The sequence below is a fragment of the Fructilactobacillus sp. X2R1C3 genome, assembly GCF_059901425.1.
In genome coordinates, this window is sequence record NZ_JBWXUW010000003.1 from 1 (window position 1) to 57,671 (window position 57,671).

Annotated in this window: 55 protein-coding genes and 1 pseudogene (1 of these 56 running past the window's edge); 5 read left to right on the top strand and 51 right to left on the bottom strand. The window is 37.4% G+C overall.

What is annotated here, in order from left to right:
* Positions 1-296: 296 nt before the first annotated feature.
* On the top strand, positions 297-950 hold the full coding sequence (locus tag AC6UDD_RS03950; RefSeq protein ID WP_500718913.1) for a VTT domain-containing protein: 654 nt from the start codon (positions 297-299) through the stop codon (positions 948-950).
* A gap of 40 nt (positions 951-990) precedes the next feature.
* Here the strand turns inward: AC6UDD_RS03950 and AC6UDD_RS03955 are convergent, their stop codons facing one another.
* The 16 genes and pseudogenes from AC6UDD_RS03955 to AC6UDD_RS04030 all read right to left on the bottom strand — a co-directional run bounded on the left by AC6UDD_RS03955 (position 991) and on the right by AC6UDD_RS04030 (position 14,648).
* Positions 991-1,617 carry a TIGR01906 family membrane protein gene (locus AC6UDD_RS03955; RefSeq protein ID WP_500718915.1) on the bottom strand — a complete coding sequence of 209 codons (627 nt, stop codon included), beginning with the start codon at positions 1,615-1,617 and terminating at the stop codon, positions 991-993.
* Between the two features lies 1 nt (position 1,618).
* Entirely contained in the window at positions 1,619-2,404 is a 786-nt protein-coding gene (gene nucF / locus AC6UDD_RS03960) for a 5' nucleotidase NucF (RefSeq protein WP_500718917.1), read from the bottom strand.
* 11 nt (positions 2,405-2,415) lie between these two features.
* Positions 2,416-2,958 carry a YutD family protein gene (locus AC6UDD_RS03965; RefSeq protein WP_500718918.1) on the bottom strand — a complete coding sequence of 181 codons (543 nt, stop codon included), beginning with the start codon at positions 2,956-2,958 and terminating at the stop codon, positions 2,416-2,418.
* Position 2,959: 1 nt separating this feature from the next.
* Positions 2,960-4,348, bottom strand: a complete 1,389-nt coding sequence (locus AC6UDD_RS03970; RefSeq protein WP_500718920.1) for a bifunctional metallophosphatase/5'-nucleotidase — start codon at positions 4,346-4,348, stop codon at positions 2,960-2,962.
* Between the two features lie 88 nt (positions 4,349-4,436).
* On the bottom strand, positions 4,437-5,795 hold the full coding sequence (locus AC6UDD_RS03975) for an amino acid permease (RefSeq protein WP_500719286.1): 1,359 nt from the start codon (positions 5,793-5,795) through the stop codon (positions 4,437-4,439).
* A 204-nt stretch (positions 5,796-5,999) separates the two neighbouring features.
* Entirely contained in the window at positions 6,000-7,208 is a 1,209-nt protein-coding gene (locus AC6UDD_RS03980; RefSeq protein WP_500696104.1) for an acetate/propionate family kinase, read from the bottom strand.
* A gap of 21 nt (positions 7,209-7,229) precedes the next feature.
* Positions 7,230-8,222, bottom strand: a complete 993-nt coding sequence (locus tag AC6UDD_RS03985) for a class I SAM-dependent methyltransferase (protein ID WP_500719290.1) — start codon at positions 8,220-8,222, stop codon at positions 7,230-7,232.
* 261 nt (positions 8,223-8,483) lie between these two features.
* Positions 8,484-8,912 carry a competence type IV pilus minor pilin ComGF gene (locus AC6UDD_RS03990; RefSeq protein WP_500718922.1) on the bottom strand — a complete coding sequence of 143 codons (429 nt, stop codon included), beginning with the start codon at positions 8,910-8,912 and terminating at the stop codon, positions 8,484-8,486.
* 146 nt (positions 8,913-9,058) lie between these two features.
* Positions 9,059-9,505, bottom strand: coding sequence for a prepilin-type N-terminal cleavage/methylation domain-containing protein (locus tag AC6UDD_RS03995; protein WP_500718924.1), 447 nt, complete (start codon positions 9,503-9,505; stop codon positions 9,059-9,061).
* Positions 9,489-9,785: a competence type IV pilus major pilin ComGC gene (gene comGC / locus AC6UDD_RS04000; protein ID WP_500694408.1), complete on the bottom strand. Its 297-nt coding sequence runs from the start codon at positions 9,783-9,785 to the stop codon at positions 9,489-9,491. The genes AC6UDD_RS03995 and comGC overlap by 17 nt, the downstream gene beginning before the upstream one ends.
* On the bottom strand, positions 9,785-10,807 hold the full coding sequence (locus tag AC6UDD_RS04005) for a type II secretion system F family protein (protein WP_500718927.1): 1,023 nt from the start codon (positions 10,805-10,807) through the stop codon (positions 9,785-9,787). The genes comGC and AC6UDD_RS04005 overlap by 1 nt, the downstream gene beginning before the upstream one ends.
* Positions 10,773-11,752: pseudogene (comGA, locus tag AC6UDD_RS04010) on the bottom strand (competence type IV pilus ATPase ComGA). Before comGA ends, AC6UDD_RS04005 begins: the two are co-directional and overlap by 35 nt.
* Before the next feature lie 62 nt (positions 11,753-11,814).
* Positions 11,815-12,549 (bottom strand): YebC/PmpR family DNA-binding transcriptional regulator, encoded by a 735-nt coding sequence (locus tag AC6UDD_RS04015; RefSeq protein ID WP_500694428.1) that lies wholly within the window; start codon positions 12,547-12,549, stop codon positions 11,815-11,817.
* Between the two features lie 77 nt (positions 12,550-12,626).
* The gene (gene ccpA / locus AC6UDD_RS04020) at positions 12,627-13,628 is read right to left on the bottom strand and encodes a catabolite control protein A (protein WP_500718929.1); all 1,002 of its coding nucleotides are present in this window, start codon (positions 13,626-13,628) and stop codon (positions 12,627-12,629) included.
* Between the two features lie 136 nt (positions 13,629-13,764).
* Positions 13,765-14,217 carry a YtxH domain-containing protein gene (locus AC6UDD_RS04025; protein ID WP_500718931.1) on the bottom strand — a complete coding sequence of 151 codons (453 nt, stop codon included), beginning with the start codon at positions 14,215-14,217 and terminating at the stop codon, positions 13,765-13,767.
* A 14-nt stretch (positions 14,218-14,231) separates the two neighbouring features.
* On the bottom strand, positions 14,232-14,648 hold the full coding sequence (locus tag AC6UDD_RS04030; RefSeq protein WP_500694404.1) for a DUF948 domain-containing protein: 417 nt from the start codon (positions 14,646-14,648) through the stop codon (positions 14,232-14,234).
* A 139-nt stretch (positions 14,649-14,787) separates the two neighbouring features.
* On the opposite strand from AC6UDD_RS04030, the gene AC6UDD_RS04035 reads away from it, so the two are divergent.
* Positions 14,788-15,771, top strand: coding sequence for a mechanosensitive ion channel family protein (locus AC6UDD_RS04035; protein ID WP_500718933.1), 984 nt, complete (start codon positions 14,788-14,790; stop codon positions 15,769-15,771).
* Between the two features lie 35 nt (positions 15,772-15,806).
* Here AC6UDD_RS04035 and AC6UDD_RS04040 read toward each other — a convergent pair whose 3' ends face one another.
* Together AC6UDD_RS04040 and murI are read right to left on the bottom strand one after the other, a co-directional pair.
* Positions 15,807-16,397, bottom strand: a complete 591-nt coding sequence (locus AC6UDD_RS04040; protein WP_500718936.1) for an XTP/dITP diphosphatase — start codon at positions 16,395-16,397, stop codon at positions 15,807-15,809.
* On the bottom strand, positions 16,397-17,206 hold the full coding sequence (murI, locus tag AC6UDD_RS04045) for a glutamate racemase (protein WP_500718937.1): 810 nt from the start codon (positions 17,204-17,206) through the stop codon (positions 16,397-16,399). Before murI ends, AC6UDD_RS04040 begins: the two co-directional genes overlap by 1 nt.
* Before the next feature lie 136 nt (positions 17,207-17,342).
* On the opposite strand from murI, the gene AC6UDD_RS04050 reads away from it, so the two are divergent.
* Positions 17,343-17,813, top strand: a complete 471-nt coding sequence (locus AC6UDD_RS04050; RefSeq protein ID WP_500718939.1) for a YslB family protein — start codon at positions 17,343-17,345, stop codon at positions 17,811-17,813.
* Between the two features lie 24 nt (positions 17,814-17,837).
* Here the strand turns inward: AC6UDD_RS04050 and trxA are convergent, their stop codons facing one another.
* The 33 genes from trxA to ezrA form a co-directional block, all read right to left on the bottom strand.
* Positions 17,838-18,158: a thioredoxin gene (gene trxA / locus AC6UDD_RS04055; protein ID WP_500718941.1), complete on the bottom strand. Its 321-nt coding sequence runs from the start codon at positions 18,156-18,158 to the stop codon at positions 17,838-17,840.
* Between the two features lie 79 nt (positions 18,159-18,237).
* Complete coding sequence (locus AC6UDD_RS04060; protein WP_500718943.1) at positions 18,238-20,598, bottom strand: endonuclease MutS2; 2,361 nt, start codon at positions 20,596-20,598, stop codon at positions 18,238-18,240.
* A 14-nt stretch (positions 20,599-20,612) separates the two neighbouring features.
* On the bottom strand, positions 20,613-21,107 hold the full coding sequence (locus AC6UDD_RS04065) for a CvpA family protein (protein ID WP_500718945.1): 495 nt from the start codon (positions 21,105-21,107) through the stop codon (positions 20,613-20,615).
* Complete coding sequence (locus tag AC6UDD_RS04070; protein WP_500694396.1) at positions 21,107-21,361, bottom strand: cell division protein ZapA; 255 nt, start codon at positions 21,359-21,361, stop codon at positions 21,107-21,109. The genes AC6UDD_RS04065 and AC6UDD_RS04070 overlap by 1 nt, the downstream gene beginning before the upstream one ends.
* An 88-nt stretch (positions 21,362-21,449) precedes the next feature.
* Entirely contained in the window at positions 21,450-21,758 is a 309-nt protein-coding gene (locus AC6UDD_RS04075) for a DUF1292 domain-containing protein (protein ID WP_500694395.1), read from the bottom strand.
* A 19-nt stretch (positions 21,759-21,777) separates the two neighbouring features.
* Positions 21,778-22,212, bottom strand: a complete 435-nt coding sequence (ruvX, locus tag AC6UDD_RS04080) for a Holliday junction resolvase RuvX (RefSeq protein WP_500718947.1) — start codon at positions 22,210-22,212, stop codon at positions 21,778-21,780.
* Complete coding sequence (locus tag AC6UDD_RS04085; RefSeq protein ID WP_500718948.1) at positions 22,212-22,493, bottom strand: IreB family regulatory phosphoprotein; 282 nt, start codon at positions 22,491-22,493, stop codon at positions 22,212-22,214. Before AC6UDD_RS04085 ends, ruvX begins: the two co-directional genes overlap by 1 nt.
* A 54-nt stretch (positions 22,494-22,547) precedes the next feature.
* On the bottom strand, positions 22,548-25,199 hold the full coding sequence (alaS, locus tag AC6UDD_RS04090; protein ID WP_500718950.1) for an alanine--tRNA ligase: 2,652 nt from the start codon (positions 25,197-25,199) through the stop codon (positions 22,548-22,550).
* A 267-nt stretch (positions 25,200-25,466) separates the two neighbouring features.
* Positions 25,467-26,828: a DEAD/DEAH box helicase gene (locus AC6UDD_RS04095; RefSeq protein WP_500718952.1), complete on the bottom strand. Its 1,362-nt coding sequence runs from the start codon at positions 26,826-26,828 to the stop codon at positions 25,467-25,469.
* Positions 26,828-27,784 carry a DHH family phosphoesterase gene (locus tag AC6UDD_RS04100; RefSeq protein WP_500718955.1) on the bottom strand — a complete coding sequence of 319 codons (957 nt, stop codon included), beginning with the start codon at positions 27,782-27,784 and terminating at the stop codon, positions 26,828-26,830. Before AC6UDD_RS04100 ends, AC6UDD_RS04095 begins: the two co-directional genes overlap by 1 nt.
* A gap of 55 nt (positions 27,785-27,839) precedes the next feature.
* On the bottom strand, positions 27,840-28,985 hold the full coding sequence (dinB, locus tag AC6UDD_RS04105; RefSeq protein WP_500718957.1) for a DNA polymerase IV: 1,146 nt from the start codon (positions 28,983-28,985) through the stop codon (positions 27,840-27,842).
* A 50-nt stretch (positions 28,986-29,035) separates the two neighbouring features.
* Complete coding sequence (gene yajC / locus AC6UDD_RS04110; RefSeq protein WP_500706850.1) at positions 29,036-29,413, bottom strand: preprotein translocase subunit YajC; 378 nt, start codon at positions 29,411-29,413, stop codon at positions 29,036-29,038.
* Between the two features lie 63 nt (positions 29,414-29,476).
* Positions 29,477-30,490 carry a Holliday junction branch migration DNA helicase RuvB gene (gene ruvB / locus AC6UDD_RS04115; RefSeq protein WP_500699828.1) on the bottom strand — a complete coding sequence of 338 codons (1,014 nt, stop codon included), beginning with the start codon at positions 30,488-30,490 and terminating at the stop codon, positions 29,477-29,479.
* Between the two features lie 15 nt (positions 30,491-30,505).
* Positions 30,506-31,102, bottom strand: a complete 597-nt coding sequence (gene ruvA / locus AC6UDD_RS04120; protein ID WP_500718960.1) for a Holliday junction branch migration protein RuvA — start codon at positions 31,100-31,102, stop codon at positions 30,506-30,508.
* A 24-nt stretch (positions 31,103-31,126) separates the two neighbouring features.
* Positions 31,127-33,049, bottom strand: coding sequence for a DNA mismatch repair endonuclease MutL (mutL, locus tag AC6UDD_RS04125; protein WP_500718962.1), 1,923 nt, complete (start codon positions 33,047-33,049; stop codon positions 31,127-31,129).
* 12 nt (positions 33,050-33,061) lie between these two features.
* Positions 33,062-35,710, bottom strand: a complete 2,649-nt coding sequence (gene mutS / locus AC6UDD_RS04130; RefSeq protein WP_500718964.1) for a DNA mismatch repair protein MutS — start codon at positions 35,708-35,710, stop codon at positions 33,062-33,064.
* 15 nt (positions 35,711-35,725) lie between these two features.
* Positions 35,726-36,535, bottom strand: a complete 810-nt coding sequence (locus tag AC6UDD_RS04135; protein ID WP_500718966.1) for a TIGR00282 family metallophosphoesterase — start codon at positions 36,533-36,535, stop codon at positions 35,726-35,728.
* A gap of 83 nt (positions 36,536-36,618) precedes the next feature.
* Positions 36,619-38,175, bottom strand: a complete 1,557-nt coding sequence (gene rny / locus AC6UDD_RS04140; RefSeq protein ID WP_500696083.1) for a ribonuclease Y — start codon at positions 38,173-38,175, stop codon at positions 36,619-36,621.
* A 139-nt stretch (positions 38,176-38,314) separates the two neighbouring features.
* Positions 38,315-39,553 (bottom strand): competence/damage-inducible protein A, encoded by a 1,239-nt coding sequence (locus tag AC6UDD_RS04145; protein WP_500718968.1) that lies wholly within the window; start codon positions 39,551-39,553, stop codon positions 38,315-38,317.
* 23 nt (positions 39,554-39,576) lie between these two features.
* Positions 39,577-40,158 (bottom strand): CDP-diacylglycerol--glycerol-3-phosphate 3-phosphatidyltransferase, encoded by a 582-nt coding sequence (gene pgsA / locus AC6UDD_RS04150; protein WP_500694381.1) that lies wholly within the window; start codon positions 40,156-40,158, stop codon positions 39,577-39,579.
* Between the two features lie 81 nt (positions 40,159-40,239).
* The gene (locus tag AC6UDD_RS04155) at positions 40,240-41,199 is read right to left on the bottom strand and encodes a helix-turn-helix domain-containing protein (RefSeq protein ID WP_500718970.1); all 960 of its coding nucleotides are present in this window, start codon (positions 41,197-41,199) and stop codon (positions 40,240-40,242) included.
* A 71-nt stretch (positions 41,200-41,270) separates the two neighbouring features.
* Entirely contained in the window at positions 41,271-42,557 is a 1,287-nt protein-coding gene (gene yfmH / locus AC6UDD_RS04160; protein ID WP_500718973.1) for an EF-P 5-aminopentanol modification-associated protein YfmH, read from the bottom strand.
* Complete coding sequence (yfmF, locus tag AC6UDD_RS04165; protein ID WP_500718975.1) at positions 42,550-43,812, bottom strand: EF-P 5-aminopentanol modification-associated protein YfmF; 1,263 nt, start codon at positions 43,810-43,812, stop codon at positions 42,550-42,552. The genes yfmH and yfmF overlap by 8 nt, the downstream gene beginning before the upstream one ends.
* 67 nt (positions 43,813-43,879) lie before the next feature.
* A complete protein-coding gene (gene minD, locus AC6UDD_RS04170; RefSeq protein WP_500694377.1) occupies positions 43,880-44,683 on the bottom strand; it encodes a septum site-determining protein MinD in 804 nt (267 codons plus the stop codon).
* Positions 44,683-45,363, bottom strand: a complete 681-nt coding sequence (locus tag AC6UDD_RS04175; RefSeq protein ID WP_500694376.1) for a septum site-determining protein MinC — start codon at positions 45,361-45,363, stop codon at positions 44,683-44,685. The genes minD and AC6UDD_RS04175 overlap by 1 nt, the downstream gene beginning before the upstream one ends.
* Before the next feature lie 18 nt (positions 45,364-45,381).
* Positions 45,382-45,930, bottom strand: a complete 549-nt coding sequence (gene mreD, locus AC6UDD_RS04180; protein ID WP_500718976.1) for a rod shape-determining protein MreD — start codon at positions 45,928-45,930, stop codon at positions 45,382-45,384.
* On the bottom strand, positions 45,914-46,762 hold the full coding sequence (gene mreC, locus AC6UDD_RS04185) for a rod shape-determining protein MreC (protein WP_500718978.1): 849 nt from the start codon (positions 46,760-46,762) through the stop codon (positions 45,914-45,916). Before mreC ends, mreD begins: the two co-directional genes overlap by 17 nt.
* A 59-nt stretch (positions 46,763-46,821) precedes the next feature.
* Positions 46,822-47,835: a rod shape-determining protein gene (locus AC6UDD_RS04190; RefSeq protein WP_500718981.1), complete on the bottom strand. Its 1,014-nt coding sequence runs from the start codon at positions 47,833-47,835 to the stop codon at positions 46,822-46,824.
* Between the two features lie 98 nt (positions 47,836-47,933).
* A complete protein-coding gene (locus AC6UDD_RS04195) occupies positions 47,934-49,274 on the bottom strand; it encodes a bifunctional folylpolyglutamate synthase/dihydrofolate synthase (protein WP_500718983.1) in 1,341 nt (446 codons plus the stop codon).
* Between the two features lie 52 nt (positions 49,275-49,326).
* Positions 49,327-51,993 (bottom strand): valine--tRNA ligase, encoded by a 2,667-nt coding sequence (locus tag AC6UDD_RS04200; protein WP_500718986.1) that lies wholly within the window; start codon positions 51,991-51,993, stop codon positions 49,327-49,329.
* 282 nt (positions 51,994-52,275) lie between these two features.
* A complete protein-coding gene (gene thiI, locus AC6UDD_RS04205; RefSeq protein WP_500718989.1) occupies positions 52,276-53,499 on the bottom strand; it encodes a tRNA uracil 4-sulfurtransferase ThiI in 1,224 nt (407 codons plus the stop codon).
* 33 nt (positions 53,500-53,532) lie between these two features.
* Positions 53,533-54,678, bottom strand: a complete 1,146-nt coding sequence (locus tag AC6UDD_RS04210; protein WP_500718991.1) for a cysteine desulfurase family protein — start codon at positions 54,676-54,678, stop codon at positions 53,533-53,535.
* A 113-nt stretch (positions 54,679-54,791) separates the two neighbouring features.
* Complete coding sequence (gene ezrA / locus AC6UDD_RS04215; RefSeq protein WP_500718993.1) at positions 54,792-56,510, bottom strand: septation ring formation regulator EzrA; 1,719 nt, start codon at positions 56,508-56,510, stop codon at positions 54,792-54,794.
* Between the two features lie 330 nt (positions 56,511-56,840).
* Here ezrA and rpsD point away from each other — a divergent pair, with 330 nt between their 5' ends.
* On the top strand, positions 56,841-57,446 hold the full coding sequence (rpsD, locus tag AC6UDD_RS04220; protein WP_500718995.1) for a 30S ribosomal protein S4: 606 nt from the start codon (positions 56,841-56,843) through the stop codon (positions 57,444-57,446).
* Positions 57,447-57,554: 108 nt separating this feature from the next.
* Positions 57,555-57,671, top strand: the 5' end (the start) of a protein-coding gene (locus tag AC6UDD_RS04225; protein WP_500718998.1) for a YueI family protein. The gene runs 342 nt beyond the window's last position; 117 of the gene's 459 nt are visible here — the first part of the coding sequence; it begins with the start codon at positions 57,555-57,557; its stop codon lies off the right edge, out of view.

The window sequence follows — 57,671 nt, forward strand, 5'->3', positions numbered from 1 at the left end:
CTTGTTCAGTTTTCAAAGATCTACTCTGACGCAACGTCGTCTTATTATACCTCAACGCCGCATGTAATAATATACCACGTGGTCAATTTATTGTCAATAGAAAAGTCTGACTAATTTTAACCAAATTGATATGCCGCACTTGACGACAACTAATACTATACTATCTATCACAGTTAACGTCAATACTTTTTTTAAATAAACCCAAATTAATTTAAATAAGAAAAAATTAAATTCAAAAATCATCATTTTATTGATACACTTAAATAGTTAAAGACTTATATAAAAAGAGGAAAAACATGGATTTTTTTAAATTTTTAATTGATTTCATACTACACATTGATCATCACTTAATCACGATCGTAAACATGTTTGGCGATTGGACATACTTAATCTTATTTGCAATCATATTTATTGAAACTGGAGCGGTCATTTTACCTTTCCTTCCTGGAGATTCACTTTTATTTGCAGCCGCAGCCCTATCTGCTAACTCCAATTATCATCTTAGTATCTGGATATTCATCATTATCTTCTTCTTAGCATCTGCCGGTGGAGACTCCCTTAACTTCTTTATTGGAAGAAAAGTTGGAAACGCACTAACTGAACACCACTTTTTTGGTAAATTTATCAAGGAAAAAGATCTAACTCGTGCACGTGAATTCTTCGATAAATACGGTGCAATTGCCATCTTTTTAGCTAGATTCATGCCAATTATCAGAACCTTTGCTCCCTTTGTAGCCGCTGGCACAGATTTCAGCTATAAAAAGTTCCTTAAATACAACCTAATTGCTTGTATTAGTTGGGTACTGATCTGTTATGGAGCTGGGTACTTCTTCGGAAATATTCCGTTCGTTCAGGAACACTTTTCACTGGTAATCATTTTGATTATCGTAATTTCACTAATTCCTGCTTTAATTGGATATCTAAAAAGCAAGATTTCTACATCAAAATAGTTTTCAAACAAAAAGAGCCTGTCTATTAGATCTTAATCTTCTAGACAGACTCTTTTTTTAGTTGTCTTTTGCCAATCCAAATTATCAAAGATAATCCCAAAAGAATAATTAAAAAAAACAACAAAAAGCACATTAAAAAATACTGATTCGGCAATACGTTAATGATTGGATCTTTCTTTGGCGTAAAAACCCAATCTCGATTTCTAAAAAGAACATCATGGAAATAAATAAAAACATCTTGAAAATCTAAAACACAAAAGACTCCAAAAAAAATTATAAATAAAATCGTCATCTCTGAAAGCAACTGAAACTTCCATAACTTCTTAAAGTAAAGAAAACGAATCATAATGACAAGTAAAACCATGGATACAATTAACAATGCCAAATTATTAGTTAATACCAACGCTCTTACATTGTTAAAATGTACCATCCCATTTGCCGAAATTGGAAACTGGTCCAAACTTAATTTAGACGCAAATGGATTCTGAATGAAACCAATCATTTTATAAAAATTACTCATTAATAATCCACTGGAAACATGAAATTTATTAGTTAAATTCAACACGGAAAATGCAACATAATAGAGCCAACTAGCATTGATAACAAAAAAGACAGCAAATGTTATTAAAAAAAGTAGTATTAAAACAAATACTACTAAATCTTTCAAACTATAAAGTATTCCATTCATCTAAGCTATTTACCTCATAAGTAGGTTGAACTTCTTTCTTTTTTACCTGTTCTCTGGTAGACACACCAGTATAAGTTAGCAAAGTATCTACTCCATCGTTAATGCCGGCCATAATATCAGTGTCATAATTATCACCTACCATGATTACGTCTGCCTTGCTTAAATTCAATTGATCTAAAGCTTTTCTAACAATTAAGGTCTTGGGTTTACCAATCATCACCGGCTCAACCCCTGAAGCATACCGAACTGAGTCGATAATTGCACCAGCACTTGGTAACATCCCATATTCGCTTGGAATTCTCGCATCTGGATTAGTTCCAATAAATTTAGCTCCATGGGCAATCCCCAGCACTGCTCGTGCTAATTTTTCATACGTCAAGTCACGATCAAGCCCAACCACTACGTACTCTGGATTATCTGTAAAAATATTGAAACCCATTTTCTCCATAGATTCTTTTAATCCATTTTCTCCAATAACGTATGCCGTTCTGGCTTTATCTTCGTGCGACTTCGCATCCTCACTAACAAAAGCAGCTGTAGCCATCCCAGAAGTATAAACGTTGTCATTTGTAACATAGATATCGTGATTAAGTGCCAAATTATGGACTACCTCACTTGGAGTCTTGGTTGAATTATTCGTAACAAATAAAAAAGGAATGTGATTTTTCTGGAGTCTCTCAATAAAACGCTTAGCCGCTGGGATTCGCTTCTTCCCTTGATAAACGGTCCCATCCAAATCAATTAAATATCCCTTGTAACTCTTCATCAAGATTTCACCTATTTCTGTCTAATGGTAAAGCCACGCTTGCCATCTCTAAAATGCTTGGATTTAAAATTCTTATTTGACGTCTGATTTTTAGTCGGATTAACATTATGCCTGTTTTGATTTCCTGCTTTTCTATTTTTTCCACCAGCATGTTGTCTTTTTCTACTAGCTTTATGGCTTTGATTCTTTTCCTTTTCGGCTTCCAAATTGTGTAAGACAAAGTAATTAGAACCAAAATTGGCATCCTCAATAATATAATCTGGAATTGCCGCATGACGTAAACCTTTACTAACATTTCTAAAGTCAGCATAAAAACCCTTTAGCCGTAACTGATTATATCCCCAGTCACCAACAATGTAATCAAAACGCGTCAAAATAGGATTAAATTTATTGGCAAACTCACCTAGATCAAAAGCATTTCTAACGTTAGCTTCAAGAACGTACACGTGTCCGTTAATACTCAAGGTTGTTTCATCAACTTGCTTAATATTAGCCAGGGAATCTCTCTCATCATTCCTTGTTTCAATCAAACCCTCAATTTCGTTATGATCCATTTTACTTCCCCTCGATTGGAAACTTCTTTGCTAGATAATCACCAAAAACATCCCGAAGAGTTTCACCATAAAAAATGTCATTTTTACCAACAATACTAATTGCCGGGAAAAAAGGAATAAAACTATAATGATCAATCAACGCAATCGTGTATTTTTCGTCGGGTTCGACAAGTTTATTATGATAGAATAGTTGCTTTTTATTTGTGTCGTATCGAATTCCATCATAAATGAGTCTTCCAAAATACTTTCCCCGAAAACCCATTCCTTTTTGCTCAAAGCGAACTAAAAAATCCTTGTTCTTTTCCATTTCCATGATCATTTCCCACAAGTTATAACCATAAAATTGACTTCTCATAACGTGAATTGAATGTGGTAATAATTTATGGAGTTCATTTTTGTCAACAATTCCCTTTTTTAAATCACCTAAAAACAAACCAGTGTTCAAAACGGCAGCAGTCGTCCCGGCTTTGGCTTCAATGGCCTTTAGTCCCAAGTCCACTAGTTCATTATCATCAGTTAGTGACGTCGTCATTGTATGAGGAATGTCAGCAACCTTACTACTTGCTAAAATTCCCTCACCACGATCTTCAAGGTGCTGAATCTCCTCTGCATCTTGAACGTCAGTTTCCATTTCAGATGTTTTATATACACGTGCCCTAACATTTTCTACCTTTTTTTGAGAGCTCACGTCAAAAGTAATTTCACCGACGTAGTGACCCCATTTCTCAGCAGCAGTTAACATGGTTTGATTAACCATTTCACCATGAACTAACAAATGATGAGTGTGACCTCCAACAATAATATTGATATCAGGAAATGCTTTCGCAATTCTCCGATCATTACTAATCCCTAAGTGAGAAAGTAAAATCAGAACGTCATATTGTCCTTTCCAATCCGCCAAGCAACGCTCAATGGTACTTTTAATTGGCAAGGAATTCCAATCCATGTATTGATACGTGGGATAAGGTGCCGTTAAACCCATAAAGCGTACCCGAACATCATTTTTTAGCTTAAAATCACGATATGGGATCGCCCACTTAGGAAGTTGACCAGTTCTTTCATCAATCACATTATCCAAAACAACGGGAAAATTGGCATCATCATAAAGATGTGCCAGTTCGTCATGTGACATTGTCAGTGCTTCATTATTTCCAATTGTGGCAGCATCATAACCAACTGAATTCATTAATTCAATGTTGGCTTTGCCAGAAGTAGCATCAGTCAACGCGTTTGATCGATCAATGGCGTCACCATCGTCAACTTTAAAGACTCGATAACCCTGCTTTTCCAATTGTTTTGTTCTTAGTTTCATAAATCTTCTGATCTTGGGCCAATTTTCAAAATGGGAATGAAGATCATTGGTATGCAGAATTGCTACTTTATCATCCATAAAATTACTTCCTCAAAATGTTTTCTGTAACTATCGTTAACTTCTATTCTAACATCCATCAATAATTATAATCAAAAAGTCGATGACTTTAATCATCGACTTCTTTGTTTTCTCTTCTTTTATCACTTAGAACTTTAAATCCATATAGAACAAGAAGCCAAACAACCGATCCAATTAATGCGACCAATGTTTGCATTTTGAAAATTAAAACAAAAGCAACGAAGACCATAAATCCAACAACGAAAAAGTCAGAATATGGGAAGAATGGCATCTTGAAGGTAAGTTTATTTGTTTGTTCCTGGTTAAGTGACTTGCGATATTCATAGTGTGTAATAACAATTAAAGACCAGACAAACAAGAAACATGTAGTAGCAATACTTGAAACTAATTCAAAAACACCGTCTGGCATCAAAATGTTTAATAACACTGAAATAGCAATCACAATCGTTGAAAACAAAATTGCATTTGCTGGAATATGCCTTTTTGAAAGCGTTCCAAGCTTCTTTGCAAATTTATTTTGGCTCTTATCGGTTAGAGAAAATAACATTCTACCCGTAGTAAAAATGGCGCTATTACAAGAAGAAGCTGCAGCGGTCAAAACCACAAAGTTAATAATAGCAGCTGCGGACTTAATTCCAATGTTGGAAAACACTTGAACGAAGGGACTCGAATTTGCTGAAATATACTGCCAAGGAAAAATACACATTAGAGCTAATAATGAACCAACATAAAAAATAATGATTCTAGTTGGGACTTCATTAATACATTTAGGAATAATTTTCTGAGGATCCTGGGTTTCTGAAGCTGTCATTCCAATCATTTCAATTCCTGCAAAACTAAAAAGCACCATTTGAAAAGAAAGGACAAATCCTGATGCACCATGGGCAAAAAAACCATCAGAATACAAATTAGATACTTGTGCATACCCAACACTTGTCTTGTAGTGCATCAAAACCAAAACAATTCCAATAATGATTAACGCCACAATGGCCACCACTTTAATCAACGCAAACCAGAATTCAGTTTCACCAAAAGCGGACACGGTGATTGAGTTTAACAAGAATAAAATCAAAATTAAGAACGCCGCGGTCACCCACTGTGGCAAATCAGGAAACCAAAACTTCATGTATAGACCCGCAGCGGTCACTTCTGCCATTGCAATGGCAATCCAGCAAAACCAGTAGGTCCAGCCTGCCACAAAGCCAGTTCTTTCTCCTAGGTACTTATTAATAAATTCAATGAACGAAACACTATTCGTGTTTGAAAGTAATAATTCACCAAGTGCTCTCATTAAGAAAAAGCAAGCAACTCCAGCAATTATATATGCAATGATAATGGATGGACCAGCCAAATGAATTGATTGACCAGCTCCTAAAAACAATCCGGTTCCAATGGTCCCGCCTAGTGCCATTAATTGAACGTGACGACTTTTAAGTCCACGTGACATTTGGTTTTCATTATTTGTATTTTTTTCCAACAAAAACATCCTTTCTTTACGTATGCCTACATTATACACGGATACGTGAAGCTGTTTGCTACTTTTTATGGAAATTATACAGATATTTTGTAAGAAAAACTACCAAAACTTCAAAAAAAGTTAAATCAATGCCATAAAAAAAGGGATCTTGAATTTACCAAGATCTCTTTTAGGTTATTTACTTGCTTTCTTTTCCTTTTCAAGTCGCTGAACATCAAGGGCAATCATCAATTCTTCGTTGGTTGGTACCAAAAGAGTCTTAATCTTTGAGCCATCAGCACTCAAATCTCTAACCACACCACGAACATTATTCTTTTCTTTATCAACGCCAATCCCAAAATATGACAATTGATCAGTAACTTCTTGTCTAACGGTAATACTATTTTCACCAACTCCAGCAGTGAACACGATTGCATCAGCACCACCAAGTTCAGCTAGGTAGGATCCAATGTATCTAACAATTCGATTAACATAGATCTGACGAGCAATTCTAGCACGATGATTAGTCTTTTGAGCAGCTTCAACCTCACGCATATCAGCAGAGACGCCCGAAATACCAAGTAATCCAGATTTAGTGTTTAAAACCTTAATCATATCATTGATATCTGTCATTCCCTCTTTTTCCATAACGTAGGCCAAAAGAGAAGGATCAACATCACCTGAACGCGTAGCCATGGTTAAACCAGTAACTGGGGTAAATCCCATCGATGTGTCATAGGACTTACCGTTCTTCACGGCACAAATTGAAGCCCCAGCACCTAAATGCATGATAATCATTTTTAAATCTTCGACGGGTTTACCCATTAACTCAGCTGCTCTTTGAGAGACATAACGATAACTAATCCCGTGGAATCCATATTTACGAGCCGTGTATTTTTCGTAGTACTCATAAGGAAGACTGTACAGATAATTCTTCTCAGGGATGGTTTGATGAAATGATGTATCAAAGACGGCAACACTAGTCACGTTTGGAAGCACCTTTTCAAATGCCTTAATTCCTAAAACGTTGGCTGGCTCATGCAATGGAGCTAATTCATCCAAACTTTCAATCTTTTTGAGAACTTCAGGAGTAATGATTACCGATTGATCGAAATATTCTCCACCAGCAACAACTCGATGTCCAACACCGGTAATTTCGTTATAGTCGTTGATAATATCAAGATCGAGTAATTGATCTAACAAAATTTGAATTGCTTGTTCATGATCTTTAACATCTAACGTTTCCTCAAATTTCTTCCCGTCATCATATTTAATTTCAACATGTGACTTTGGTAAGCCAATTCTCTCAATTAAACCTTCTCCAAGAACTTCTTCTTCTGGCATTTTAAACAACTTAAACTTTAAAGTCGAACTACCAGCATTAATTGCAATAATCTTACCCATGAGTAATCTCCTTAATTTCAACTATTCCTTTAATAAATCGTTTTCTTCCCAATCAACAATCTCAGCCATGAACTTTTGAAAGGCAGCCGTATCCTTAAACGAAGGAAACTCTCCTAGCATCACTTTTTGAACTTGGTGACTGTCTCCACCACGATTCTGCAAAATTAAAATGGCTTTTTGAGCACTTTTATCCCCAAACAACTCTTGGGGTAAATTCAGTACTCCCTGTAAATAAACCGAATCTTGAAACCACTTCAAAAGTCCCTTTGCTTCACTCGTTTCAAAAATATTGCTTGGAACTAAGAACACTCCAAACCCAGCAGGCTTTAAATAATTCATTGACTGCTCAATCAATAAGTGATGAACATAAGAATGCCCCGATTGTGACCGCGTTGCATACCCTTTTGTCTTTTCATCAATTGGATAATAACCAACTGGGAGATCAGAGACAACTAAATCAACCTTAGGAACCAACAGATGCTCAATACTATCCTGCTGAATTAGCTCAACATCCAAGTCTTGCATTTCAGAACTAATACTAGCAATTGAAATCATTGAATCATCGTTATCAATTCCATATCCCTTAACAGTGTCATGAAGTGAATCGTGTAGCTGATTCATGACTGCTGTAAGTAAATTCCCAGTTCCAACTGCTGGATCAAGGATGCCCACGCTGGACTTGTGTTCATAAATCCGCGTAACTATGTATCCCATGATGTAAGCGATTGTATCAGGAGTTATTTGATGATTTGCCTGAATCTTATCTTCTTTGGTAGCCTTGATCATAACCATTTGAATGGCCCGTCTAATCGATTCATTATCCATCTTTTTATAGTCAACCGTTTGGTACAACTTAGTCAATTCATCGACAACGTTGGGTTTTGGAATGCCATCCTCGACCCGAACGGTATTGTTATCAATCATATTATCGGCGGTTTCGATGAAAGCGTCTAAATACGAAGTGCCTAACGCCTGACTCAAGACTTTACTGGATTGATCAAAAACTTGAAACAATGATATTGATTCTTTCTCAGACAGAATATCAACCCCTCTTCTTATATATCTAGGGTTAATATTACCAGAATTCACGCATATTATTCAAGATTTCTCATTTATCTATTAGAATTATTCAATTCTTTCGTTAGTCTTTGATATTTTGCGGCCCGAATATGATTATTTTGAATTTGAAAATTAATCTTTTGGTAACGATAAACGATTATTCCAGACAAAAAAGTTAAAAATAAAATTGCAACTAACGTTAAACTTCCGCTTCTCTTACAGGTGACTTTTGGCTTCATAATTGACCCCATTAATTCTAATTTGACTAGTTAATATATGATGATGTAATGACCAAGATGCCTTACTAACGTTTAATATGATTGGAATGTGTCCACCATTTACTCCACGCAATCGAACCATGTCATGATAATGTTCCATTATATATTCCTTATTTTCTTTCTTACTCTTTAGTTTAATGGCATGTTTAGTGACTTTAATCATCTTAAATTGATAATCCGGTGACTCAATCACATCAAGATAACGATAAAAGGTTCCCTGATTATCACTCCACTTTTCCTTTTGAATTAATTGACTAGTAATCATAATCACGCTAAACGCTAACGAGACCAACAAAAGTGAACAAATGGACTCAATTAACGAAAAACCAGCTCGATCATTTATATTTTTTAAGTAATTCACGTTCATAATTCATCCTAACTTGACGTGTTTCATACTGACTTCTTCTTAAGCAATGGTGTTCAAAATCATTAACGTTTAAATAAAAGATCACACCACTGCAAATCAGGGTCAGACCAATTAATGAATCAATCAACGTGAATCCTAGCCTAATTTTATTTAATAGTCTCAAGATGATATGCACCCCATCCAAGTTGAATTTTTTGTAAAATTGTTTTCTTTTGATTCTGCGAATACCATCGAATTGTTTGCGGTTTAACGTATCCATCGCTTTTGATCTCAATATCATGGTAACTTTTAACGCTTAACCCCTTTGGCATTCTAATTATTTTATCTTTTCGTTTCGATTTGCCACACGTAGCAAATACCACCTCATCATTTGGATAAAACAATACGTCCGTTGAATGATGATTATTCTGTGACTCTAATAACGCATCGTCCCATCCCGAATCTAAAGTTTGAAAAAAGCGTTCTTCTTTACCTTCAAAAAATCCTAAATAGTTACCAGCAACTAATGTGATCCCTAAAATAAGGGATGTTACAAACAAAACGAGAAGACTCTCAACTAACGTAAAACCCTTTTGATTATCTTTGAACGGCATGATTTTTTACTACGACCACTCTTTCCACTTGAGCTTGTTTAGCCTGCTTACTTGTTAAATAATGACTTCTAACTAACTTATTAATAGTTATGTTTCCATCATGCTTTTCGTCTTCATAAGCATCAATCTGAGTTTGAATAACTGACACCATTGCTGATCCATGAATTTTTTTGGCGTGATCCTTTTGATTACTTAAGTTCGGAATAATAATTAAAACTAGTAGTGAGATAATGAATAAGACAATTGTCATTTCAATTAATGTGAACCCTTTTCTTTTCATTAGTAAATTCCCTTCATTGAGTTATACATTGGCAGTAGCATTTGCAAATAAGCACCAACAATTAGGATGCCAATCACCGCAAATGAAGTCGGCTGAATTAACTTAATCAGTATATTCGATTTTTTGATCATTTCTTTAAAGCTGAGCTGACTTAAAGCTTTTAAATTTTGAGCCAATTCAGACTGCGTGCTTCCATTTGATAGAAACACAATCATTTCTTCGGAAACAAAGGAATAATGAGCTAAACTGGCTCCGAAACTAAGCCCATTGTTAAAACCATCTTGCATGGTTTTTCCCACATCATATAGAAGACTTTGATGATCAAATTTTAATAAACTGAACACAACTTGTTTTAAGTCCAATCCTCCTTTGATCATTAACGCAAAGTTGGAGGTCACAAAATATTGGTAATAAGCCTTAAACAATGAACCAAGTAATGGAATCTTTACCAACAAATTAATTCGATCAATACACTTTTTATTTTTAAAACTTTGATAACCAAAAATTCCCGCCACAAGCGCCATCAATATTAATCCATAAACGACATATTGAATAGCATGACTTCCATTAGAAGCTGATTTTCCAGTTAAATCAGCAGTTTGGGGCATAATCAAAAACTTAACTGCAAAAATAATACTAAACAAGACCACAAACAAAAATGCTGGATAAATTACAACTCCTTTAATCTTTTCATTTTGAGCAATTCTTAACTTTAAGAACTCCCCGACCTCTTTCATCTCATTAATCAAATCTCCATGTTTATCGGCAATTTCTAATTGGTAATAAATTGATTCACTCAAAAAGAATCGCATCGATTCTGGCAGCGAATTCCCGTCCGCTAAACTTTGCATGATCCTAGTAACTATTTTCTGATTTTTAGTTGACACCACTTTAATAAACTTCAAGCTTTGTTGGATAGAAAATCCCATCGATAAAAGGTCTCCCAAGGTTGAAAACAAGAAAGACTGTTGTTTAAGAGAAACACGTCTACCCGTAATAGTATTCATCTCTAACTTTTTCACTGATTATTCCCTTCTTCAAAAGCTCATCAATTCGATTCTTCCAATCACTCATATCGTCTTTTAACAGCGCATGATCACCAAATTTATCTTTAATAGTTAGAAGGGTCTTAGTCTTCTTTGAAATGGTTGGTATTAGTCGTTGATACACCACTAAATTCAAAGCTGATTTGATTCTTTCATAATCAACCCCGAGTTCTAACAGCCTTTGGATTGTTCCTTCAGGAGACCTAGCATGAACCGTGCTTAGTACCAAATGTCCCGACAAGGCCGCTGAAATTGCTACTTCGGCAGTTTGATGATCACGAATCTCACCACGTCAGGTCGTTGTCTTAATCCCACTTTAAGTAAATCAGCGTACGTCATTTGGGCCCGATCATTAACCTCAAGTTGTAAAAAATTTTCTTCATAAATTTCAACTGGATCTTCGATTGTCATCACGATCTGATTTTTACTAATACTTCTAACGATTCGATAAATTGTGGTCGTCTTACCGGAACCAGTAGGACCAGCAAACAAAAGTAAACCACGTTTTTTACAGGATGACTCGATTTTTTGAATTTGATCAGCATAAAAAAAGCCACTGTCGACATGATTACTGTCATAGATAATCCTAATTACCATTGATTCATCTTGACTGAAATTACCCACTGATGACAATCGTAAACGTAGTTTTTGGCCCTTAATTACATAGTCCATCGATCCTAATTGTGGTCTGCGATTATCTGTAACTGACATCCCACTTTGATACTTACAATATGAAATGACCTTTTTAGCCATGTCTTTGCTCAAATCAGTAATTTGAATTGTCCGAACAGCCGTATGAATCTTAATACAATAGTCTTTTTCTTTAGGTAAAATAAAAACATCAGAAGCTTGCCGTTGAACTGCAAATTCCATAATATTGTTCAACCATTGTGTCACTTTCACTTTAATCACATCCTTCATAACCAAATACGAAAAAAAGATGCAATCTAATTAAAGATTGCATCTTTTATAAATTAATTTAATTATTTAGCTTGATTAGGTAATACTGCAGCTTCATAAACATCTTGAACATCATCGTTATCTTCTAATTCATCAATTAGACCACTATACTGTTCAACCTTATCTGAAGGAACTTCTGTCGTATTCTGTGGAATCAACTTAACTTCTGCATCCAACTTGTATCCTGCATCTTGCAATGCATCACGAACACTAGCCATGCTAGCTGGATCAGTAAGAATTTGGTACTCATCATCCGTTGATTTCATATCATCAGCACCAGCATCCAACGCTGCCATCAACATACTATCTTCGTCGTCATCAGTATCTGACTTTGAAATCGTAATAAGACCCTTTCGGTCAAACATATATGAAACCGAGCCATCAGTTCCAAGGGAACCACCATGGTGAGTGAAGGCTGAACGAATGGCAGCCGCGGTCCGGTTTTTATTATCGGTTAAAGCAGAAACCATAACAGCAGTCCCACCAGGTCCATAACCTTCATATGTTACTTCTTCGAATTTAGCTCCACCAACCCCTGAAGCTTTGTCAATTGCTCGCTGAACGTTATCTTTCGGCATGTTTGCTTCACGAGCTTTTTCCATTTCTAGTCTTAATTGAGGATTTCCTTCGGGATCACTTCCACCAGCTTTTGCAGCTTGATATAAGTTACGTGAGATCTTCTGGAAAATCTTTCCACGCTTAGCATCTTGGGCGTTCTTTCGTCCCTGAATGTTATGCCACTTTGAATGTCCTGACATGATCACAACTCCTCTCTCTTTTAAACATATTAACTCTATAATTATATCAATTAGCGGCCCTAGTATCAAGCTCAGTTCTATTTGGTTGATTCACGCTTCTTTAATCCAAAGGGTAAAAAGACCTTGTTTTCATCAATTTCTTCATTATTCATTAGTTTGGTTAAGAGTCGCATAGCAACAGCTCCAACATCATAAAGCGGCTGAGTAATAGTTGACATGGTTGGTCTAGTCATCTCAGTCAGTTTAGTATCATTACTAGTGGCCAGTTCAAATTCACCGGGAACACTAACACCGTCATCAGTCATTGAGTTCATCACCCCAGCAGCCATGTCATCATCAGTGACAATTGCCGCAGTCACTTCATTTCTTTTTAGTTGCTCCCTTAAAGCATACCCACCAGAATAACTTACATCGGTCTCAAATAATAATGCTTTCTCAAACGGAATTCCAGCATCTGAGAGCGCGTCTTTATACCCTTTTAACCTAAAATCCTTATTAATCGAGCGGTTTAACGGGCCAGAGATAAAAGCAATGCGATCATTCCCATTACTAATCAACTGGGTGACTTCAGAATACACGGCTTGGCGGTAATCAATGTTTACACTTGGAATCTTGCCACTAGCATCAACTGAACCGGCCAAAACAACTGGGGCGCGTGACTTTTTAAATTCAGTCCGAAGTTCATCAGAAATTTCATTTCCCATAAATACAATTCCATCAACTTGCTTGGCCTGTAACGTATTCATTGAAGTGAGTTCGCGCTGATTGTTTCCATCAGAATTAGTTAAGATAATATTGTACTTGTACATCGTTGCTATATCGTCAATCCCGCGTGCAAGCGAAGCAAAATAGGTATTGGTAACGTTGGGGATAATAACGCCAACTGTCGTTGACTTTTTGCTTGCGAGTCCCCTAGCCACTGCGTTAGGTCGATAATCAAGTTTATCAATGACACTCAAAACCTTTTGTTTGGTGGCATCTTTCACATTCTGATTCCCATTTACTACCCGTGAAACAGTTGCCATTGAAACATTGGCTTCACGAGCTACATCATAAATTGTCACATTTTGTTTTTTCAAATTCGGTTTCTCCTATTATGTACTATTAGACCATTAATTATTATAAATATATCAAAGTAAAAGAACTCATTCAAGTGAAATCGGTTACATTTTGGGGTAAAAAAAACCGGACTACCGTCCGATTTGGGTAAATAAATTACTTTTCGTGATGTTCATGAACTGGATAAATTGTTTCTGCGCGATCTTGATCACTAAAGGCATCGTCAGGATCAATCACAATGTCATCAGATTCTTTTTCTTTAGCAAGGTCATCTAATTCATTTCTAGGAGCAGGATGTTCCTCAACGTTTGCTTTCAATGAATTAACGGCTTCTTGCAAATCAGATAACTTATCTCCAAGTGATTCATTCACCTTTTGCACTGAGTCTTTAGCATCATCCATCTTATCTGAAGCAAGATCCTTAAGGTCTTCAGCAGTGTCATTTGCGTAATAAACGTAATCTAGCGCACGATCTTTAACATCTTCAGTGGTATCAAGAAGAAAGTCTTTGATCTCACGCTTTCTCGATTCATCTAATAGTTTGTACGCTACAAATGCAGCAGTTCCGCCGATTACTGATCCTAAAAGCATTCCCTTTTTAAAATTCATAACCAATCCACCCCTTAATTTGTTCCTTCAGAATTTTTGTTGCGTTTGGAGAATAATCTACCAATCATTTTACCAGCAAAAGTTAAAGCTGAAGTCTTGGCTAACAAACCACTCTTTGATCTAACTTTTTCAGTTGCAGTTCTGGTTGCTTCATTTAAGTCTGAAACACTAACACCTAAATCAGCAGCCGCCTGAAAAACTGGGTCGACTTGATCCAACTTTGAGTTAACGTTATTTAACAATGTATTTGAAATTACCATAATTTGCTCACACTCTTTGCTAATATGATTTGCATCATTAGTAAGACTATCAACATTTTCACTTAAGTCTTTAACCGTTTTTGATAAACGGACCAAAAACAAGCATAAAAACACAACTAATACTAAAAAAGCAATTGCAGCAATTAGCGCTGCTAACTCACCAATCCCCATTTAATTATCCTCCTAATGGCTTCTTCTCCATTTAGAATAGCATTATCTAACCCATATGACAATTTAAAAAGCTTAATTTTATTTGGGTCTCGTCTCTGTTAAAATATTGATAATCGAAAAATTAGGAGTGGAGGACATTATGAACATATTTATCCAATTAGTGGCTAACGGAGCTAACGCTTCATCGGCCCTTAAATCAGGATCCGTTGAAAACGTAGCAAATCCATCGTTTTTAACTAAGTATTTTAGAAGTTTTGACTGGGCTAAAATATTCTCTAATCTTACTACCAAGATTATCAGTATTATCTTAGTTTCAATTTTATTCTTAATTATAATAAGAGTCGGAAGAAGATTTATTAAACACTATTTTAAAAAACGTCAAAATGATATCTCGCAAAAACAGGATAAATTACCCAAAATAACCGGGACGTCAGAACCAATTGCCGCAAGACGAAATAAAACGATGTACACCCTTACCACCAATATTTACTACTACACCGTCGTTTTCTTCTGGTTATATTCACTACTATCAATGATTGGAATTCCCGTTGGAACGTTGCTGGCAGGAGCCGGAATCTTTAGTTTGGCAATTGGACTTGGAGCTCAGGGATTCGTCAGTGATATTGTTAGTGGCTTTTTTATCCTAGCTGAGCATCAAATCGACGTGGGAGAACGTGTTATTATCAACAATATTGAGGGATACGTTAAGGCCGTTGGTCTTCGCACAACTCAAATTACAAGTATCAATGGAACCTTAAATTTCATCCCAAATCGTAGTATTACCACCGTCTCCAACCTTTCTCGTGGAGAAATGATGACCATCATTAATATTCGGATTACTCCTGAAACCCCCATCCACAAGGTCGAAGATATCATTGCTAAAGTTAACGAAGAAAAATGTCCGAATGACCCTGACATTGTTGGTAAACCAGTCATTTTTGGCACTAACTTCTTACAAGATGGTTCACTTGCGATTTCCGTTTTCTTACACACTAAGAATGAACGCGAATTCGACGTTAACGCTGAATATCTTGGAGCATACCTGACCGCTATTAATAAAGCCGGAATTAATCTTCCACTTTCACCTTTAGTGGTTCCAGAACCACCACAAAGCACAAACTAAAAAAGAGTCTATCACTAATCGTGATAGACTCTTTTTTACCACCAATCTTCAATTACATTGGTTAACTTACGCAAGGCATTACCACGCGCACTATACTGATTTTTTTGGTCGTCCGTTAACTCTGCCAAAGTTTTACCAACTTCAGGGAGATAGAAGAGAGGATCATAACCAAACCCATTTGTCCCTCTAGGAGTTTCTACAATCTGACCGTTAACTCTTCCTACAACCACTAGTTGTTTACCATCCGGTTTTCTCACAATCAATGTTGTATTAAAATGGGCGGAACGATCCTTTTGACCCGCCATGTTCTTTAACAATTTAGCCTTATTAGCTTCATCATTATGATCGCCAGCGTAACGCGCAGAGTGAACTCCAGGTGCTCCACCTAAGGCATCAACCACCAAACCTGAATCATCCGCTAACACCGGCAAATTTAAGTAGTTAGAGACGACTTTGGCCTTAATAGTCGCATTCTCTTCAAAGGTTGAGCCATTCTCGTCAATAGGTGGAACATCTTCAAAATCATTAATTGATTTGACGGTTAAGCCTAATTTTGAAAGCATCTCCGAAAACTCATTGATTTTACCAGGATTTTTTGAGGCAAGAACAATTTGATTATTTTTCATTAATATCTCTCCAATTGTTTAACAGGAATCAACTTAGCATCAATATCAGTGTGCAACCAATTTTTACCAACTTTATCAAATCTTTCAACATCGGCAGTAGTGTAAAAACGATCACTAGGCGATTCCACGTTTGCTAGCTCAGCCTTTTGTTTTAATTCATTTTTAACAGCATTAACCGTTTCATACCCAGGATTAACCAAAGTAACATCGGGACCCATCACATCCGCAATTAAATCCGCAATAATTGGAAAGTGAGTACAACCTAACACTAATGTATCAATGCCACTATCCTTAAACGGTTTCAAACCTTCAATAATCGTTTTCTTAGCAGTCGAGCTTTGATAATCACCACTTTCAACAAGTGGAATAAAATCTGGACACGCCACTTCTTTCACAGTGATATTAGGATCAATGCCTTTAATGGTATCTCGATAGGAGTGACTAGTAACCGTGCCCTTGGTTGCAATCACACCAATTTTTTGATTTTTAGTTTTTTTAACTGCAGCTAAGCTTCCCGGTTCAATAACTCCAATCACGGGAATTGGAAGGATCTTTCTCAAATACGAAAGAGCTGCTGCTGTGGCGGTGTTACAAGCAATCACCATCATCTTAGCGCCTTGATCAACAAAAAAATTCCCGATCTCAGCTGAGTATTTACGAACTTCCTCTGCGGTTTTTTCGCCGTATGGAAGTCGTGCTTCGTCTCCAAGATAAATCATGTTCTCATGTGGTAGTTTTGCAAGTGCCACTTTTGCAACTGTCATTCCACCAATTCCAGAATCCATATATGCTACTGGTGATGATTTCATATTATCCCTCCTATTAACTTCAAATCTAATTATGGCGTTTTTTTAAATTTAGTTCAAGTTGCCTTTCTCCTTTATTTCACGGTGTTCTATGATAAAATGTTATTTGTAAAGTATCTTTTTGGAAGAGGACTCTGATATGAATAAATACGAAAAGTTTCGCAAAGAACACTCTGATTCACCCTTTTGGGGAATCGAACTTTTAAGAGATAGTCTTTTACCAGATTTGTTGGATCAAGATATTCACGACATCCTATACTGGGCTGGCAAAGATCTTGCCACTAAGTTCCCACTAGCATCAAATGATGATCTTCAAGTATTCTTTAAACAAAGTCAGTTTGGTAATCTAGAACTTAAAAAGGAAAGTCTCAAAAAAATCAACTGGAAATTAGCTGGACCAGAAGTCGAAACTAGATTAAAGCTGAACAAGGATCCCGATTTTATGCTTGAGGCTGGCTTTTTAGCACAAACCAAACAGCAAATTGATCAAATCGCAACTGAATGCGAAGCAACCATTAAATTAAACAGTGTGAGCTTTACAGTTGTTTCTGATCCCAATGCTCCGGTTAACAATCCTAGTGATTTTAAGCCAATTAGCATCGCAAAATAAAAAAAGAGCCATTCGGCTCTTTTTTTATGCTGTATATGAAGACAACAATTTCTTTAACTGATCTTTTGAATGGAAGCCGACAATTTGATCGATAACCTTGCCATCCTTAAGTACCATCAAAGTTGGAATACTCATAATCCCAAATTCACGTGAAGTGTTTGGATTATCATCGACATTCATTTTAAAGAATTTAACCTTATCTGCTACTTCAGGATCCTCAGACAAGTCTTCAACTACTGGTGATTGCATCTTACATGGACCACACCATGGTGCCCAGAAATCAACAACTGAAATCCCATCGGCAGTGTCTTCTTTAAAGTTTGCATCATTAGTTTCATTAACCATAACATTTGCCTCCTTTAACTTCTTACTATGAGTAAGTATAAACACGTGTTGATTCAAATGCAACTAAATTGCATACAATCTACTTAAACTTGACAACAGTTGAGCCGTCCCCACCAGCATTTGCTGGTGAAAAACCAAATGCCTTAACGCGTCGATTGCGTTTTAGATAATTTATGACTCCCTTACGTAGAGCTCCGGTTCCTTTTCCATGAATGATGGTAACGGACGGATAACCAGCCAAAAGAGCGGAATCAATGTAACGATCTAGTTGTTGCATGGCTGATTCATACCTTTCACCACGAAGATCAAGCGTTGGTGAAATCCCACTTGAACGCGTTCGCCGTACACTAGGCGTGTGCTTTTTCGGCTTTGAAGTCTCTTTTTGAACCTTTTCAAGGTCAGACACTGAAACTTTCATCTTTAAAATTCCAAGTTGTACTTCCCAGTTATCTTTACCAATCTTATTAAGCAAAACGCCTCTTTGCCCATACGATTTGACCAGAACGTCATCACCCTCTTTAAAGTCATGTTTTGCTTTCTCGCGCTTCAAAACACGATTATGTTTAAGTTCTGGGTGCTGTTCAAGAGAATTAATCTTTCCTTTAGCATCGATTAATTCATTTTCTTTGACTGATTGTTTATTTTTACGCTGAAGCTGATGAAGATGATTAATAATTTCGTTAGCTTCTCGCCTTGTTTTTGAAACAATTTGATTAGCCTGACGTTTGGCATCATTAACCATCGTATCTTTATTATTATTAAACTTAGTGAGCTGCTCGTCTAACCTAGCGTGCAATTGTTCATTATCCGCAAGCTCCACTTTGAGTTTACGAGCACGTTCATCGGCAGCTTTGGTCTGTTTTGTTAGTTGCTTAATCATTTTATTGATATCTTGACTATTAGAATCCATTAGTGAACTAGCTTCAGAAATGATCGACTCATCCAATCCCAGTCGCTTAGCAATGTTTAAAGCATTACTCTGCCCTGGAACCCCCATCAATAGTCGATAAGTTGGCTCAAGAGTCTTCTCATCAAATTCCATTGAAGCGTTGATCGTTTCCGGCCGATTGTAGCCATACACTTTCAGTTCTGGATAATGAGTGGTGGCCAAGACTTCACTACCAGCTTCACCGATTTTATCTAAAATCGACATAGCTAGTGCCGCTCCTTCTTTAGGATCCGTTCCAGCACCTAGTTCATCAATCAAAATTAAGCTTCTCTTAGTAATGTGTTTTAAAATGTCAATCAAATTATCCATATGAGACGAGAAGGTACTAAGATTAGCCTCAATCGACTGTTCATCACCAATGTCAGCAAATACATTGTCAAAAACACCAATCTGACTACCTTCATTTGCCATTACAAAAATCCCAGACTGGGCCATTAACTGGTTTATCCCAAGCGTTTTGATGGTGATCGTCTTACCACCAGTATTCGGACCAGTAATAATAATTTGTCGAAAATCAGATCCAATTGAAATATCATTTCCAACAACCTTTTGCTGGTCAATTAACGGATGTCTAACATTTTTTAAATTAACATGATTATCCTTTGAAACACTTGGCTTAGTCGCATTCATCTGATCTGCAAACTTGGCCTTAGCATTGATCAAGTCAAAATGACCTAACTTAGAAGCATTTTCCATGAGTTCCTCTTGATAGGGTCTAATCATGTCAGACAATTCACCCAAAACTTTATGAACCTCTTTACGCTCGTCTAGTTGCGATCTTCTCAGATCGTTATTAGAAGAAACTACACTTTGAGGTTCAATGTACAAAGTCAATCCACTTGTACTTTGATCATGAACGATTCCACCAAATTTTTGTTTGTCTTCTGCCTTAACAGGAATAACATAACGACCATCTCGAACCGTGATGATTGGCTCACTCAAATACTTAGATTGTTTACCATGGATAAACTTATTCATGGTACTTTTAATGTTAGCTTCTAAGCGCGCAATTTCTTTTCTAATGGAACGCAACTGATTAGATGCGGAATCTAATACGCGCCCGTCTTCGTCAATTGACGTTTGAAGTCGTTTTGAAACTTCCGGAAGATCATTAAAATCTTTAGCTTCATCGTACAAAACATTTAAATCAATTTTATCATCCGCTAAATTATCAAAGAAAATTTTAACCCGCACACTTGCGAGTAAAACCGCACTAACTTGAGCCAACTCAGTCCCGTTTAAATCGGCATTAACCGCTAATCGTTTCATGTACGGAGTGATGTCATTTAACCTAGGAACTGGGATCATTTTGTTTAGGCGATAAATATGTGAACCGTCATCTGACTCATCCAATGAGTGAGAGACCACTTCATAATCACTACTTGGCCTCAATTGTTTTAATTCTCTTGATCCATTTTCAGTGGTTAGAAACTGACCTACCAACTGCTTCACTCTGTTATATTCTAATGTATCAAGTACTTTTTTGTTCATTTTTTCATCCCATTTTACCGATTTATCATTTGATTAAATAAGTGTGGAGAATTCATCGTGATCATCTGTGAGACGGTTGAATTTTGATATTCAGTATTCACCCAATTATTGTTGGTCAATAATAATCCATCAAGTATTAACATTATCACTAACAAACTAATGATTACACCAACAACTGCACCCAAGAGCGAATTCAGTTGTCTTAACACTGGCAGAGAAACAATCCGATTCAATAGATGTGAAACCCATCTTAAAATAACCGCCACTACTACAAAAGTTACCAAAAAAGATAGTCCCCGCCAAAACCCAGTATTGCTGTAAGCATGAGTCGCTAAAATCATATTAGAAGCGGCTCTTAAAAAATCAGCAACCGGAATCACATAAACAAACGCAATTATTGCGGCAATCAAATAACTAATAAAGCTGAATAACTCATTTACCAGTCCACGATGGTAACCATGAACAATCGAAAAGATTAGTATGATTATGATGATAATTGTAAATAACATTAGTCTTCGTCATCCTCCGCTTTATTGTTAATCTTATCAAGTTCTAATTGTTTTTTTAATTGATCAGAAATTGCATTAAACGCAATTAAAATGGCGGCATCTTCATCACTTACACCCTTGGAGATATTTTTTAACTGTGCCAACTGATTGTTTAAGATCCGCGCCGTTGTCTCCATGTGTTCATCCGAAGCATCCCCAATAAAAGTATATTCTTTCCCACCAATTTTAGTTTTAAATCTATTTTTACCAGCCAAAGTAAAACCTCCCGCAATGCTTCCATTTTATCATGAAAATCCTTTAAATTAATTAAAAAAAGGATGCTGGATTTCCAGCATCACTTAATTATTTTTGATCTTGTCCTGATTGAAGGAAGGTATCAAGCATTTCTTGAACCATTTCCCACTCATTGTCATCTTCAATTGGCTCTAGTTCTCCACCACTTGGATTAGCAGGATCATCATCCTTTGGCAATGCATAAGCTTCAATGTCTACTTCATCGTTATCATCATCTGTTGCTGGATAAATAAAAATATAGGAACGATTGTAATCATCAGATGAGAAGGTAAATAAAATGTTATACAAACTTTCTTTTCCATCTTCATCGACAAGCGTAACTTGTTCTTGTTGGTTGTTCTCGTTTTCTTTACTCATATTAGTTCCTCTTTTCTAATTAGAAATTACATAACTTACCCTTACGATCAAGATAACTCTGTAAAATCAATTCAGCCGCAACCTTATCAATAACTTTTTTTCGTTTTGCTCTTGAAACATCAGCTTGCTCAATTAGCATTCGTTCAGCTTCAACAGTGGTGAGTCGTTCATCTTCAAAATCGACTGGCAGATTAAAATTTTTCTTTATCAAATCTCCATAATTTTTCGAAGCTTCTACTCTTGGACCAGAAGTATTATTCATATTCTTAGGTAGTCCAATGACAACACCTTTGACATCATATTTTTGGATTAATTCCTTAATTCGTTTTAACCCAAACTCTTTTTCATCTTCGTTGATTTTAACGATTTCGATTCCTTGAGATGTCCACCCTAAAGCATCGCTCATGGCTACACCAACGGTTCTCGATCCTACATCTAATCCCATTAATCTCACTAATCTGACGTCCCATCCATTGATGGTGTTCTACCCTTCAAATATGAATGTAAAAGCACATCAATTATTTCTTCTCTATCGTAATGACACATTAGGGTCCGCGCATTATTCAATTTTGGAAGATATGCTGGATCGCCAGATGTTAAATAACCAACTAATTGAACATAAGGATCATAGCCCTTTTCAATTAAGGCTTGGTAAACAGTCGCCAGCGTCTTATGAATATCTAGATTCGACTTATCTTTAAATAATGAAATGTCTTCTTGTTTATGCTCCATCATAGATCCCTCCCCTACAAAAAAGATAATACACGACTAATTTTCAAATAACAACTATTACTTATGTTCCTTGATCCAGGTCTTGGCAGCTTTTAAAGCATCATCAATACCAGCTGGATTTTTACCACCAGCTTGGGCCATGTTAGGACGACCGCCTCCACCACCGTTGATATTTTTAGAAATTGATTTAATTAAATCACCAGCTTTAATTCCAGCCTTCACTTGATCCTCACTAACTGCAACTAATAAATTAGCTTTGTCATCAGTACCAGTCCCAAGAACAAGAACGTCTGAAGCATTTTTATCTCTCCAAGTATCAGCTAATTCTCTTAGTTGACTCATATTAGCATTTTTTAAGTGTCCTGCAATCAAAGTGACTCCGTTAACGTTCTGAACATCATTAAAAATGTCTGCGGCTTCCTGGTTAGCTAGCTTAGTTTCAAGTGATTCTTGTCGACTTTCCAAATCTTTAATTTGGCCTTGTAATTGTTTAACACGGCCAGGAATTTCATCGGTTGTTGGCGACTTAACCGTCTTTCCAATTTCCTTTAACATTCGTTCCTCATCATTTAAAAGATTAAAAGCATCTTTAGAGGTAACAGCTTCAATTCTTCTGACTCCAGATCCAACTCCGGTCTCAGAGACAATCTTAAATAATCCCAACTGACTGGTATTTTTAGCATGATCGCCACCACAAAACTCAATTGAAAAATCATCAATCTTTACTACTCGTACTTCATCGCCATACTTCGCGTCAAAAAGCGCAATAGCGCCCATTTCTTTCCCGGTCTTCTGGTCGGTTACAACGGTTTGAACGGGAATGGCAGCAAAAATCTTTTGATTGACCATGTTTTCAACTTTTTGTAGTTCAGCGTCAGTTACCTGCCCAAAATGGGTAAAGTCAAAGCGAAGATAATCAGGCCGAACTAGTGAGCCAGCTTGTTGGGTATGACCACCAAGAACATTTCTTAGTGACTGATCTAATAGATGCGTTGCCGTATGGTTATTCTCAACCCGATCATGGAAATCGCGGTCAACAACTAACTTGTACTTCTCACCCTTCTTCATATCACCAGTAACTTTAACAGTATGAAGATTTTGACCATTTGGAGCCTTTTGAACATCCTCAACTTCAGCCACTTCATCACCGTTTTGATTATAAATCTTACCACTATCAGCTACTTGACCACCCATTTCAGCATAGAATGGCGTTTTATCAAAAATTAATTCAGCTTCCTTTTGGGTCGGTGTGATCCTATTTATCAGCTTTTCATCAAAAATAATATCATTAAGTTTAGCAGCATCAACGGTTAGTCGATCGTATCCCACGTATTCACTAGGAGTCTTAATATCAAGTAACAAATCTCGTTGAACTTTCATCGATTTCTTCGACCCACGAGCATTTCTTGCCCGGTCTTGTTGCTTTTGCATTTCAACATCAAAGCCAGTTTCATCCACTTTAACTCCTTCGTTACCAGCATATTCCTCGGTAAGTTCAAGGGGAAAACCATAAGTATCGTAGAGTTTGAAGGCTTCTTTGCCAGAAATTTCATTTTTAGAATTGGTCTTAGTCTCAGAAATAAGGTTATTGAGCAGTTGTAAGCCATCGCTTAGCGTGGTGTTAAAACGCTCTTCCTCATTTTTAACGATCTTTTGAATATAGTCACTCTGTTCGAGAACATCGGGGTAATAAGATTGCATGATTTGACCAACAACGGGAACCAGTTTATACAAGAAGGCATCATTAATGCCTAATTCGTGTCCATTAACAGTTGCTCGTCTAATAAGGCGTCTAATGACGTAACCTCTTCCCTCATTTGAGGGAAGGGCCCCATCACCAATGGCAAAGGTAATTGCCCGAATGTGATCAGCAATGACCTTAAAGGGGATGTCATCTTTCCGATTACCATCATACTTCTTACCATCACTTAATTCCTCAGTCTTCTTGATAATTGGCATAAATAAATCGGTTTCAAAGTTCGTTGGTGCATCTTGGAAAATTGATACAACCCGTTCAAGTCCCATTCCAGTATCAATGTTTTTTCTGGGAAGTGGTTCATAGGTTCCCTCAGGAGTGTGATTAAACTGAGAAAACACAATATTCCAAACCTCCAAATATCGTTCATTTTCGCCGCCAGGATAATTTTCGGGATCATCAGGTGCTAAGTTATCGTACTTTTCACCCCGATCATAAAAAATTTCCGAATCAGGACCTGAGGGACCTTGACCAATGTCCCAAAAATTGTCTTTTGCTTCAACAATATGATCAGGCGCAATCCCAACCTTTTTCCATAATTTCTTCGTTTCTTTGTCATCAGGATAAACGGTGACGTATAAGTTATTTGGATCCCATCCAAACCACTTCGGACTAGTCAATAACTCGTATGCCCACGGAATGACTTCTTTTTTAAAATAATCACCAACCGAAAAATTACCAAGCATTTCAAACAAAGTTTGGTGTCTCGCCGTCTTACCAACGTTCTCAATATCATTAGTTCTAATACTCTTCTGCGAACTAGTTAATCGTGGATTACTTGGAACCTCCGATCCATCAAAGTACTTTTTCATGGTAGCAACCCCAGAATTAATCCAAAGTAAAGTAGGATCATCCTTTGGGACTAGCGAAGCACTTGGTTCCACGGTATGCCCCTTCTCTTTGAAAAAATCAAGAAACATTTGACGAACTTGACTACTGCTTAGCTTTTTCATGATATCCTCCATAATAATAAAAAATAAAAAATAAAAAACACCCTTGCTAGCAAAGACGCCGGGACGCGGTACCACTTTACTTGCAACGATGTTGTCATTACCTCTTTAGTCCCTATAACGTGGGAAACGATTTACTGTTTGGTAGCATCAAAATAACTAAGTACGGTTTGTTTTCATTTTTCAAACCTTCCTGTAGTACCTCACTAATTTGACATATCCAATTAAACTAAATTATATCCAGAAAATAAACTAGTGTCAATTAGACTCTTACTGATAGCGTTGCGAACTACGCTTCTTTTGCTTCTTTCGTGCTCGAATTTGATTTCTGACTTCAATTTTACGGTCTTCATCACTTTTTTGTTTGATAGCACGGCGAATCTTCTTTTTGTATCCTGGTTTAACGTTTTTCTTCTTTTTCTTAATCAACCCAATCATAGTAGGATCCAATTTATTTTGGGGCTCACGACGTTTTGCTCGCCGTCTTCTATCGTAAGTATCAACTACTTCTCCATGCTTAATTTCTTTAGGTGTAAATTTGATCCCCATTTTCTCCAATTCAGAGATCTTTTGTTCCTCACCTGGTGCATATAGAGTGATGGCGGTCCCTTTCATCCCATTTCGACCGGTTCTTCCAACTCGGTGAATAAAATATTCTAGATCAGTTGGAATGTCATCATTAATAACATGAGAGACTCCTGAAATATCAATTCCACGGGCCGCTAGATCAGACGCCACCACGAATTGATAATCAAGGTTTTGAATCTGCTTCATAACCCGCTTTCTAACTCGTGGTTGCATTCCTCCATGAATTTCAGCAACTTTTAATCCACGTTGTTTTAGATAATCATAGATTTCATCTACTCGCTCACGTGTATTCGCAAAAATAAGTACCAAATACGGCTCACCCATTGTGATCAGCTGATAAATTAAATCATTTTTATCTTTTCCCTTAGTCGAAATCAACCAGTTAGAAACATCCTGATTGATAACCGTTTTGGTGGGAATATCATTCATGACCGGATTTTTCATGTACTTTTTCAGAAATGGCCTTAACTTTGGTGGAACAGTGGCAGAAAACACCATCATCTGTAAATCCTCGGCCATTTTAGAAGCAATCTTGTCAATTGTATCTAAAAACCCCAAGTCTAGAGTCATGTCGGCTTCATCAATTACTAATTGACGAGCACGATGGATTTCAAGATCACCATTTTTAACAAGATCCCAGATTCGACCCGGAGTGCCAATCACTACTTGTGGTTGTTCATGCTCAAGCTTTGAAACTTGGCGTTCCTTATCAGTTCCTCCAACATAATTTCCAATGTGAATGGTTTTATCAGAGAATTTAGCAATCTGTTTTGCATTGTCATAAATTTGGTATGCTAGTTCCCTACTGGGGGTTGTAACTACAACCTGAACATCCTCTTTATTAAGATCTAAACCATCAAAAATGGGCAAAAGAAATGCATGAGTTTTTCCACTACCAGTAGCAGACTTACCAATCACACTTTTGCCATGTTTAATGGTTGGAATTACCTTAGTTTGGATTGGAGTAGGATTATGAAATCCCAGGTCCTGAATGGCATCACTAATGAAAGGTTGAAAATGATAATCTTTAAATGAAGCTCCCATTAATTGTTCTCCTTTTTGTATTGTTTCACAATTTCTCCCAGCTGCTTAACAACTTGTTTAATCTCATCCTCATCAGCAGCTTTAGCACCACTTGCAAGCGCATGACCACCACCATTGTGTTCTTTAGCCAATTCATTAATGGATGGTCCTTTAGAACGCAATCGAATGCGATAATTTCCCTCTTTTTGTTGGACAAAGATTGCCCAAGAAACCACAGTGCCAATGTTACCTGGTAACGGAACCACTGATGACGTACTATCATCACCTAAGTCAAGATCCTTTATTACTTCATTAGTCAGAACTACATAAGCAGCCCCATTGTCATCAATCTTTAAATTATTGTATACATAAGCAGCCAAACGAGCTTGGGCAGTATCAATTTCATCTTCAATTTGGGCCACGTCGGTAATCGAAAAATCGTACTGGTCTAATTTGCCCGCCACCTCAAAAGTATGCGATGAAGTCGATGAATACTTAAACCTACCGGTATCTCCTATGATTCCAGCATACAATAAACGAGCTGCATCATCTGTCATCTTTAAATCATCATTAGCAGCAAATAAGTCATAAACCAATTCGGAAGTGCTTGATGCTTCTGGTTTCACCCACATCAAGTCCCCAAATTGATCGTCATTTGGATGATGATCAATTTTAATTAAATATTTTCCCTTTGTGTAACGATCATCATCAACTCGTGGCTGATTAGCAGTATCAACAACAATCACTAAGGCATTCTTGTAATCATCGTCACTTGCCTCGGTAACTTTTCCTAGCCAATCAAAGCCTTGATACTGTTTCCCAACGGTTAAAACCTTTTTATTCGGATAAGATGCCTTAATAATGCTAGCCAACCCAATTTGAGAACCAACCGCATCTGGATCAGGACTCTGATGTCTGTGAATAATAATCGTTGGGTATTCCTTGATTTTTTCGTTAATTTGCTGCTTTGTATTCATTAAAATAGCCTCTAATAATCTTAATTATTTAACAGTTAAGTATAACCCACAAACACTATAATTCAAAGTGAGGATCTGAATACAAGGGAAGCTTAATGTTTTGAAACCCTAAGTCTGAAAGATTAGTAAGTGTAATTCCCAACAATCGAATGCCATTAGCGGCATCAGGAAGCAAATCAAAAAGTTCCATTGCCAAATCATAAAAAAGACGGGCATCGTTTTCCATAAAATCATTCCACGAAACCCTTTTGGTTAACGTAGTAAAGTCACTGTACCTGACCTTTAGGACTAAAACTTTTCCATGTTTCTCATGCTGATTTAACGATCGCTCCACCATCTCAGAAATCTTATGAAGTTGTGACTCCACTTCCTGTCGACTTTTAAGCTCAGGACCATAAGTTCTTTCTTTTCCAATTGATTTGCGCTCTCTTTGATACTCAACTGGTCGATCATCGGATCCGCGAACTCGACGATACAAAAAATAGCCAAACTTACCAAAATTCTTGATAAGATCCATCTCTGATTGTTGGTATAAATCATAGCCATTTTGGATGTTTAATCGTTGCATTTTTTGAAGCGTCTTTTCCCCAACACCCCGATAACGTTCAATGGGAAGTTTCATCAAAAATTCGTGACTATCTTCTACATCGATCACCGAAACGCCAGCAGGTTTCCGGTAATCAGAAGCCTCCTTGGCTAAAAACTTATTGTAAGAAATCCCGGTGGAAGAAGTTAGATGAGTCTTTTCCCATATTTCACTTTGAATCAAATGAGCAATCAGTACCGGATTGTCAATTCCCTTTTTATTATCTGAGATGTCAAGGTAAGCTTCATCAAGCGCAACGGTTTCAATTCGGTCGGTATATTCATGAAAAATTGCATGAATTTGATGCGAGACGCTTCGATACAATTCAAATTCTGGTGCCTTAAAAATTCCCTTAGGACACAATTCAAGTGCTTTACTAGCGGGCATTGCTGAATGAACGCCAAACTTTCTAGCTGGGTAATTAGCAGTGGTCACTACTCCACGACCCCCAGTCGTCCTTGGGTCTTTAGAAATGATGAGTGGTTGATCAACAAATTCAGGATGCTCACGCTGCTCAATTGAGGCAAAAAAAGCATCCATATCAACATGTAAAATCCGACGTGAATGATTGATTTGAATTGATTCTTCCAAGAGTCCACCTTCTGTCCCGAACATACGTTCTTGTTCATCCAATAAAAAAGATCGGACACCTCCGACCTTCTTTATTAAGCGTTGTCATCATTTGAATTATTACTTACATCCGATGCTTTTTCTGATTCGTCTTTTTTAGAAGTATCCTTCTTCTTTGAATCATCTGAAGCACTATCTTCTCCTGGACGACTTGCACTTGCAATCGCGTTGAGGTCAAATACTAAATAAAGACCATCACAGTCTAAAGTAACCGTTCGCTTTTCGTTATTAATTTGATCAACAATTCCATGAAGTCTGCCAATGGTAACCACATGATCACCCTTACGCAAGTTCTTCAAAGTGTTTTGATGCTTTTGTTGTTGCTTCTTTTGTGGTCTGATCATCATAAAATACATTAAAACGAACAAAAGAATTAATACAATAATTCCAGCATATTGTGATATATTCTGCATTTTTTCACCTCATTCTTTGTTTAACAATAGCTTACCAAATTGTCGATAAAATTTCCAATTAATTTAATTAGCTTCAGGATATTTCCGGCCTAAATGTTTATAGCCAGCTCTTGTTACCATTCGTCCTCGAGCAGTCCGCTTGAGATATCCAATCTGTAACAAATATGGTTCATACATCTCAGAAATTGTTTCCGATTCTTCACCGATATTGGCAGCCAAAGTGTTTAATCCAACTGGACCACCGTCGTAAAAGTCGATCATCGTTGAAAGCAAATTGAGATCAGTTCGATCTAATCCATTCTTATCAACGCCTAAGGCATTAAGTGCGGTGTCAACGTTATCAACATCAATCTCATCATGATTGGCCACCTGGGCAAAATCTCGCACTCGTTTTAACAATCGATTAGCAACTCGAGGAGTTCCTCTGGAGCGCAGCGCAATTTCGTGAGCACCATCTTCTTTAATCTTACTATGAAAGATTTTAGCTGAACGTTTCACAATCTTTTCTAAATCACGATCATTATAGTAATTCATCCGTTCAACAATACCAAACCGATCTCTAAATGGTGAATCAAGCAACCCAGCCCTTGTGGTAGCTCCGATCAGCGTAAACGGTGGTAATTCAAAGTGAACGGGATGCTTGGTTGAATCGTCATTTCCAATGATAATATCAACATAGTAGTCTTCCATCGCGGAGTATAACATCTCTTCAACTTCTTTAGGTAAACGATGAATTTCATCAATAAAAAGGATATCACCAGGTTTTAATTCGTTTAAAAGAGCCACCAAATCACCTTTTTTTTCAATGGCGGGACCGGTGGTTGTCTTCATATCAACACCCATCTCATTTGCAATCACGTTTGCTAATGTGGTCTTCCCAAGACCAGGTGGTCCATACAGTAAGACATGATCAAGCGATTCTTCTCGCTGCCTAGCGGCTTGAATGTAAATCTTAAGTTTCTTTTTTAAGTCATCCTGACCGATATACTGATCAAAACTTTGGGGCCGAAGTGACATTTCAAAAGAATCATCGTTTTCATCATCACTTGATCCAGAAACTATTCGATCATCTGCCATTAACTTCCTCCTAATCTACTTAGTCAATAGTTTGAGACCTGAACTAATGTATTGGTCAGTCGTATAGTCTGCTTCTATTTTCTGTAATTTTGTTTTAACCTTATCAACCTCACGTTGCTTAAAGCCAAGAGCTTGTAAAGCACTCAGTGCATCGTCTAACTGCTTATTTCCCGTGTCTTCAACGTCATTTACCGAAACACTACCAACAAATACGTCATTAGATGTAATCTTATCTTTTAGGTCCAAAACAATTTGTTGAGCAGTCTTTTTCCCAATTCCCGGAAACTTAGTTAAGTATTTAATGTTGCCAGCATTAATAGCACTAATTAAACCATTACTGTCATTACCAGCCATAATTGCCAAGGCACTTTTTGATCCAATCCCTGAAACATTCAATAATTGTTCAAAAAGTTGTTTATCCGCTAACGAAATAAATCCATATAGTGCGATCCCATTGTCTGAAACCGACTGGTGGACATAAACTCGCACTTGTTGGTCAGTACCATAGTGATAAGGATTAGCTACATAAACCAAGTAACCAACCCCATCAACGTCTAAAACAATGTACTTGGGGGTCACATCCGTAATCATCCCGTATAAGTATTCATACATACAATCAACTCATTTCATATTGGATTAAAAATTCACATCTCCACTTTGATGCGGGTCCTGAATTCGCTTAAACATGGTTTCCAGATCTGAATTAGAAAAATGAACTAAAACAGGACGGCCATGAGGACAATTAAAGGGATTCTCACACTGAGGTAACTTATCTAACAAGGCCTGAGCCTGGCGTTTATCAAGATGATGATTGGCTTTAATTGCTCGTTTACAACTCATCATGATGGCAGCCTTTTCTCTAAACTGTGCAATTGAAAGCTGTTGATTACTCAAAACCCAGTCAATCATTTCTTTAATGGTATCTTCTTCCTGACCAGCCTTAAACCAAACCGGATGTTGCCTAATGACAAAACTATTTTTTCCAAACGACTCCAAATGAATTCCGTTCTGCTCTAAAAGATCCAAATGATTGGAAATAATCAAAGCATCACTGGCAGTGTAATCAAGAACAATGGGAACCAACAATTTTTGCTTGTCCTCACTCACATTGCCAACTTGTTTTCGATAGTATTCATAATTAATCCGTTCTTGAGCGGCATGTTGATCAATAACATACATCCCGTCTGAACTTTCGGCAATTAGGTACGTACCATGCACCTGACCAACGTACCGTAATTGTGGAAAATCATGGGATGAATTTGGGCTTTGTTGCTTGTCACCAAACGGTAAGTCGACTTCTTCATTTTCATACTTTGCTTTAAAGTTACGAACGGGATTTGAATCTAAATCATTTTTTCGATAAATCATAACCGGCTGATGATTAGCTGGATAAGCGTTGTGATCAGCCACCGACTTCATCGAATCAGACTTACTAACCTGTGGAATCGAGCTTTTTTGTGTATCTTGATTATCATCTTCATAGAGTTGATTTAAATTCAGTGAAATTTCCGTAGAATTATGACGTGCAACTCCATTTTTTAAAGTTTGGTTATTCATAGCATCTGGAATCAAATTTTGTTTGGCCAAAGCATCATAAATTGTTTGTGAGATAAAGGAACTTAATTCCTTCTTTTTAGAAATTCTGATTTCTTCTTTTGAAGGATGCACGTTAACGTCAACTAAAGTTGGATCCATCTTGATACTTAAAACGACAATCGGATATCTTCCGACCATCAGTTTCGATCCGTACCCATCAATAATCGCATGATCAATTCCAAAATCACGAATAAATCGTCCATTAACGATTACAGACGTATATTTACGGCTTGCTCTAGTTAACTCTGGCAAGCTGACGTACCCACTTAGTTTAAAGTCTGGATTTTCAGCGCTAATCGGAATCATCTGCTTCATACTCCGATTGCCATAGATTCCGGCAATAACCTGTTGCATGTTGTTTCGGCCCGAAGTCCGTAAGAGTTCACGATCATTATGAGTCAAAGAAAAAGCAATTTCAGGATGACTAAGTGCCAGTCGATTAACAATATCAGATATCTTAGATAGCTCAGTAGATGGTGCCTTTAAATATTTTAACCGGTTAGGGGTATTAAAGAAAAGATCAGAAACGACGACCGATGTTCCTCTTCGTGCCTGTGACGGCTCCGTTTTTACAACTTTACCACCATGAATTTTAATTTCAGATCCCTGCTCTTTACCATCAGAAGTCCTCATTTCCACGTCAGACACAGAGGCAATACTAGGCAATGCTTCACCACGAAATCCTAATGATTTAACCCGAAACAAATCACGTTTATTATTAATTTTACTCGTAGCAAAACGACGAAACGCCAACTCAACTTGATCGGGAGCAATTCCGGATCCATTATCAATCACCTTAATCTTTTTAAGGCCATAATCAACCACTTCAATGTCAATCTTACTACTACTGGCATCAATTGAATTTTCAACTAGTTCTTTTACTACCGATGCCGGCCTCTCAACAACTTCTCCAGCTGAAATTTGATCGGAAAGGATTGTCGGTAATTGATGAATTTCGGACACAATATCACCGCCTTAATTTTCTAACTTAGTCTTCCATTTATACACCAAATTCATGATCTGAATCGGAGTCTTACTCATAAGATCTGTATTCTCAATGTCCTCAATAATCTTACTTTTGTTTTTATCTAATGACTTATCATTTTTGGGGTCATCCACTTTAAACAATGCCATTTGTTCTGAATCATTTAAATCAATTGAATTAGATGGCGTAGTAGATGCTGGTTTATCTTTATGAACAAAACCTTGATCCTGAGTAGCATGATTATCACTACTTTTTTGTTGCTCATCATCTTCTAACTTTAAAAGAACCGTGCTAGCGCGCTTCAACAACTGATCAGGAAGGCCAGCTAACTTAGCAACATTAATCCCATAGGAACGATCGGCTGGTCCATCCATAATTTTATGAAGAAAAACCAGGTTGCCATCTTTTTCGACTGCTCCAACGTGGACATTCTTTAAATGTTTTAACTCCTGATCTAGCTCGGTTAATTCATGGTAATGAGTTGAAAATAGTGTTTTCGCACCAATATGATCATGAATATACTCAATGATAGCTTGTGCAAGTGCCATGCCATCATATGTGGAAGTTCCTCGTCCAATTTCGTCAAACAAAATCAGTGAATTAGCGGAAGCATGTTTCAAGGCTTCATTGGCTTCCCTCATCTCCACCATAAACGTACTTTTACCCGAAATAAGGTCATCGGCAGCACCAATTCGAGTGAAAATTTGATCGAATATGGGCATCTCAGCTGCATCAGCTGGAACAAAACACCCCATTTGTGCCAGGATTACAATTAGGGCTAGCTGTCTCATGTATGTGCTTTTACCGGACATGTTAGGACCAGTAATTAATAATTCAGAAATGTCTGGATTCATTATTACATCATTTGGAACATAACTTTGAGCTCCCATCACACGCTCCACAACGGGATGACGTCCTGCTTTAATGTTCAAATCATGACCATTATTAAACTTAGGCTTTACAAATTGATACTTCTCAGAAATAGTCGCAAAGCTCTGCAAAACGTCTAAACGTGAAATTCCACTCGCTAACTTCTGAATTCGCGGAATCTGCTTCTTAATCTTATCTCTAACCTGTGTAAAAATTTCATATTCTAAACTTTTAGATTTCTCTTCTGCTTCTAAAATAATCGATTCTTTTTCCTTTAGTTCCGGCGTTGAAAAACGTTCTGCATTGGTAAGTGTCTGGAGACGTTCATACCTACTATCATCAAGTTTACCAAGATTACCTTTCGATACTTCAATATAGTAGCCAAATACCCGATTATAACCAATCTTGAGGTTATGAATCCCAGTCTTCTGACGTTCCTTAGCTTCCATATCAGCTAACCATTTTTTACCATTCTTCATGGCATCCCGATACTGATCAAGTTGTTCATTATATCCATTTCTAATGACTCCACCATCCGTGACAGAAATTGGGGGTTCTGAAACGATGGCGTCTTTTATTAATTCATACACATCATTAACATCATCAAGTTTTTGATAAATTTCATCAAACTCTGGAGTATCTAAGTCATTTAAAACGTGCTTAATTTTGGGAATTTGTTCGAGTGAAGTCTCAAGCTGGATTAAATCTCTACCATTGACTCCGCCAAACGAAATTCGCCCAGAAAGTCGCTCTAAATCATAAACTTTAATCAAATTGTCGGCAAGCTCACTACGCTCATAATAATTATCTAAGAGCGTCCCAACTAGATTTTGGCGTTGTTCAATCTCTTTCCGATTAATTAGCGGCCGCTCTAACCACTGCTTGAGTTTTCTGCCACCCATTGCCGTTTTAGTATCGTCAACAATCCATAGCAGCGTACCACTCTTTTTGCCGGTTCTAATGTTTTTAGTTAGTTCCAGGTTGTATTGCGAATTATGATCAATTTTTAAAAAAGAACTAGGCTCATATCTAACTGCTGGTTGAATATGAGATAAACTACGTTTTTGTGTGTCCGAAATATAAGTTAATAACATTTTAAGGGAGTCAATTAGCGTTGGATCATCAATATTAGTAATGACATTTGACCCCACCTCTGCAGTTTGATTCTCTTTTGAAATAAGAACACCAATTTCCTTTAGTTGATGAATCAAACTATCATCGATCGAATCGTTAACTACAATCTCTTTTGAATTAAGATTAATCACTTCATTTAAGACAGCTTCATCACTTGCTAACAAGCTAACCTTTAACTCACCTGTAGAAAGATCAATATACGAAAATCCAAAAGAACGCTCATTGTTATTATAAGTAACAGCAGTCAAGTAGTTATTGACTTTGGCATTTTCGGCATTAGCATCAGTTTGAGTTCCGGGAGTAATTAGTTGAATAACATCCCGATCTACCATTCCCTTAGCAGTCCGAGGGTCTTCCATTTGTTCACAGATTGCCACCTTATATCCCTTGTCAACTAAGGTATCAATATAATTTTGAACGGATTGATGAGGAACACCACACATCGGAATGGGGTTATCTGACTTCCTACTTCGTTTGGTTAAAGTTAACTCCAACAATTGCGCACCCTTAATAGCATCCTCGTTAAACAATTCGTAAAAATCGCCAATTCGATAGAACAAAAAAGCATCAGGATATTGATCCTTAACTTTTTGATACTGTTGCATCATTGGCGTAGTTTGTTTTGATTTTGCCATTAACATCGCTCCTCTTTAAAATTCTTGGTATGGGTGATCCTTGTTAATTAAAATATTCCTAATTTTTTTAGCTTTGCCAGACTTGTTATCGACATCAATGTAGCAGCCTGACAACACTGCTGCACCAGTCTCTTGAACCTCAAATCGATTAGGACGTGCCGTCATAAACTTATTAATGACGGGTTCAAACTTCATCCCAATCACACCATCATCTGGTCCTGTCATACCTGCATCAGTTAAAAAAGCCGTTCCCCTTGGTAAGATTTGTCCGTCACTAGTCTGCACATGGGTATGAGTACCCACTAACGCGGAGATTTTTCCATCCAAATGAAGTGCCATGGCCTTCTTTTCACTAGTAGTTTCGGCATGAAAATCCACAAAAATGATATTAACACCATTGGTATGTAATTTATCGAGAAGCGTGTCAACTTTACCAAATGGATCATCGATTTCATCCATAAACACGCGACCTTGAAGGTTAATCACAGCTACCATACTGCCATTAACGTTCATTTCTATGTAGCCCTTTCCTGGGACATCTTTTCCAGGATAGTTAAGGGGCCGAATCAAATTTTGAGTTTGATTAATAAAGTCAAAGATTTCTGGATTATTCCAGGCATGATTCCCCAAAGTAATCACGTCCGCTCCGGCATGCATAATTTTTAAGTAAAGATCATGATTAATCCCACGTCCCACCTTTGTTGCATTTTCACCATTTATAATGGTTACCTGTGGTTTTAAATCATGTTTTAGTAAGGGTAAATATTTTTCTACCGTTGCCACCCCAATATTGCCAACCGTGTCACCTAAAAATAAAAATCGCATATCCGCTCTCCATCTTCTACTGTAATGCCTTTATTTTACACTGATAAATCAAAATAAAAAAGACCAGGATAATCTCTGATCTTTTACTTGGCATATTCAACTGAGCGGACTTCCCGAATCACATCTACCTTGACATGACCAGGATGATTCATTTCCTTTTCAATCTTATCTTTAATATCTCTGGCAAGTACAATTGCTTCTGTGTCAGAAATCTTTTCGGGTTTGGCAATCACTCTAATTTCGCGACCCGCCTGAACAGCGTAACTCTTGGAAACTTCGTCAAAACTATTACTAATTTTTTCAAGTTTATCTAAACGATGAACGAAGCTTTCAAGCGAATCACTCTTAGCACCAGGTCGTGCCATTGAAATCTTATCAGCAACATCAACTAATTCTGAAATCATATAATGCGGCTCACTTTTTTGACCACCTAACTGAATTGTATCAATCACTTCTGGGCTCTCACCATATTTCTTTGCAATATCAATCCCAGCATCAACATATGAAACATCAGTTCCACTATTTGACGACAGACCGATCTCACGCAACAATCCCGCTCTTTTCGCTAATGTAACATCTTCACCTAACTCAGCAGCAAACACTCCCGCCAATTTTGCTACTTGAATGGAGCGTGATAAAACATTTTGTCCATATGAAATTTTATATTTCAATTGACCAATTAATTTAATCAAATCAGGGTTCATTGAATGAATCCCTAAATCAAAGACAACGTTTTCCCCAGTCTCTTGAATTTGGGCATCGAGTTCTTTTTTACTTTTCTCAACCATTTCTTCAATACGTGCTGGATGGATCCTTCCATCTTTAATCAACTTTTCAAGTGCCATTTTGGCGACTTCACGTCGAACTGGATTAAAACCACTTAAAACCACCGCATTGGGAGTGTCATCAATAATTAGATCAATCCCAGTCAATGATTCAAAGGTTCTAATGTTTCGACCCTCACGTCCAATGATTCTACCTTTCATATCATCATTGGGTAAAGTTACTACAGACACAGTAGTCTCAGAGACAATATCAGCAGAACTCTGTTGAAGTGCTTCAACAATCAAGTTTTTAGCATCCTTAGCAGAGGCTTCTTTAGCAGCATCGTAACTCTCCTTAATCATTTGAGCACGAGTATCAGCCAATTCTTGCTTAGTCTCATCAATTACCATCGTACGAGCTTCCTCTTTAGTTAAATTAGAAACTCTGGCAACTTCCTGTTGCCGTTTTTCAATAAGTGAATCTGCTTTTTGTTGTTTCTTTGTCAGTTCTTGCTTTTCTTTTTCAAGTTTCTCTTCTTGACGTTCCAAAGAATTATCACGTTTCTCAAACGCACTATCCTTTCGATCAAGCGTTTCTTCACGTTTCAACAAACGATCTTCTTGTTTTTGAACTTCAAGACGACGCTTTTTCAACTCTTTTTCTACTTGAAGCCGATAAGCATTTCCCTTCTCTTTTGCCTCTAAACTAGCTTCTTTAAGCGAGTTCTCAGCTTGCTTTTCAGCATCAGAAAGGATATCTTTTGCACTTTCATGAGCAGCATCTAACTTCTTCTCAGATACCTGCTTATAGGTGAACTGACCAATCAAAAAACCAACAACGACAGCGATAACAGCGGAAACAACTGTAACTATCATTTACATATGCCTCCGTATCACTAATAAAAAATTTATTTAAATAACTAACATAAACGTTATTCACTTCTTAATTCTAAAGTTTAGAAAAATTAGTGTCAACTAGTATGTACAAAATAGGAGAACCAATATCATCCTATTTTCACTTTAAATTATCATAAATCATTTTAAGACCGCATTTTGTAGCGTAATCACGAATTTCATTTCGATCTTTGCCAAAATTAAATTCACGGGTCTTAACCTCACCATCAGGTAATGAAATTCCTACCCAGAAATTTCCGGCAGGATGTCCCTCCAATTTATCAGGTCCAGCAACTCCGGTAAAAGAGACTGAAACGTCAGTACTGAGAATTGCTTTCGAATTTTTAGCCATCCAAACAGCCGTTTCGGATGAGACCACTCCGTGCTTATCAATCACTTCGCTTGGAATGCGCAAGACATCCTCTTTCACTTTAGCCGAATAAGTCACAAATCCACCTGGGAAAACATCAGAGACCCCTGAGACATCACCAAGCCGGCTCTGAAACATCCCAGCAGTAAGTGATTCTGCCGCAGTGATCGACAATGCTTTCTTTTTAAGAATATTAACAGCTACTTTAGCCAATGAGTTGTCATCACCAAAACCATAGAAGTATTGGCCTACCACCGCATTTACTTTAAATATCATTTCGTCGATTAAGTGATCGACATCTGATTTTTTCTTTCCACTTGCAGTAATTCTAAGTGTAACTTCATTTCGCTTGGCGTACGTTGCTAAAGTTGGATTTGTCTGATGAGAGATCAAGGACTTTAGTTGATCCTCAAGCTCCGTTTCACCAATTCCAAAGAAGCGCATTACTTTGGAAGCAATAACGGGATTTCCACTAGCTAATTTAGTCAGAATTGGAAGTGCATATTTAGTAAACATGTGTTGCATCTCAACTGGTGGTCCGGGTAAAACCAAGTAATCACAGTTCTTAGTCGTAAGAAACATACCAACGGCAAAGCCATTATCATTTGGTAATACATTCGCACCATGGATATATTCAGCTTGAATATCAGCATTTTGAGGCTTTTCCATTGGATAATTTTTATGAAAATGATTAATTTTTTCCAGTGCTTTTTGATCCGTATCTAACCCAAGACCCAAATGCTTAGCTAGCACAATCTTAGTAATGTCATCTTCGGTAGGACCTAACCCACCTGTCAAAACCACTAAGTTGCTTCGACTTTCAGCAAGTTTTATAACAGCTTCTAACCGTTTGTAATTATCGCCAACGGTGTCCTGAAAGTAAACATCAATTCCTAAATTTGCCAGATGACGCGCAATAAAGGGCGCACTGGTGTCAGTAATTTCACCAAGGAGAATTTCCGTCCCAACTGATATTATTTCAGCATTCATCAAACCACTCCTAACTGTATTAATTAAAATGAATCAGAAAAAACTTTTCGGTTCTTGTAAAAGTACTCAATGCCAGAGTAAATGGTAAAGAATAAGCAAATGTACAAACAGATTTGTCCCATAGGCAGATTAATGTTATTAAATAATGCATTATTTAATAACAGAATAATTATTGCAATCATCTGGAAAAAGGTTTTAATCTTACCTGGCCACGCAGCCGCAACAACTTCACCATCATTTTCCACAACAATTAAACGTAAACCAGTCACAGCTAATTCACGACAAACAATGATAGCCGCAATCCAACTAGCAACACTTCCAAGACCAACTAAGACAATGAAGGCACACATTACCAACATCTTATCCGCTAACGGGTCAGCAAATTTTCCAAAATTAGTCACCAGGTGTTGTCTTCTAGCAATTTGACCATCCAAAAAGTCCGTTAACGCTGCCACAATGAATACTACAGTAGCTAAAACTTGTGTAACTGGAATCATGGTTCCCACGATCATCACGCTGCCAAGATCCATTGGCACAACCAGTAAAATCAAAAATATGGGTATCAAAATTATTCTAAATAAAGTTAATTTATTTGGTAAGTTCAAAAGTTTATCCTCCTGAGGTTAAACGCTAAAATAACGACCTGCTATCTTTAACAGATCGTTATTTAGGTTTTGGGTTAAAGCTTATTTTGTAATTTTAAAAGTAACGTTTCTAACTTGAGCGTTGCCATTGTTAGCGGGTTTTTCTAAATTAGCCTTTTGACCGTTAATTGTGATGTCAGTAGCGGGAGCGTTACCAAGGTTAACGTTAAATTCTTTCGTGTTAGCTGGAATGGTAACATCATGAGTTTGATTGGGATTTAAAGTTCCCTGCCAAACCTGTGATCCATTAACCGAAACAGCCGACCAAGACTTGGCATTTCCCTTTAAAGTGACCTTCGTTTCTTTTTCGTTGGTTTTAACGTTGTACTCGTTCTCATTAGCACCCTTAGCAATCTGGGTTCCTTGATTATTCTGATTCTTTGTTTTTGCCTTTTGGGCCTTATCCTGAGCGGCCTTCTTCGAACGCGAACTAGCCATCGAACTTGAACTATCAGAAGATACGGAAACAGACGTTGTACTTGAAGTAGTATCTGAATTGTGATGAGCTAACTTTCCGGCTCCAACCCAGATAACTCCAATGATAATAATCACAATGACCACAATTCCAACAATTGGAATTAGTTTCTTCATACCAGAACCTGAAGGACCTGATTCTGGACTCGTTGAGTGATGTCTAACAGAACGTTGTTTGGGCATCTCAGACTGAACTGGTTGAGGATTTTCCTTAATGTTATTTTGATCCTCGCCATTATCGTCCTCAGAAGAGCCAAACTTTTCTCCACCAGGAAGCTCTGAGTCATATTTTTGAATAAACTCGCTTCCGTTTAAACCAACTGCATCTGCAAACTGTTTAACAAAAGCACGAACGTAAAAATCACCAGGCAGTGCCTTAAAATCATCTTGTTCAATTGCTTCTAAATAACGCTTTTGAATTTTAGTTTTCTTTTGAACGTCATCAATTGACATCCCTGAGTCAACTCTAGCCTTACGCAATAATTGACCAATATTCACACTTTTTTGATTTTTTTCTTCTTTATCCATATGTAAAACCCCATCGTTTTAGATTTCATTGTCAGTATATCACAACGCCTTGTCTTAAAAAAAGATATACATTAGGAAATAACCTTCAAAGTTGTTTTATTAAAGTCAAAAAATTTACTAGCAAAATCAATTACCTCATGAACGGAAAGTTGGTTTAAGATTTGAACTTCATCAAAAAGATTGGTATATCCATTTAGTGGATCTCCCATTTGATTCGCAATAGCCGAGTTGGAATTCATAAGTGAAATATACTGTCCAATCTCTTCTCGCTTAATTAGGCTAAAAATCTTAGATAATTTTGCGTCGTCATTTAATCCATTCTCAATTTCACGTTCAACGGCTTTTTGAAACTCTTCTGGACGATTTGAGTCTTCGGCAAAGATCACAAATTGATAGCCATCTTCTAGATCAAAATCATAACCAAACGAGTCATTTATGATCCCTTCGGAATAGAGTTTTTGATATGGTTCAGCGTCTTCAGAAAAAATCATCGACAAAAACAGTCCCAATGATAATTCATTTTTAGTAAATTGGACTCCACTACTAATCTCATCAGGTCCTCTAAATCCAACGGCAACTTTTCCCGTTGTCAAATTCATGGTAGAGTGCTCATCCGCTATAATCGAGCTTTTTTTAATGGCATCGTTTGTTTGCTGCTTCAAAGTCAAAATCTCAGATTGACTCGTTGAAGGAATAGCTCTTTCAAGTCTTTCAATCCTTTCAATCGCATCACTCTCGTTGACATTTCCAACGATCATCAAATCCATATTGTTAGGAACATAATACTGGTTATACATCGCATACAAGTCTTCTGTCGTAATTTTGGCAATTGAATCAATTGTCCCCGCAATATCATGATCAAGCGGAGAGTTATGATACATATTTCCGATCGTATCAAAATAAATTCTAGAACTGGGATCATCCTGGTACATCATAATTTCTTGTCCAATGATGCCCTGCTCTTTTTGAACTTTTTTTTCGTCAAAATACGGATGCTGAACCAAATCAACTAAAACATCTAAATTATCACCAACATGATTAGTTGTATTGAAAAGATAACTGGTTTGATCAAAACTCGTAAACGCATTTGAATCCGATCCATATTTGCCAAACTGATCACTTGAATCATAATTCCGTTTATCAAACATTTTATGTTCCAAAAAATGAGCAATTCCGAGCGGCATCTTTCGGGATCGTTTATTTTCCAAAATCAAATTATTAATTGCACCAAAATGAACGTTTAAAATGCCGTAGGTTGAATGAAATCCTGGCTTAGAGTCAATAAATACTTTCATTCCGTTATCTAATTTATAGCGGTAAACCGTTTCATTTAGCTTGTCATACTTAAGTTCAACCATTATTAATTCCTTCCAATAAAAATTTAGCCCGCAATTTAAACTTCGAAGCTACTTGACTTACATCGTCACTGGTAACCCCTCTGACCCTACTAATCCATTGACTGGGGCTCAAATCGATCCCATATAGTTCATTAATAAAATCACCATTAAGCGTTCGGCGCTGGTTATCAAATTTAGAATAATATCCATCAATCAACGCTGATTTAATGTCTAAAAATCGCTGATCCAAATACTCTTGTTTCTGAATTAAACTAACTTGCTCATCAATTAACTGGTTAACTTGATCCACATCTCCCGCGTTAATGCCACTTTCAATTAACACATACCCCAAAGTAGAATTATAATTACTCGAAATGTAATATGCTAAACTATGTTTTTCACGAATATTGTGAAACATTAATGATTGTTGAGTTCCTCCAAGTAAAGCATTAAAAACAATTGCCGCGTAATAGTCATCATCATTTACGAAAATAGGAAAATCAAAAGCTAAATCAAACTTGGATTGTTCTCCATAAATTTTTTCAACCTGAGTCCTGATCGGTAAGGAGCTAAAATTGCGATTTATTGATTCACTAAATTCCCTTCTGGGTAAAAACGTCAGATGCGTCTCAATCATCTGAGTTTGTTTCTCCGAGAGATCTCCTAAAATCGAAATATAAATCTCGTCGTTTTTAAGAAGGCTTTCCCACTCTCTTACAACAGCTTCATTTTCTAAGCTTTTAATTTGCTCCCGATTTCCAATGATTGAATTGGCATAATTGGGTTGGTCGGAAAAGTAAAGCTCTCGAGCTCTCTTCGCTGCATAATAACGATGGTCATCATTAAGAGAATCTAAATATTGAATTAAATTTTTTCGTTGAATTTCAAATTGTTCATTGACGTAATGCTCGCCATCAAGGTTGGGATGAAAAATAACTTCTGAAAGAAAAGTTAACGCATCGTCAAAAACGTCAGAATTATCCAACGTAAATTCATCATTAACAAAGCTCATAACCACTCTCAACACACTGCGATTACCAACTTTAAACACATTCGTGCCAAAACTGGCACCAAATAGTTCGGAAAGTCTTCTAGCCAACTTTAATTTTGAATCGTACTTGTGACTATAATTTTCTATCATTTCAGAAACCATGGTTCTAGCAGAATAATCTGCATAGTTTAACGGGGCAACAAAGTCAATTGTGATCGCTGTTGTTTTGAATTTATTACTTTCATGAACATTTAAATGAACCCCATCTGTGATTGTTTTTTTCAAACTAATTCCTCCAAAATAAAAAGTTCCCATAGAAAGAATTCTAAGAGAACTTTATCAATTAGTATAACTAATTCTTTGTAAATACGTGTTTGAATTTAGACCAAAAACCTTTTTTCTGTGGCTTGATTTTCATCAATGGAACGGTTTCTCCAAGCAAGCGTCGAGCGATGTTACGATAAGCCGTTGATGCCGGATCATCAGTATCTAAAACTACTGGTTCGCCATGATTTGAAGTAGTAATCACCTTATCATCATCAACTACAACTCCAAGTAAACTAATTCCCAGGTGATGAGTAATTTCGTCAACATCCATCACATCGCCATTGTCCATCATACTTGGTCGAACTCGATTAATAACCAACCTTGGAGCTTCTTTTAAAGGATGCTTCCCTAATAGCCCTACAATTCGATCTGCATCTCGAACCGCAGAAATTTCCGGTGTGGTAACCACAATGGCACTATCTGCTCCGGCAACGGAATTGAGAAACCCTTGCTCAATTCCTGCCGGACAATCAATCAACACAAAATCAAACTGTGGCTTTAATTCATCAACAATATCTTTAACTTGGTCCTCTTTTAAGGCCGATTTATCTGTATTCTGAGCGGCTGGTAATAAGTATAAATTATCGTCAAAGCGTTTGTCCTTTACCAGTGCTTTTTGCAGTGGAACCCGTCCATTTGCGACGTCAACGATGTCATACATAATTCGATTATCTAGTCCAAGAACAACGTCAAGGTTTCTAAGACCGATATCCAAATCCATCAAACAGACGCGCTTCCCCATTAAGGCTAAAGCAGTCCCGATGTTAGCTGAAGTAGTTGTTTTACCAACTCCACCCTTTCCAGAGGTAATAACGATTGCTTTTCCCATTATTCGGTTCCTCCTATTCGATTATAAAACTTCGGACTAATGTCTTTAATCTGATCTAAATTGCCATACTCGATAGTATGTAAGTCATTAATGTAAATAACAGTACGGCTATTTTCAGAAATTCTATTTTTATTATCACTGACGATATCAAATTGTTCGCCGATCCGAACTTGTTGCGCATCATTTAAGTTACCAATCACAATGGCTTCCTCGTCGTTCGGAAATCCAGCGTGAACAATTCCTCTCACATATCCTAAATTATAAACATTGCCACCCGCAAGTAATTTACCTCCCTCATGAATGGCCCCAAAGAAAAGGACATCGCCCTTGGCTGTAATCTCTTCACCATTTCTGATGGTTCTACCAATGACAGAAACCTTATTTAAGTCTCGGATTCGGTATGCCTCTGACGTAGTAACCACATCAGCCATAAATCTCCTGATACTCATCCTAGGATATTTAGAGACGATCTCCCTTAGCGTTTGTTTTTGCGCTCCAGTGAGAATCCGATTTCCGGTAAAAACATCAAAAGAAAATTGTTTAGCATTCCCTAATTCTTTTCCACTACTAAGTTGTTCCATCAAGTTCTTGAACTCATTAATGTCACTATCAAAACTACTGGTATCAGAAATATTAATTTCATAACCATTTTGAGTACCTTTTAAAACTACATTTTCCATACAGTCAATGCTCCTAGTTTAACTAAAATAATTGAAAAGTGCCCTGATTGGGAGATACAGAATAACAAATAGGATCAGGTTCAACACTAACGTTGGACCTAAGGTATAAATCAATAACTGTATCCCACTGAGAGAGGCAATATGTGCAATTCGATCACCTAAGTAGCTCAAAATAAATATCACCAAAACATCCCCAACGTACAGTAAGGATGAAGTGACCATGTTCTCACGCACAAATTTTAAAACCATTCGATTAATATAAACCACCAGCGGAAATGCGAACATAAAGATCCCAATAATTCCAACGTAATAAATATCATAAACGATCCCAATTCCTAAGGCCCACCATCCCATGTGTAATTTCTCATGGCGTGCAAAAAGAGTGGCCATTACCAACCATAACAAGGTTAAGTAAGGCACCATTGAAAATTTGCCAAAAAGTACTGGTGAAAAAAGTTTAGAAATCGTTCCTTCCAGTAGAAATGAAACGACCAACCCAATTGGATATAAGAACTTTAACCGGGAAGGACGTCTCATTGGACTTCCTCTTCTAATCCTTCTTGCCAATTACGGTCACCGCCTCAATATCATCCATGTTTGCAGCTGGTTTAATGTTGACTTTTTCAGAAATACCATCACTGTTTTGTTTAGTTCCAGCAACTTTTCCAACGTAAAGTCCCTTAGGAGTTACACCACCAAGACCATTAGTCATGACTTTAGTCCCAGACTTAATCTTGTCTTGATTAGTAACGCTTCCCATTACCAACTCATTAGTATCACGATTATAACCGTCAATTAATCCATTAACGACTTTCTTTTCCCCTTGAACCTGAACCGCAAAACGGCTCGCATTATCAGTTTTGTCGGTGATTAGTTCGACTTTACTGTTGGTTTTGTTAACTTCAGCAACTCGACCAACTAGTCCTGAATTAACAATTACGGACATGTTCTTTTGAATTCCTGCAGCCGATCCCTTATTAATGATCAGTTGATTTTGCCATGAGGATGGTGTCCTAGTAATTACGCTAGCATTAATCGCCTTGTAGTCCGTGGGAGTTCCTTTAATATTCAACTGTTGTCTTAATTTTTCATTTTCATTTTCCAGTGCTTGATTTTTAACTTGAGTTTGAGCTAATTGTTCAACCTGACCCTTTAAATGATTATTTTCCTGATAAGTATTTAACAAATTACCAGTGGCACCAAACAGTGAGCCAACACCATTGGCAGGAATACTAACAATTCGATCGCCAAATCCAACAACATCATTTCCAACTTGTTGAATCAATGGAGGAGTAGCACGATTTTTTCGCACTGCCACTGACCCACTAATCAAACCTAAGCCAATAATTAAGCAAACGACAATGATTACTAGCTTTCGACTTGAAAAAAACTTGTGCATAATAATCCTCCGTACGTGCTTAAAATAAATAAGCGGGAATTCATCCCCGCTTATCCAATTTATTTTCTATTCATTGCTTCAATACTCTTAAGAGATTCACCAGTTCCAATTGCTACACAATCCATTGGATCCTTGGCAATTGTCACAGGAACTTGAGTGGCATCTGATACTACTTCGGGGAGATTTTTGAGTAGAGCTCCGCCACCAGTAAGAACAATTCCATGATCAATCACGTCAGCTGAAATTTCAGGAGAAGTCTCTTCTAACGTTTCTTTAATCGTAGTGATGATCTCAAGAATGTCTTCGTGCATTGCAGAAGCTACATCCTCCGCAGTTACTTCAACTGACTTAGGAAGACCAGTAAGTAAATCTCTTCCACGAACGGTCTCATCACTCATATCCTTTGCGGCACCAATTGATGCAGAACCAATGGTGCACTTCAAATGTTCTGCAGTTGGTTCACCAATTAGGACATTGTAATTTTTTCTGATAAAGGTAACGATCACTTCGTTCAACTTATCACCAGCCATTCTAACCGAACGTGATGATACGATCCCACCAAGAGAAATAGTGGCGACGTCGGTAGTTCCACCACCAATGTCAACAACCATGCTTCCAGTCGGATCCATAACTGGTAGACCTGCACCAATTGCAGCAGCAAATGGTTCTTCAATTACATAAGCATCCTTTGCTCCAGCAACTCGAGTAGCATCAATTACGGCACGCTTTTCAACCGCAGTGATGCCACTTGGAACACAAACCATTACGTAAGGTTTGCCACCATGATTACCCAAGGCTTTATCGATATAATACTTCATCATAGTCACAGTAGTATCATAATCTGCAATTACACCGTCCTTCATTGGACGAATAGCCTCAATGCTAGCAGGCGTTCTACCAATCATAGACTCGGCTTGTTGCCCAACAGCAACAATTTCGCCAGTTTTTGTATTTTTAGCAACCACAGAGGGTTCTCGTAAAACGATTCCTTTTCCATCAACATAAACAATGGTATTAGCGGTTCCTAAATCGATTCCGATGTTTTTTGTACCTAATCCGAACAATTTATTCATCCCTTCAATTTTAAGTTTTAATTTTTAAGTTATTACTTTGATAAGACTAGTATATCATACTGCATTTATATCAGTCAGAAATATAAGACCAAAATTAGTTACTTAAGTTTTTCTTCATTTTCTTTAATATATTTTCTAACTTCAGAGATAAATAACAGTGATCCCGTAACCAAAATTAACTGATTATCGTTTTTTTTGGCACGGACTTTTTTTACCGATTTGTTCAGTGCTTTATGCCAATCGCTAACTTGTGAAACATTGGAAAAGTTATCGATATCAAGTTTAGAAAAGTCAGCACTTGCCCGCCTTTCTCCCGCAGAAAACCGTGTCAAAATAACGTCACTATTAGGCAAAGATTCAACAATTTTGAGCATTTCTGGATACTGTTTGTCAGCGAAAACCCCCATCACAATTGTAAGGTGAGAATTTTCCCACTTACTATTTCTAACACGAAGCGACGACAAAAGGCTTCGAATTGCTGGAACATTATGAGCCCCATCAATCATAATCGTGGGATCATTATTAATTACTTCCATTCTTCCAATCCATTTTGTTGAATTAATTCCCGTTTTGACCGAAGAAATCATGGATCGTTCTGTCATATTTAAATAATTGAACGCATAAACCAAGAAAGCTTCAATCGCAATTGCAGCATCTTCCATTTCAAAGCTTCCAATTTGTTTCATTGAAATGTTATCAATGTTCAAATAATTATTTGAAAAATTAAAATGATTTTGATTAACCTGCGCGAATTGATAATCACGCTTTAGTTCCCAAATCGGACTATCTAATTTTCTAGCTGCTCGTTCAATCACTTTTCTCGGACCTGCTTTGATTCCTCCAATCACACATGGACGGTTTTTTCGAATAATTCCAGCCTTATTATCCGCAATTTTTTCTTCCGAGTCACCAAGCAGTGCCATGTGATCCATCCCAATGGTAGTAATAATTGACATTTTGGAATTAACCACGTTGGTTGAATCGGACTTTCCTCCAATTCCGGCCTCCACAATCACAATATCAACGGGATGCTTACGGAAATAGATGAACATCATAGCACAAATGATTTCAAACTCAGAGGGACCTAAATCAGGATCATTTTTATCAATTTCATCGACAACCGGTTTAATTTCACGCACTAACTTTAAAATTTCATCGTCTGAAATTGGTCGATTATTTACACTGATCCGCTCGTTGAACTTAATCATAAAGGGTGAAGTAAAGGTTCCAACTGAGAGTCCAGAAGCCATTAACATGTTACTTAAATAAGCAACACACGAGCCTTTTCCATTAGTTCCTGCTACATGAATGCAGTTTAACGTTTTTTCTGGACAGCCTAATTTCTTCATAAAGTGCGCCATCCGTTTTGTAGGTGGTTCCTTTTTAATTCGTGGTCTACCGTGGATATATTTTAATGCTTCATTGTAACTATCAATCACCCTTACCACTCCTCTAAAAAGAAAGCTCAGCCATTTAGCTGAGCCTCGTCTTTTATTTATTTAAAGCATCAATTACATCTTTAAGTCGAATTTTAACGGCTTTAAGTTTAGCCTCATTGTCGGCTTGCTTTTCCTTTTGCTCGTTGACAACTGCCTCCGGAGCATTGTCTACAAACTTTTTGTTAGCTAGTTTTTTCTGTGCTCGTTTGACTTCCGATTCAAATTTTTGGACTTCTTTTTGTAGCCGTTCTTTTTCATCATTTAGGTCAACCAGTTCATCCAGTGGGATACTGATCTCAGCATCAGTAATTACCGATGTCATAGCCAATTTAGGAATATTAATGTCAGAACCAATCTCTAACTTATTAGGGTGACCAAATCGTTCAATGTAGTCACTGTTATCTTCTAGTACCTTTTTCAAATCGGAATTCTTAGTTTTAACTAGAATGTCAACTGGACTAGATAGTGGTGCATTAACCTCCGAACGGATATTTCTGACTGCTTTAATAACATCAATCAGATGATTCATATTTGATTCTGCTTTTTTATCATCAAACTCATCATGAGTTACTGGATACTCAGCTACCACCAATGATTCACCAACGTGCGGCATTGAAAGCCAAATCTTTTCAGTAACAAATGGCATAACTGGTTGGAGTAATCGCAAAATTTGATCCAAAACGTACGCTAGGATATTTCGCGTGTTTTGTTTGGCTTTTTCATCTAAGCCAGTCAAAATTTCCTTGCTCATTTCAATGTACCAATCACAAAAATCATTCCAAATAAAATCATAAAGTGAACGATTGGCTTCACCAAAGTTAAACTTGTCATATTCTTCGGTAACATGCTTAACAACCTGGTTTAATTTCGAAAGAATCCATCGATCGGATAAGTTCCATTCTGATTGAGCTGGTAACTCTGGCTTTGTCATGTCACCTAAATTCATGATGACGTAACGACTGGCATTCCAAATCTTATTGACAAAATTCCAGGCTGATTCAACCTTACTATAACTAAATTTCATGTCCTGCCCAGGCGTTGTTCCAGTTGAAAGGCACCATCTCAAGGCATCGGCTCCGTACTGATCAATAACATCCATTGGATCAATCCCGTTACCTAAAGACTTACTCATCTTAACCCCATGTTCATCACGGATTAATCCATGTAACAGCACGTTTTTAAATGGACGCTTACCGGTAAAATGTAAACTTTGAAAAATCATTCTCGAGATCCAGAAGAACACCAGATCATAACCAGTTACAAGCGTGTTGGTAGGGAAATAGCGTTGATAATCTTTTGAGTCAGTATCAGGCCAACCAAGGGTTGTAAATGGCCATAAAGCTGATGAAAACCAGGTATCCAACACGTCTGGATCTTGCGTCCAGTTTTCAGGATCTTTAGGAGCGTTTTCGCCAACGTAAATCTTGCCAGTCTCATTATTGTACCAGGCAGGAATCCGATGTCCCCACCATAGTTGCCTTGAAATAACCCAATCATGAACGTTTTCCATCCATTGCATAAAGGTATGCTCAAATCGTTCTGGAATGAAACTAACCGAATCATTGGTCTTTTGATTCTCCATTGCCTTTTTGGCCAATGGTTTCATTTTTACAAACCATTGAGTCGAAAGACGAGCTTCAACCTGAACTCCAGTTCTTTCAGAATGACCAACCGAGTGAACAATGGGATCAATCTTAATCATTAAGCCCTGATCTTCAAGGTCTTTGACCATTGCCTTTCGAGCATCAAAACGATCCATGCCTTCATACTTCCCAGCATTTTCGTTCATTGTAGCGTCTTCATTCATGGTATTAATCCGTTTTAAATCATGTCTGTTCCCAACTTTAAAATCATTAGGATCGTGGGCTGGCGTAATCTTAACCATTCCAGTCCCAAATTCAGGATCAACGTACTGATCGGCAATAATCGGAATGGTCCGATTTACGAGTGGAACAACTACCTTTTTACCCACTAAATCTTTATAACGATCATCACCTGGGTTCACTGCGACAGCAGTATCACCCATCATAGTCTCAGGACGAGTTGTAGCAATTTCAATGTAATTCTTTCCATTAAATTTCGTATCATCAGCAAACGGATACTTAACGTGATAGAAAGCGCCTTTATCATCTTTATGAATAACTTCAATATCGGATAAAGCCGTTCGAGCCTTTGGATCCCAATTAATAATGTATTCACCACGGTAAATTAACCCTTGATTATACAGGTCGACAAATACTTTCCTGACGGCTTTTGACAAACCATCATCCAACGTAAAACGTTCACGACTGTAATCAAGTGATAACCCTAGTTTGGCCCACTGTTTATGGATCGTATCAGCAAAGTCGTCTTTCCATTCCCAAACCTTATCGACAAATTTTTCACGACCTAAATCGTACCGCGAGATCCCCTTCTCGTTAAGCATTGCTTCAACCTTTGCCTGAGTTGCAATCCCCGCATGATCCATTCCAGGAATCCAAACGGTATCATAACCTTGCATCCGTTTCTGTCTAATCAACATGTCTTGAAGGGTGGTATTCCAGGCGTGACCCAAGTGAAGTTTACCGGTCACATTTGGCGGAGGTAAAACAATTGAATATGGTCTTGCCTTTTTATCCCCATTTGGCTTGAAAACATCCTCATCGAGCCATTTCTTATACATCCCAGCTTCAACTGAATTGGGATCGTATTTCGTTGACATATCTACTTCTTTTGCCATTTTTTCACCTCATTTAAAATAAAAAGCATCCGTCCAGAATAGGACGAATGCTCGCGGTACCACCTAAATTGAATTATTGCTAATTCCAACTTAACTAGATAACGGCTAGTACCGATTACATCTTAATTCATTCAACATAACTGCTCACAAGCAACAATGATCATTTTAACGCATGGATTTTCCAGCACGTGTCCACTCTCTGCGCGTCATAACAACCAACCTCTTGATCAAATCATTTAACATAATAAATATTACTCAATTTACAATCTTTAGTCAATCACATTAAAGTAATTCTGAAAAAACATCTTCATTAGCGTTCAAATAATCATCATTTGGGTGAATCTTACTGATCGTAATACCGTCAATGGCTTCTTTCATTAAACCATCCACGTCAATGTTTTTTTCAAACTTTCTGGCTTTCTCCACGTCCGGCTTCGTTTTCGGTGCTGGTGGAGTAAAGATCGTACAGCAGTCCTCATAAGGAAGAATTGATAAATCATAGGTATCAATTTGTTCAGCAATCTTAATAATCTCAGTCTTATCCAAAGAAAGCAACGGACGTAGAACTGGCAAATTAGTCACATCATTAATGGCGCGCATACTTTCTAAAGTCTGTGAAGCAACTTGTCCTAACGACTCACCGGTAAATACCCCATCACAATGACGTGCAATGGTAATTGCTGCGGCAATTCTTAACATCATCCGGCGCTGAACCGTCATCAAGTAACCCTCTGGAACTTTTTCTTTAATCTCTTCTTGAATCTTAGCAAATGGGACCTGGATAAAATCAACGGTTCCACCCAATGCCGAAAGTTTAGCCGTCAAATCCTTAGCTTTTGCTAGCGCTTGTTCACTAGTGTATGGAGGACTGTAGAAATGAATCATATCTAACTTTACCCCACGCTTCATGGCCATGTACGCCGCAACGGGTGAATCAATGCCTCCTGAAAGCATCATGGTACCACGTCCACCAGTTCCAACTGGTAATCCTAATGCTCCCTGAATCGTCTCACTTGATAAATAGATGCCAGACATTCTGACATCAATCTGTAAGTTGATGTCAGGTCCTTTCATTTGAGCTTTAATCCCATCTAAATGATCTAAGACATACCCGCCAACCTCATCATTCACTTGATAAGTGTTTAATGGATAATCTTTATTTTGACGGTTAGTTGAGATCTTAAATGTTTTACCACTCTGAAATTGATTCGAAATCATTGCGAGTGCCTTTTTCTGAATGTCTTCAATTGGGGTATTTTTTTCCAACTTAACAACTGGTGAAAAAGTCTCAATTCCAAAGACCTTTTTTAGGGCTGCCATCACTGGAGCTGCATCTTGACCATGCAAACTGACATGCAACCGATCCCGCTGGGCATCAACGGTGACTCCATCAAACTGTTTTAAAACTTGCCTAACGTTATGTCCCAACTGCCCAATAAAGACCTTGCGATTTTTTCCCTTTGTGGACAATTCGCCGTAACGAACCATAATCTCACTATACTTCACACTCTCACTCCTTTACTATTCTTTAATGATTATCTAACTTAACTTTTTGAATTCTTCGTACAACTCATCAAATACTTGATTAAACTCATCAGCCTCATCTAAAGTATTTTTGTCTCCTAAGGAAATTCGAACGGCACTGCGAGCGATGCTTGGGTCTACTCTCATAGCATCTAAAGTTCCTGCCGTTTCCTCTTTTTTGGATGAACAAGCGCTCGTAGTAGAAATGTAAATTCCATGTTCTTCAAAGGCATGCACGATCGTTTCACCCTTCACTCCCTCAATTGCAAAGCAAAGAATGTGTGGAGCAAAGTGGTCTGATAAACCGGAGAAAGGATGGACCTTGTTGAACTTAGTAATATGAGTATAAATTCGTTCTCTGATTTTTTGTTCACATGCAATGCTTTCAGATTCATGATCCGAAATGATTCTGAGTGCCTTAGCCATCCCTGCTATCGCAGGTACATTCTCAGTCCCGCTCCGTTGTCCTCGTTCTTGGCCACCACCATCCATTAATGGGGCAATCTTACGACCGTTTTTCCCATAGATCAAACCAATTCCTCTGGGAGCATGAAATTTATGCCCAGAAAATGTGACAAAATCAACTCGATCATTGAAAACCAAACCGTGTAGACCTTTACCAACAGCCTGGACGGCGTCAACATGAAAATGAATTTTGGGATATTTTTTTAAGACATCACTAATTTCATTGATGGGTTCAATGGCGCCCATCTCATTATTAACCGCCATGATTGACACCAAGATCGTATCCGGTCTAATAGCAGATTCTAAGTCTTTTGCGGAAACTCGTCCTTCTTTATCAACGGGTAAATAGGTAACGTCAAATCCCAAATCTTCTAAAGCGTGCATTGAATTTTTCACCGCTGCATGTTCAACAGAAGAAGTGATGATATGCTTACCAAATTGATGTTTCTCTTTGGCGGTCCCCTTTATAACCCAATTGTCACCCTCAGTTCCTCCACTAGTAAAGTAGATTTCGTTAGGTTCTACTCCTAAAATTCTCGCAATTTGATTTCTTGATTGATTCAATAAATTAAATGATTGTTGACCAAAGTTATGAAGGCTGGAAGGATTTCCCCAGATCTTTTCACTCACCTGATTATAGGTATCCAAAACCTGACTATCTACTTTAGTCGTCGCACTATTATCAAAGTAAATCATTTGGTACCCTCTCTTTCTAATTCGTCGAAATTACAACAAGATTTATTATACCAGCATTGAAACATAATAAAAACAAGCTGAATTGTTCCAACTCTAACTCAGCTTGTTCGTGCTTACTTTTGATTTTGTGAATCTTGCTTATTTTTGTAATAGGTATTTTCAATTCGCTTGTAGGATCCAGGATTGGCTTTATCAATCGCAGTTGCAATGGTTTCTAAGCTTTCAGGATACTTATATTCATCGTCAAACAGATGCTTAGCTTTTACCAGTGCTCTGCTAATCTCTGGATCAGAATTTCGATAACGATTAGCATACTGCATCACTTGCTCAGCAAGCGATGAACTATCAATCAAATCATCAGTCTTCTCCTCAAGAGTATCACGATCTGATTTAATCACACTTAACTGTTTTTGAACATCATCCATACTAATCTTGACCTTATCCATCGTCCGATTAAGATCTTTAATCTCATCAGCCACAATGCCAAAGTAGTCAATGTAATCCTGAGATATGCCCGGTAAATTCAACTCATCAATCTTACGCTGAATTCCGTGAAGTTCCAAATCAAGATCATCTAAAACCTGATGGGCCTTCTGCTCTTCATCCTTAAAATCAGCCACCGAATCATTAATGGCTCGTTGTTTCTTTTCAATCTCCGTTAATTGACTATCGCTACTGGTGATGTTGGCAAGGATGTGAGTATAAATGGCTTTCTTATTATCAATTGCATCACGATCTTTTTTATAGGTAGCTTCAATCTCATCAATTTGTTTCCCTAAAGCATTGGCCTTATCAATCTCACCATGTTCTAGTGAGTAATTATGACTGAGTCGATCTAATTCATCGATTAAAACCTGATTTTGCTTTTTGGCGTGTTGGATATATTCTCCAGTGATCTTAAATCCCTTATCAACTTTTTTCTTAGCAATTAATTGCTTTTCCATTAAATCGTAAAGACGATCAATCTTGGTTTCAATCTCACTATCAGAATCCTTAGCCAGTTTTAAATCAAGGTGAGCAATATTTTCAAGGTTATCGGAAACGGCTGTTCTTAATTCCTCTAAAGAGACGTCAAATTCATCATCAGCAAATTCATACCCATTTGCGTTCATTTTAGAATGCGTTGAGCTAATCTCATCAATTTGATTTTTAAATTCTACATTATTAGTAGCATATAAATGAGGAATCTGTTGCACATCAGCTTCTAACTGATTAGTTGACTTATTTAAATCACCAAGAATTTTATCAGCTTTCTCGTGGTCACCATTTTTTGATAGATTAGAAAAATCATCAAAGGTCCCCTCAATCGTCGACAACTGATTTTCAAGCGCATCAATCGCGGGCCCAAAGGAAGCGTTCTTAGTAAGCAATTCTTTTCGAAGTTCCTTATAACGACCCTCTAAATCAGTAATAGCTTTCTTATGTTCAGAATTCAGCTGATTCATTTTAGCTAAAAACTGCCGAATTACCTTTACATCATCTTCTGAAGCTTTAATTTGTTGTTCCGCATCTGAGCATGCTTCCCGTGTCTTAACAAAATTAATTCCTTTTGCGTCACTTTTCACCGCTTCGACGTTATTTTTGACGGAAGGAAGTAAGTTATTAGTAACGTTATCAAAATCAGCTTGAGCACTATTAACGCTACTTAATGAATCACCAGTAAGGCCGATATCTTTCACTTTATTAATCTCATCTTGCAGATTCAAATCATTTAGGCGCTTAACACGTTTTTCGATTGTTTCAGAAATTTTTAATAAATGGTGCTGGTACATGACCACGGCACAATAAATTACGGCTACTACAACTAAAATTCCAATAATGACGTTAACCATTAAATACCCGTCCTTCAACAAATTAATTATGTATAAACTTTTCCTTGTTATTAAAGTAATTATATCATAAATGAGAAAAATTTATGATAGCATTCTGAGTTTTTAAGATCATTGACTGCAACGTTGCATTGACTTTTAAGTGCTAATTTCATATAATTGAGCTTGTGTAAAATAATGCAGCAGTATGCGGTAAGCTCGTCAACATGTCCTTGCTACTTATAGTTTAATTAGTAACCCACTGGCTGCTGAGGCGAAAGTTCAGAGGGATATGCACGAATACTAAGCGTACATCGTTATTTTACTCCAAATATTTTATTGGAGGATTCATTTATGTCAAGGTATACAGGTCCAAGTTGGAGAATTTCTCGTCGTCTTGGAGTTTCTTTATCAGGTACTGGTAAGGAATTACAACGTCGCCCATATGCTCCTGGTGTTCACGGCCAAGGTCGTCGTCAAAAACTTTCAGAATATGGTGTTCAATTACGTGAAAAGCAAAAATTACGTTACATGTATGGTTTAACTGAACGTCAATTTTACTCATTGTTTAACCGCTCTGGTAAAATCCGTGAGGGTAAGCATGGTGATAACTTTGAAATTATGCTTGAAAGTCGTTTAGACAACATAGTTTACCGTTTAGGCTTAGCCACTACTAGACGACAAGCTAGACAACTAGTTAATCACGGTCACATTACCGTTGATGGCAAGCGAGTTGACATCCCTTCTTACGAAGTAAAACCCGGTCAAGTGATCGGTGTTCGTGAAAAGGATAAGGACATGGGCATCATCAAAGAGGCTGTTGAATCAGTTGTGAGCCGCCCTGCTTATGTATCATTCGACGCTGATAAGCTTGAGGGTTCATTGACTAGATATCCACAACCAGATGAATTAAATGCAGATATTGATACTTCATTAGTTGTTGAATACTACAACCGTTAAAATATTGTGTCTGTTAAAGAAAAGGCGATCTCGATTGAGACCGCCTTTTTGTATCTCCAATTTCTTTAATGTTAAAATGTAGTAAATACTCAATAAGGAGCAAATATTATGACAGATGACAAAGGATCAGTTCAAAATCGACTTGATCAAGCAATGAGCGGAAACTCCCCTCAAATTAACCCAGATGAGCAACGAAAATACCTAGGAACTTTTCGAGAACGGGTC

Bases quoted from the DNA above. Each gene is read 5' to 3' on its own strand.
- AC6UDD_RS03950 (WP_500718913.1), top strand. From the start codon at position 297: ATGGATTTTTTTAAATTTTTAATTGATTTCATACTACACATTGATCAT.
- nucF (WP_500718917.1), bottom strand. From the start codon at position 2,404: ATGAAGAGTTACAAGGGATATTTAATTGATTTGGATGGGACCGTTTAT.
- AC6UDD_RS03965 (WP_500718918.1), bottom strand. From the start codon at position 2,958: ATGGATCATAACGAAATTGAGGGTTTGATTGAAACAAGGAATGATGAG.
- AC6UDD_RS03970 (WP_500718920.1), bottom strand. From the start codon at position 4,348: ATGGATGATAAAGTAGCAATTCTGCATACCAATGATCTTCATTCCCAT.
- AC6UDD_RS03975 (WP_500719286.1), bottom strand. From the start codon at position 5,795: ATGTCACGTGGACTTAAAAGTCGTCACGTTCAATTAATGGCACTAGGC.
- AC6UDD_RS03980 (WP_500696104.1), bottom strand. From the start codon at position 7,208: ATGGGTAAGATTATTGCAATTAATGCTGGTAGTTCGACTTTAAAGTTT.
- AC6UDD_RS03990 (WP_500718922.1), bottom strand. From the start codon at position 8,912: ATGAACGTGAATTACTTAAAAAATATAAATGATCGAGCTGGTTTTTCG.
- AC6UDD_RS03995 (WP_500718924.1), bottom strand. From the start codon at position 9,505: ATGCCGTTCAAAGATAATCAAAAGGGTTTTACGTTAGTTGAGAGTCTT.
- comGC (WP_500694408.1), bottom strand. From the start codon at position 9,785: ATGAAAAGAAAAGGGTTCACATTAATTGAAATGACAATTGTCTTATTC.
- AC6UDD_RS04015 (WP_500694428.1), bottom strand. From the start codon at position 12,549: ATGTCAGGACATTCAAAGTGGCATAACATTCAGGGACGAAAGAACGCC.
- AC6UDD_RS04025 (WP_500718931.1), bottom strand. From the start codon at position 14,217: ATGAATTTTAAAAAGGGAATGCTTTTAGGATCAGTAATCGGCGGAACT.
- AC6UDD_RS04030 (WP_500694404.1), bottom strand. From the start codon at position 14,648: ATGGGGATTGGTGAGTTAGCAGCGCTAATTGCTGCAATTGCTTTTTTA.
- AC6UDD_RS04035 (WP_500718933.1), top strand. From the start codon at position 14,788: ATGAACATATTTATCCAATTAGTGGCTAACGGAGCTAACGCTTCATCG.
- AC6UDD_RS04040 (WP_500718936.1), bottom strand. From the start codon at position 16,397: ATGAAAAATAATCAAATTGTTCTTGCCTCAAAAAATCCTGGTAAAATC.
- murI (WP_500718937.1), bottom strand. From the start codon at position 17,206: ATGAAATCATCACCAGTAGCATATATGGATTCTGGAATTGGTGGAATG.
- AC6UDD_RS04050 (WP_500718939.1), top strand. From the start codon at position 17,343: ATGAATAAATACGAAAAGTTTCGCAAAGAACACTCTGATTCACCCTTT.
- trxA (WP_500718941.1), bottom strand. From the start codon at position 18,158: ATGGTTAATGAAACTAATGATGCAAACTTTAAAGAAGACACTGCCGAT.
- AC6UDD_RS04060 (WP_500718943.1), bottom strand. From the start codon at position 20,598: ATGAACAAAAAAGTACTTGATACATTAGAATATAACAGAGTGAAGCAG.
- AC6UDD_RS04065 (WP_500718945.1), bottom strand. From the start codon at position 21,107: ATGTTATTTACAATTATCATCATAATCATACTAATCTTTTCGATTGTT.
- AC6UDD_RS04075 (WP_500694395.1), bottom strand. From the start codon at position 21,758: ATGAGTAAAGAAAACGAGAACAACCAACAAGAACAAGTTACGCTTGTC.
- AC6UDD_RS04085 (WP_500718948.1), bottom strand. From the start codon at position 22,493: ATGATGGAGCATAAACAAGAAGACATTTCATTATTTAAAGATAAGTCG.
- alaS (WP_500718950.1), bottom strand. From the start codon at position 25,199: ATGAAAAAGCTAAGCAGTAGTCAAGTTCGTCAAATGTTTCTTGATTTT.
- AC6UDD_RS04095 (WP_500718952.1), bottom strand. From the start codon at position 26,828: ATGGGAGCTTCATTTAAAGATTATCATTTTCAACCTTTCATTAGTGAT.
- AC6UDD_RS04100 (WP_500718955.1), bottom strand. From the start codon at position 27,784: ATGAATACAAAGCAGCAAATTAACGAAAAAATCAAGGAATACCCAACG.
- dinB (WP_500718957.1), bottom strand. From the start codon at position 28,985: ATGTTCGGGACAGAAGGTGGACTCTTGGAAGAATCAATTCAAATCAAT.
- yajC (WP_500706850.1), bottom strand. From the start codon at position 29,413: ATGCAGAATATATCACAATATGCTGGAATTATTGTATTAATTCTTTTG.
- ruvB (WP_500699828.1), bottom strand. From the start codon at position 30,490: ATGGCAGATGATCGAATAGTTTCTGGATCAAGTGATGATGAAAACGAT.
- ruvA (WP_500718960.1), bottom strand. From the start codon at position 31,102: ATGTATGAATACTTATACGGGATGATTACGGATGTGACCCCCAAGTAC.
- mutS (WP_500718964.1), bottom strand. From the start codon at position 35,710: ATGGCAAAATCAAAACAAACTACGCCAATGATGCAACAGTATCAAAAA.
- AC6UDD_RS04135 (WP_500718966.1), bottom strand. From the start codon at position 36,535: ATGCGATTTTTATTTTTAGGTGACACGGTTGGCAATATTGGGGTGGCA.
- rny (WP_500696083.1), bottom strand. From the start codon at position 38,175: ATGATAGTTACAGTTGTTTCCGCTGTTATCGCTGTCGTTGTTGGTTTT.
- AC6UDD_RS04145 (WP_500718968.1), bottom strand. From the start codon at position 39,553: ATGAATGCTGAAATAATATCAGTTGGGACGGAAATTCTCCTTGGTGAA.
- AC6UDD_RS04155 (WP_500718970.1), bottom strand. From the start codon at position 41,199: ATGGATAAAGAAGAAAAAAATCAAAAAAGTGTGAATATTGGTCAATTA.
- yfmH (WP_500718973.1), bottom strand. From the start codon at position 42,557: ATGGTTGAACTTAAGTATGACAAGCTAAATGAAACGGTTTACCGCTAT.
- minD (WP_500694377.1), bottom strand. From the start codon at position 44,683: ATGGGAAAAGCAATCGTTATTACCTCTGGAAAGGGTGGAGTTGGTAAA.
- AC6UDD_RS04175 (WP_500694376.1), bottom strand. From the start codon at position 45,363: ATGGAAAATGTAGTTTTAAAAGGTACTCAAAATGGTTATGAAATTAAT.
- mreC (WP_500718978.1), bottom strand. From the start codon at position 46,762: ATGCACAAGTTTTTTTCAAGTCGAAAGCTAGTAATCATTGTCGTTTGC.
- AC6UDD_RS04190 (WP_500718981.1), bottom strand. From the start codon at position 47,835: ATGAATAAATTGTTCGGATTAGGTACAAAAAACATCGGAATCGATTTA.
- AC6UDD_RS04200 (WP_500718986.1), bottom strand. From the start codon at position 51,993: ATGGCAAAAGAAGTAGATATGTCAACGAAATACGATCCCAATTCAGTT.
- AC6UDD_RS04210 (WP_500718991.1), bottom strand. From the start codon at position 54,678: ATGATTTACTTTGATAATAGTGCGACGACTAAAGTAGATAGTCAGGTT.
- ezrA (WP_500718993.1), bottom strand. From the start codon at position 56,510: ATGGTTAACGTCATTATTGGAATTTTAGTTGTAGTAGCCGTAATTTAT.
- rpsD (WP_500718995.1), top strand. From the start codon at position 56,841: ATGTCAAGGTATACAGGTCCAAGTTGGAGAATTTCTCGTCGTCTTGGA.